This is a genomic window from Geodermatophilus sp. SYSU D00742 (assembly GCF_054049935.1).
Window position 1 is genome coordinate 54,593 of sequence record NZ_JBJGYJ010000005.1, and the last position, 57,671, is coordinate 112,263.

At 70.4% G+C, this 57,671-nt stretch carries 45 protein-coding genes, 1 tRNA gene, 1 other RNA gene and 4 pseudogenes (1 of these 51 cut by a window edge); 24 read left to right on the forward strand and 27 right to left on the reverse strand.

Annotated elements, in window-relative coordinates:
* Window positions 1–423 precede the first annotated feature (423 nt).
* Window positions 424–684: a hypothetical protein gene (locus ACI78V_RS05090; RefSeq protein WP_456849554.1), complete on the reverse strand. Its 261-nt coding sequence runs from the start codon at window positions 682–684 to the stop codon at window positions 424–426.
* A gap of 740 nt (window positions 685–1,424) precedes the next feature.
* On the opposite strand from ACI78V_RS05090, the gene ACI78V_RS05095 reads away from it, so the two are divergent.
* Window positions 1,425–2,279: a hypothetical protein gene (locus tag ACI78V_RS05095; RefSeq protein WP_456849556.1), complete on the forward strand. Its 855-nt coding sequence runs from the start codon at window positions 1,425–1,427 to the stop codon at window positions 2,277–2,279.
* Between the two features lie 328 nt (window positions 2,280–2,607).
* On the opposite strand, the gene ACI78V_RS05100 is transcribed toward ACI78V_RS05095, so the two are convergent.
* The 5 genes from ACI78V_RS05100 to ACI78V_RS05120 form a co-directional block, all read right to left on the reverse strand.
* Window positions 2,608–4,416, reverse strand: a complete 1,809-nt coding sequence (locus ACI78V_RS05100; protein WP_456849557.1) for an FGLLP motif-containing membrane protein — start codon at window positions 4,414–4,416, stop codon at window positions 2,608–2,610.
* A 130-nt stretch (window positions 4,417–4,546) separates the two neighbouring features.
* The gene (locus ACI78V_RS05105; RefSeq protein ID WP_456849559.1) at window positions 4,547–5,251 is read right to left on the reverse strand and encodes a hypothetical protein; all 705 of its coding nucleotides are present in this window, start codon (window positions 5,249–5,251) and stop codon (window positions 4,547–4,549) included.
* A 1,861-nt stretch (window positions 5,252–7,112) separates the two neighbouring features.
* Window positions 7,113–10,235, reverse strand: coding sequence for an ATP-binding protein (locus ACI78V_RS05110; RefSeq protein ID WP_456849561.1), 3,123 nt, complete (start codon window positions 10,233–10,235; stop codon window positions 7,113–7,115).
* The gene (locus ACI78V_RS05115; protein WP_456849562.1) at window positions 10,232–10,567 is read right to left on the reverse strand and encodes a hypothetical protein; all 336 of its coding nucleotides are present in this window, start codon (window positions 10,565–10,567) and stop codon (window positions 10,232–10,234) included. Before ACI78V_RS05115 ends, ACI78V_RS05110 begins: the two co-directional genes overlap by 4 nt.
* Before the next feature lie 691 nt (window positions 10,568–11,258).
* Window positions 11,259–12,032 (reverse strand): endonuclease domain-containing protein, encoded by a 774-nt coding sequence (locus ACI78V_RS05120; protein WP_456849564.1) that lies wholly within the window; start codon window positions 12,030–12,032, stop codon window positions 11,259–11,261.
* Window positions 12,033–13,142: 1,110 nt separating this feature from the next.
* Between ACI78V_RS05120 and ACI78V_RS05125 the strand changes: the two genes are divergently transcribed.
* Window positions 13,143–13,748 (forward strand): hypothetical protein, encoded by a 606-nt coding sequence (locus tag ACI78V_RS05125; protein ID WP_456849566.1) that lies wholly within the window; start codon window positions 13,143–13,145, stop codon window positions 13,746–13,748.
* A gap of 1,026 nt (window positions 13,749–14,774) precedes the next feature.
* On the opposite strand, the pseudogene ACI78V_RS05130 reads toward ACI78V_RS05125, so the two are convergent.
* Both ACI78V_RS05130 and ACI78V_RS05135 read right to left on the reverse strand, forming a co-directional pair.
* Window positions 14,775–15,883: pseudogene (locus tag ACI78V_RS05130) on the reverse strand (transposase).
* Window positions 15,884–15,934: 51 nt separating this feature from the next.
* A pseudogene (locus ACI78V_RS05135) lies at window positions 15,935–16,027 on the reverse strand (IS5-like element ISLpl3 family transposase); the annotation flags it as partial.
* A 487-nt stretch (window positions 16,028–16,514) separates the two neighbouring features.
* Between ACI78V_RS05135 and ACI78V_RS05140 the strand changes: the two are divergent.
* From ACI78V_RS05140 to ACI78V_RS05185, 10 genes and pseudogenes are all read left to right on the forward strand, one after another.
* Complete coding sequence (locus tag ACI78V_RS05140; protein WP_456849568.1) at window positions 16,515–16,820, forward strand: hypothetical protein; 306 nt, start codon at window positions 16,515–16,517, stop codon at window positions 16,818–16,820.
* A 463-nt stretch (window positions 16,821–17,283) separates the two neighbouring features.
* Window positions 17,284–18,255 (forward strand): annotated as a pseudogene (locus ACI78V_RS05145) (type I restriction-modification system subunit M); the annotation flags it as partial.
* Between the two features lie 122 nt (window positions 18,256–18,377).
* Window positions 18,378–18,530 (forward strand): annotated as a pseudogene (locus tag ACI78V_RS05150) (N-6 DNA methylase); the annotation flags it as partial.
* 36 nt (window positions 18,531–18,566) lie between these two features.
* Window positions 18,567–19,232: a hypothetical protein gene (locus tag ACI78V_RS05155; RefSeq protein WP_456849773.1), complete on the forward strand. Its 666-nt coding sequence runs from the start codon at window positions 18,567–18,569 to the stop codon at window positions 19,230–19,232.
* On the forward strand, window positions 19,229–20,440 hold the full coding sequence (locus tag ACI78V_RS05160) for a restriction endonuclease subunit S (RefSeq protein WP_456849570.1): 1,212 nt from the start codon (window positions 19,229–19,231) through the stop codon (window positions 20,438–20,440). Before ACI78V_RS05155 ends, ACI78V_RS05160 begins: the two co-directional genes overlap by 4 nt.
* Entirely contained in the window at window positions 20,440–22,248 is a 1,809-nt protein-coding gene (locus tag ACI78V_RS05165; RefSeq protein ID WP_456849572.1) for a type I restriction endonuclease, read from the forward strand. The genes ACI78V_RS05160 and ACI78V_RS05165 overlap by 1 nt, the downstream gene beginning before the upstream one ends.
* Complete coding sequence (locus tag ACI78V_RS05170) at window positions 22,245–23,492, forward strand: type I restriction enzyme subunit R domain-containing protein (RefSeq protein WP_456849574.1); 1,248 nt, start codon at window positions 22,245–22,247, stop codon at window positions 23,490–23,492. The genes ACI78V_RS05165 and ACI78V_RS05170 overlap by 4 nt, the downstream gene beginning before the upstream one ends.
* Entirely contained in the window at window positions 23,489–24,610 is a 1,122-nt protein-coding gene (locus tag ACI78V_RS05175; RefSeq protein WP_456849576.1) for a restriction system modified-DNA reader domain-containing protein, read from the forward strand. The genes ACI78V_RS05170 and ACI78V_RS05175 overlap by 4 nt, the downstream gene beginning before the upstream one ends.
* Complete coding sequence (locus ACI78V_RS05180) at window positions 24,607–25,326, forward strand: PD-(D/E)XK nuclease family protein (RefSeq protein WP_456849578.1); 720 nt, start codon at window positions 24,607–24,609, stop codon at window positions 25,324–25,326. Before ACI78V_RS05175 ends, ACI78V_RS05180 begins: the two co-directional genes overlap by 4 nt.
* Complete coding sequence (locus ACI78V_RS05185) at window positions 25,323–25,868, forward strand: hypothetical protein (RefSeq protein WP_456849580.1); 546 nt, start codon at window positions 25,323–25,325, stop codon at window positions 25,866–25,868. Before ACI78V_RS05180 ends, ACI78V_RS05185 begins: the two co-directional genes overlap by 4 nt.
* A 213-nt stretch (window positions 25,869–26,081) precedes the next feature.
* Here the strand turns inward: ACI78V_RS05185 and ACI78V_RS05190 are convergent, their stop codons facing one another.
* The 4 genes from ACI78V_RS05190 to ACI78V_RS05205 form a co-directional block, all read right to left on the reverse strand.
* Window positions 26,082–26,819 carry a hypothetical protein gene (locus ACI78V_RS05190; RefSeq protein ID WP_456849582.1) on the reverse strand — a complete coding sequence of 246 codons (738 nt, stop codon included), beginning with the start codon at window positions 26,817–26,819 and terminating at the stop codon, window positions 26,082–26,084.
* A 194-nt stretch (window positions 26,820–27,013) separates the two neighbouring features.
* The gene (locus tag ACI78V_RS05195; protein ID WP_456849584.1) at window positions 27,014–27,880 is read right to left on the reverse strand and encodes a hypothetical protein; all 867 of its coding nucleotides are present in this window, start codon (window positions 27,878–27,880) and stop codon (window positions 27,014–27,016) included.
* A gap of 412 nt (window positions 27,881–28,292) precedes the next feature.
* Window positions 28,293–29,264, reverse strand: a complete 972-nt coding sequence (locus ACI78V_RS05200; RefSeq protein WP_456849586.1) for an AAA family ATPase — start codon at window positions 29,262–29,264, stop codon at window positions 28,293–28,295.
* On the reverse strand, window positions 29,261–29,452 hold the full coding sequence (locus ACI78V_RS05205; RefSeq protein ID WP_456849588.1) for a helix-turn-helix domain-containing protein: 192 nt from the start codon (window positions 29,450–29,452) through the stop codon (window positions 29,261–29,263). The genes ACI78V_RS05200 and ACI78V_RS05205 overlap by 4 nt, the downstream gene beginning before the upstream one ends.
* Before the next feature lie 59 nt (window positions 29,453–29,511).
* Between ACI78V_RS05205 and ACI78V_RS05210 the strand changes: the two genes are divergently transcribed.
* Both ACI78V_RS05210 and ACI78V_RS05215 read left to right on the forward strand, forming a co-directional pair.
* Window positions 29,512–30,186, forward strand: a complete 675-nt coding sequence (locus tag ACI78V_RS05210; protein ID WP_456849590.1) for a helix-turn-helix domain-containing protein — start codon at window positions 29,512–29,514, stop codon at window positions 30,184–30,186.
* A complete protein-coding gene (locus ACI78V_RS05215) occupies window positions 30,179–31,315 on the forward strand; it encodes a tyrosine-type recombinase/integrase (protein WP_456849592.1) in 1,137 nt (378 codons plus the stop codon). The genes ACI78V_RS05210 and ACI78V_RS05215 overlap by 8 nt, the downstream gene beginning before the upstream one ends.
* Window positions 31,316–31,361: 46 nt before the next feature.
* On the opposite strand, the gene rnpB is transcribed toward ACI78V_RS05215, so the two are convergent.
* Both rnpB and ACI78V_RS05225 read right to left on the reverse strand, forming a co-directional pair.
* Window positions 31,362–31,762, reverse strand: an RNA gene (gene rnpB / locus ACI78V_RS05220) — RNase P RNA component class A.
* Between the two features lie 140 nt (window positions 31,763–31,902).
* Window positions 31,903–32,622: a PIG-L deacetylase family protein gene (locus ACI78V_RS05225; protein ID WP_456849594.1), complete on the reverse strand. Its 720-nt coding sequence runs from the start codon at window positions 32,620–32,622 to the stop codon at window positions 31,903–31,905.
* A 112-nt stretch (window positions 32,623–32,734) separates the two neighbouring features.
* Between ACI78V_RS05225 and ACI78V_RS05230 the strand changes: the two genes are divergently transcribed.
* Window positions 32,735–33,211 (forward strand): nucleoside deaminase, encoded by a 477-nt coding sequence (locus ACI78V_RS05230; RefSeq protein WP_456849596.1) that lies wholly within the window; start codon window positions 32,735–32,737, stop codon window positions 33,209–33,211.
* On the opposite strand, the gene ACI78V_RS05235 is transcribed toward ACI78V_RS05230, so the two are convergent.
* Window positions 33,208–33,912 carry an alpha/beta fold hydrolase gene (locus ACI78V_RS05235; RefSeq protein WP_456849598.1) on the reverse strand — a complete coding sequence of 235 codons (705 nt, stop codon included), beginning with the start codon at window positions 33,910–33,912 and terminating at the stop codon, window positions 33,208–33,210. The two genes, ACI78V_RS05230 and ACI78V_RS05235, sit on opposite strands and share 4 nt — an antisense overlap.
* Before the next feature lie 231 nt (window positions 33,913–34,143).
* On the opposite strand from ACI78V_RS05235, the gene ACI78V_RS05240 reads away from it, so the two are divergent.
* Both ACI78V_RS05240 and ACI78V_RS05245 read left to right on the forward strand, forming a co-directional pair.
* A complete protein-coding gene (locus ACI78V_RS05240; RefSeq protein WP_456849600.1) occupies window positions 34,144–34,899 on the forward strand; it encodes a sulfite exporter TauE/SafE family protein in 756 nt (251 codons plus the stop codon).
* Window positions 34,900–35,039: 140 nt separating this feature from the next.
* Entirely contained in the window at window positions 35,040–35,252 is a 213-nt protein-coding gene (locus tag ACI78V_RS05245; protein ID WP_456849602.1) for a hypothetical protein, read from the forward strand.
* A gap of 20 nt (window positions 35,253–35,272) precedes the next feature.
* On the opposite strand, the gene nadA is transcribed toward ACI78V_RS05245, so the two are convergent.
* From nadA to ACI78V_RS05270, 5 genes are all read right to left on the reverse strand, one after another.
* Entirely contained in the window at window positions 35,273–36,304 is a 1,032-nt protein-coding gene (gene nadA, locus ACI78V_RS05250; protein ID WP_456849604.1) for a quinolinate synthase NadA, read from the reverse strand.
* 223 nt (window positions 36,305–36,527) lie between these two features.
* Window positions 36,528–37,622: a bifunctional RNase H/acid phosphatase gene (locus ACI78V_RS05255; RefSeq protein WP_456849606.1), complete on the reverse strand. Its 1,095-nt coding sequence runs from the start codon at window positions 37,620–37,622 to the stop codon at window positions 36,528–36,530.
* Window positions 37,619–38,359, reverse strand: a complete 741-nt coding sequence (locus tag ACI78V_RS05260) for a zinc ribbon domain-containing protein (RefSeq protein WP_456849608.1) — start codon at window positions 38,357–38,359, stop codon at window positions 37,619–37,621. Before ACI78V_RS05260 ends, ACI78V_RS05255 begins: the two co-directional genes overlap by 4 nt.
* On the reverse strand, window positions 38,356–39,201 hold the full coding sequence (locus tag ACI78V_RS05265) for a Nif3-like dinuclear metal center hexameric protein (RefSeq protein ID WP_456849610.1): 846 nt from the start codon (window positions 39,199–39,201) through the stop codon (window positions 38,356–38,358). The genes ACI78V_RS05260 and ACI78V_RS05265 overlap by 4 nt, the downstream gene beginning before the upstream one ends.
* A 242-nt stretch (window positions 39,202–39,443) precedes the next feature.
* Window positions 39,444–39,818 carry a GNAT family N-acetyltransferase gene (locus tag ACI78V_RS05270; protein WP_456849769.1) on the reverse strand — a complete coding sequence of 125 codons (375 nt, stop codon included), beginning with the start codon at window positions 39,816–39,818 and terminating at the stop codon, window positions 39,444–39,446.
* A gap of 68 nt (window positions 39,819–39,886) precedes the next feature.
* Between ACI78V_RS05270 and ACI78V_RS05275 the strand changes: the two genes are divergently transcribed.
* From ACI78V_RS05275 to ACI78V_RS05285, 3 genes are all read left to right on the forward strand, one after another.
* On the forward strand, window positions 39,887–41,842 hold the full coding sequence (locus ACI78V_RS05275; protein ID WP_456849612.1) for an FUSC family protein: 1,956 nt from the start codon (window positions 39,887–39,889) through the stop codon (window positions 41,840–41,842).
* A gap of 94 nt (window positions 41,843–41,936) precedes the next feature.
* Window positions 41,937–43,331, forward strand: a complete 1,395-nt coding sequence (locus ACI78V_RS05280; protein WP_456849615.1) for a WS/DGAT/MGAT family O-acyltransferase — start codon at window positions 41,937–41,939, stop codon at window positions 43,329–43,331.
* Window positions 43,332–43,370: 39 nt separating this feature from the next.
* Complete coding sequence (locus ACI78V_RS05285) at window positions 43,371–44,369, forward strand: NAD-dependent epimerase/dehydratase family protein (protein WP_456849617.1); 999 nt, start codon at window positions 43,371–43,373, stop codon at window positions 44,367–44,369.
* A gap of 7 nt (window positions 44,370–44,376) precedes the next feature.
* Here the strand turns inward: ACI78V_RS05285 and ACI78V_RS05290 are convergent, their stop codons facing one another.
* Window positions 44,377–45,270, reverse strand: coding sequence for an alpha/beta fold hydrolase (locus ACI78V_RS05290; RefSeq protein WP_456849619.1), 894 nt, complete (start codon window positions 45,268–45,270; stop codon window positions 44,377–44,379).
* A gap of 171 nt (window positions 45,271–45,441) precedes the next feature.
* Between ACI78V_RS05290 and ACI78V_RS05295 the strand changes: the two genes are divergently transcribed.
* Window positions 45,442–46,245 carry a lipase family alpha/beta hydrolase gene (locus ACI78V_RS05295; RefSeq protein WP_456849621.1) on the forward strand — a complete coding sequence of 268 codons (804 nt, stop codon included), beginning with the start codon at window positions 45,442–45,444 and terminating at the stop codon, window positions 46,243–46,245.
* A gap of 55 nt (window positions 46,246–46,300) precedes the next feature.
* On the opposite strand, the gene ACI78V_RS05300 is transcribed toward ACI78V_RS05295, so the two are convergent.
* The 5 genes from ACI78V_RS05300 to ACI78V_RS05320 all read right to left on the reverse strand — a co-directional run bounded on the left by ACI78V_RS05300 (window position 46,301) and on the right by ACI78V_RS05320 (window position 49,812).
* Complete coding sequence (locus ACI78V_RS05300) at window positions 46,301–47,101, reverse strand: alpha/beta fold hydrolase (RefSeq protein ID WP_456849623.1); 801 nt, start codon at window positions 47,099–47,101, stop codon at window positions 46,301–46,303.
* 10 nt (window positions 47,102–47,111) lie between these two features.
* Entirely contained in the window at window positions 47,112–48,359 is a 1,248-nt protein-coding gene (locus ACI78V_RS05305; RefSeq protein WP_456849625.1) for an LLM class flavin-dependent oxidoreductase, read from the reverse strand.
* 307 nt (window positions 48,360–48,666) lie between these two features.
* Window positions 48,667–48,738: transfer RNA gene (locus ACI78V_RS05310), tRNA-Val, on the reverse strand.
* Between the two features lie 131 nt (window positions 48,739–48,869).
* Complete coding sequence (locus ACI78V_RS05315; protein WP_456849627.1) at window positions 48,870–49,331, reverse strand: peroxiredoxin; 462 nt, start codon at window positions 49,329–49,331, stop codon at window positions 48,870–48,872.
* Between the two features lie 55 nt (window positions 49,332–49,386).
* A complete protein-coding gene (locus tag ACI78V_RS05320) occupies window positions 49,387–49,812 on the reverse strand; it encodes a DUF3052 domain-containing protein (RefSeq protein WP_456849629.1) in 426 nt (141 codons plus the stop codon).
* Between the two features lie 384 nt (window positions 49,813–50,196).
* Here ACI78V_RS05320 and aceE point away from each other — a divergent pair, with 384 nt between their 5' ends.
* The 3 genes from aceE to ACI78V_RS05335 all read left to right on the forward strand — a co-directional run bounded on the left by aceE (window position 50,197) and on the right by ACI78V_RS05335 (window position 55,958).
* On the forward strand, window positions 50,197–53,001 hold the full coding sequence (gene aceE, locus ACI78V_RS05325; RefSeq protein ID WP_456849631.1) for a pyruvate dehydrogenase (acetyl-transferring), homodimeric type: 2,805 nt from the start codon (window positions 50,197–50,199) through the stop codon (window positions 52,999–53,001).
* A 165-nt stretch (window positions 53,002–53,166) separates the two neighbouring features.
* Entirely contained in the window at window positions 53,167–54,615 is a 1,449-nt protein-coding gene (locus tag ACI78V_RS05330; protein WP_456849633.1) for a hypothetical protein, read from the forward strand.
* Between the two features lie 14 nt (window positions 54,616–54,629).
* A complete protein-coding gene (locus ACI78V_RS05335) occupies window positions 54,630–55,958 on the forward strand; it encodes a hypothetical protein (RefSeq protein ID WP_456849635.1) in 1,329 nt (442 codons plus the stop codon).
* A 25-nt stretch (window positions 55,959–55,983) separates the two neighbouring features.
* Here the strand turns inward: ACI78V_RS05335 and ACI78V_RS05340 are convergent, their stop codons facing one another.
* Window positions 55,984–57,671, reverse strand: the 3' portion of a protein-coding gene (locus ACI78V_RS05340) for an nSTAND1 domain-containing NTPase (protein WP_456849637.1). 1,891 nt of this gene lie beyond the right edge of the window; the window shows 1,688 of its 3,579 coding nt (coding positions 1,892–3,579); the start codon falls outside the window, past its right edge; its stop codon occupies window positions 55,984–55,986.

A 57,671-nucleotide genomic window follows, 5' to 3' on the forward strand; every position in this document is an offset into this window, starting at 1 on the left:
GCGACGCGGGGCCGACCCCCAGGCCGCAGGTGCACGGCGGACGACGGACGAGTCGGCCTGTACGCCGGGAACTGTTGAGCGTGGACCGCAGGTCCTGGTCACTTGGGCGCACCGCTTACCGACCTGCGGATATCACTGTGGTGGTTGCCACTGTTTCCGATCATCGGTCGACCTGGTGTGCCCCCAATGTGCCCCTGCGCGCCCCGCCCCACCGCCAACCCCGAGGTTGTTGAGCCGGGCCGCCGTCCCTTCTCGTACAAGCCCCGCTCAAGATTTCTGGGGGATGTGGGGAGCCCGGGGCTCCTCCACTCCCCGCTGCGACACGCGGTCGGGCGGCGATCTAGCGGTGCCGCGTCGCGGGTGGTCCCAGCGGACAACTCCCGCTTCGCTCCCGCCTTGATCGTCGCCGAGATGCCTCGGTTGTTAAAGGCCTCGTCCTCGAACTCGTGCGTCGTCTTGACCTCGCCGCTGACACGGACTGAGGAGATCGCCCGCCAGCAGCTCATCGGCCCGCGTGATGAAGGCGTCGTCGACGAGGGGCTCGATGGCGATCACCGCGGTGACGAGGCTTTCGTGGATGGAGTGCAGAAGGCCGACGAGAAGGCGGCTGGCCCGCGGGACGAAGCTCGCAAACGTTGGGCCGAGGACGCCGTTGGGGAAGCCCGCGGCCCGCAGGTCGATCATCAAGCTGCTGTCATCACGCTCCGTTGGCTCGGGCCTGAAGTAGGACAGGGCGTGGTCTTCCCGGTCCCTCGACGGCGGTACAGGTCCTGGTGGTCGACGGTGTCAAGCACGTCGGCGATCCCCAAGTCGACGAAGCTCCGTGAAGTTGTGGCCCCTCCTGAGTTTGCGCGCGCTTCGGGATCGCCACGAAGGTGTTCAATCGGGACAGCGGCCTGCGGTCGAGGGGATCCACGCCGCCTGCACGCCCACGCTGGCCGTGGCCCGCAGGAAAGGCCGTCCGGTTGAGGTTGTGGTGACACACCCACATCTGGCCGGCAGGACGACGGCCGTCTGGCCTCCTGCGGTGAGCGCCTCGTGACCGATGACCTGCACAGCATCGACCCGCCATACGACACCAGTCGCCGTCGGCCGGGCGGGTGCGCCCGCGCAGCATTCTGACCGTCTGCGGCGCGGCGGGACGAGCCGCTCCGCCAGCAGTCCATTGCCTGGCGCCAGTACCATCAGTCCCTCCCGCCCCCGCCGAGAAGGCGAGGTGCATGAAGTGCAGAAGTCCACTTCACGTCAGCCTCTGTCATGGCTGCTCAGCGCCGTTGGCGGGTTGGTAGTCGGTCTTGCGGTCAACTCGATCAGCGACGCCTACCCAGGCGCCACAGCTCCCGCAGTCGTAGCGGCGCCCTTATTCGTTCTCGGCGTGACCGTAGGACTCCGTCGCCTTCCCGCCCGACGCTCCCCTGCACCGGTTGGCTGCACGCGTCTGCCTGAGCGGCGCGGCCATCGCGGTGCTTGTGTCCCTGCTGAGTCCCTCGGGCACAAGAGGCTGGGCGGTCCTCGTGGCCGCCGCCCTCGGCGTAGCGAGCTGTTCGACGCTCGCGACGTCAGGTCGAGCCGCGTATCAACAGCTGCAGGGCGTGGCCTGTATCGGTTTTGGTGTCGCGACGGTCGGGCTGGGATTGACAATGGCCTTGCTGCGCGACTTCCCCCTACTGGCCACCGAGGCCTTCATCGGTTTCGGTGTCGCGGCGGTCGGGTTCGGGGTGGCCCGCCTGCGCGACTCCGCCATGTTGGCCGGCGCGGCCCTCATCGGTGGTGGTGTCGCGCTGGTCGCGTTCGGGGTGGCCATGCTGCGCTACTCCGCCCTGGGCGGCGCGGCGGACATCGGTTTCGGTGTCGCCCTGGTCGGGTTCGGGGTGGCGCGCCTGCGCGTCTCCGCCCTACTGGCGGCCGCGGCCCTCATCGGTTTCGGTGTCGTGCTGGTCGGGGTCGGGGTGGCCCGCCTGCGCTTGCGCGACTCCGTCCTGGGCGGCGTGGCGACCATCGGAGGTGGTGTCGCGGTGGCCGGGTTGGGAGTGGCTCGCCTGCGCAACTCCCCCCTGCTGGCCGGCGCGGCCCTCATGGGATTGGGTGTCGCGCTGGTTGGGGTCGGCGTGGCCATGCTGCGCGATCCAGGCCTGGCGGGTGAGCTGGGGGGGCGCGGCGGTCGTCTGTGGTGGTGTGGCGGCGATCGGGGGCGCGGTGGCCGCGCTGCGCAGCGAGCGCCATGTTGTCGCCCGGGTCAGATCACTAGCTGCGAGTCCCTCGAACCGCTCCCACGCTGAACCGATCAGCAGCTTAAAGTCAGAGTCGCCGGAGTAATACCCTGGCCGCCAGTCAGCGGTCCCTCCCTGCACGGGGGTCGCTAGTCCTCGCGGCACTGGTCGGGTCACTGCCAGAGAAGGACCCCCGACTCGCCGATGCGAAGAGCTTATCAATTCCGCAGCCTCATTGGACTCTGCCGGTTTCTCCCCGACCGCCAGGAATTAAGCCCGGCCCGGTCACGCTGCCATGAATTGCGACACTCCGGACGACGCTCACCGCTACGCGCCTTCTACCGGCCGCAGTTGCCGCCGAACTGCCGAAGCGATCCCATGCTTGAGCGCTCGCGAGTTAGGCGGATGGGATTGAGTGCTCGGTGGCACGAAGATATGCCCACAGGCCCACAGATAGGAGTCCGAACAGTATAAATGGAATGAGCGCGAGAGCAAGTTGCCAGAGGCTTTCGATCTCTTGTAGAAACGTCCAGAACAGGATGTGTACAAGCAGGAACAGCGACACTCCCCATACGGTCACCCACGCAGCCCGACTCCAGCGTGCCAACTTGCGTCCGTCAAGGTACTCAACGGGCATGAGACCAAAGACGGCTCCTTGCCAGGAAAGGACCACTGTAGAGGCGAGTACGGAATCCGCCAACAGCACGGCTGGACCAGCGTCCGGCTCGGCCGCCACTGCGTCTACTGGCTGCCACAATAGCCACGCGAGCATCCCAAGCGCCAGCAGGGCAACCCCACCAAGCAACACTGACGGGCCCTGTCCCCGCTTCCTTCGGGACGCCGCCGCGGCGCCGACAGAGAAGTAGGCGAACAATCCATAGGCATAGCCTGGTTCGAAACGCGCCAGCCGAGACACCACTACGCAAATCCCTGCAATTGCAATGGCCAGCGGCAGTACACGAAGCCGGGCTGGCACCGGGTCAGCAACGCGCAGAGCCAATTCGACCGTGCCAGCGTAAGCCAGCGTTGTGAGTGGGACGGAGATGATAAACGCCAGCGCAAGGACCAGGGTCTGGGAGTCGAACCCGGCTCCTGACTCGACGAGGCTCAGCAGGACCGCGCTGGCCAGCACAAATATTGCGCCGTCGAGCCACCGGCGACGCTTTCCGACGTCCGCCGGTGGGTCGCGCCGCCACCAAGCCGGCAGTCGGTGCCGGTTCTCCTCGAGTGTCTTATTGAACAGTTCGGCCGGGAACCCGACCACGACGAACAAGAGCACGAAAAGCGCCGCACTGACGAGTAGAGCTTGGGTGCTCCACGACACCTCTTGAGGCGTGGGCAGCGCCTGCGGGAAGTCCGGGCGCAAGAAGACCGCCGTAGCTCCTGAGTCTGCGCCGAGGTCGAGGCCGGGATCCGGGTTGGGACCCGGGTCGGGGTTAGGACCCGGGTCCGGGTCGGGACCCGGGTCCGGGTCGGGACCCGGGTCCGGGTCGGGACCCGGGTCCGGGTCGGGACCCGGGTTCGGGTCGGGACCCGGGTCGGGGTCGGGTCCGGGGTCGGGGTCGGGGTCGGGGTCGGGGTCGGGGTCGGGGTCGGGGTCTATCGGAAGCAGGATTTCGAGTGGAGCAGACGCGGTTTCGCCGTCGCACTGAACCGCTACGCGAGCACCACCGGGTTGGGAACTGGTCGGCACCGTGAACGTCACCCGTCGTTCGCCGGCCCCAGTGCCACCCTCATCAGTGCTCACGGTCGCACCATCGACCGTGAGCACAGGGGTACATTCAGCCGGGAATCCGGTCATGAAGGCCGTGACCACTTCGTCGGGTCTAGCCTCGGACCTGGATAGCCGCAGCTCCGGTGTAACGACGATGAAATTGGCGCTGGCGGTGCCGATCAGGTTGCCATCCGGATCGGGCGGTCCATAGCAGTAGACGGTGAGGGTGTGGGAACCCGTCGAGGCGTCACTTGGAACTGTGATTCGCACACCACCCGAGCCAGGTGCTGAAGCGATGGAGCTACCGTCCCACTGCGCTTTGGTGGATTCACAGGGGTCAAAAAACGATCCAGTCACCTTCACGGTCGTCCCAGGGTTCCCTGACTCTGGGTCCAGGACGAGCGACGGCTGCCCAGCCGCCACATGCACGCCGGCACACCAGACGACCAACAGGCCGCTCAGGAATACGATGCACCTCTGTAGTGAACTCATACGAATCACCGCGTAGTTGAAGAGTCAGCCCTGCGGGCCCCTTCCAGTCCGTGATTCCACCGTCTGCAGTCGCCCCGACGTCGACACGGTTGAGGTGAGTGGAGACGCTACGGCGCAGGCAATTCCGCCACTACGGCAGGGTCTCACGCACCACAATCACCGTGGAGCGCTTAATCAGCTGCTTGGCCTGGGCAGCCATTCGCTCCAACTGGTCGCGGGCTGCGGGCGAAAGTCGGGGCACAGTGACCGTGGCGTTGCCCTTGTCGACCAGGTCGTCCCAAAGCTGGTCCAGCTTACCCGCGCTGAACTCACCAGTTCTCCCTTCGATCGTTGCCTCGTGTTCGGTGCCGATGTCCATCCGTCGCCCTGGGCGGCTGTACGCGTTCCGGACGGCGTGGCCGCCTTGAAAGTCGCCCGCGACGAGTTCCTCGTAGAGCCTCCCCGCCTGCTTCGGGTCCGCGCGGGCCAAGTCCAGGATTTCCTGCTGGGCTGCAGCGGCTTTCGGATCGGCGAATCCCTCTCGGAAGGTGACGATCCGTCCTCGTGGGGCGCCCGGCCCGGACGGAAGCGCGGGACGCTCCTGACCCCTGCTCGGATGCGAGCGCTCCGGACTAACCCCGGCGCGACTGCGCGATGTTGGATGCACAGCGGCAGCCTCAGGGGCCTCGCCGAGGCGAGACAGGTCATCAGCCGGCGACTGCGGCACTGCGGTTGCCGCGGGCCCCTGCGCGGCGGTCCCAGGGGGCAGTTTGCGGATCTGTCCGCCTCGGGTCAGGAACTCCTCGACGGATTCCTTGGCAGGCGTGGCACTCTCGGCCTTGACGGCTGCGCGCATAGCTGGCTGTCGGCTATCCGGCTGGTTGCGGGTACCTCGGGTTGGCGCCCCCGCCCTACCACCAGTGCGCGGGATGCCAGGAGTTTGTGGCCCCATCGCGTCTGCCCAAATCCGCATCCGCTCGGCATCCGAGGCAGCTCGCTGCGATTCATCCTGAGTGCGAAGCTTATCCATCGTCCACTCAAACGCTCTGCCAACAGGACCGCCAAATCGCCCTGCAACCTTCTCAGCTATTTGCAAATAGGTGGATTGGAAGCTTCGAGTAGCGGCGTTAAGAGAGTCGGTGTACGCTAGCGCTTTAGCCGCCTCAGGGTTGGCTTGTTCGACGTCAAGTTTCTCGTTCAAGGCGAGCGTAGAGGCGTAGATCTCACGGGTGACTTCATGCCATCGTCCTGCATTCGGACCAGCCCTCCCGGACTCTCCTCCGTACCGGATAAAGAACCTTTCGTCCGAGCGCGCAAAAAGGTGGCCGTTTCTTTCTGTGACGGTTGTGTGACCATCCGGCGAGTGCCAGACGCCTTCTGGACGGCTAGGATGTGCGTTATCGCGCTCCGTCCACTCGCCAGTCGCTGCGTCTCGCTCCCACCGACTCCCGTGACGCTCCCGGTCGAACACGATCCACTTCTCGTCGCGCTCGGACCATGTCCGCCGTTCTTTCCCGGCAGGATCCGCGTAGGTCCATGTACCATCACGATCACGTTGCATGGAACTGCCATCGGGATTCACGACAATGCGACGTCCATCGGCATAGTCTGAAATCATGGTGCCATTCGGATCAAACAGGCTACTGCTGCCGTCGGGCGAGCTGCGGATCGTAGTCCCATCCTTGGCCGCAACTGTCACGTGCCCGGCACCGTCAACATGCCAGCGGTTCCCGAACTCGTCAATGTGGAGAGAATCGGCCTTCGGTTCCTGGCTGGAAGAAGTGTCGACAGATTCAGGACTGGCCTTCCCTCCATTGGCCCGCCCATCTTGGGCTGTTTGCGGAGGTCGCCCCCGCCCCTCCCGCGCGCCCTCTCGACTCTCCCGACTCTCGCGCGCGCTCCCCCGGCCCTCTCCAGCCTCCCGCGCGCCCTCTCGACTATCCCGGCTGCTCTCGCGCGCGCTCTCTCGACTCTTCCGGCCCTCCCCGCCCTCCCGCGCGCTCTTCTGACCCCCCCGCGCGCCGCCACCAGAGCGATCGTCTCCGGGTGAGCCTTGAGGGCCGGGTCCCGACGGGGACTTCTCAGAAGGCGAGTCCTCGGGGACGGCGGTTCCAAAGTCGACATCCCAGTGGTGGATAGTGCCATCCGGATTTCGTACGATTTTCGTTTCCGACGCATTCGCTCCATCCACGCGCTCAGTGTCCCGATCTAGCTTCAAGTCGTCCGGTTTGTCAGCAGGAGGGTAGGGATGGACAGAGTCGGCCTGAGTTGCCTCCTGCGCCTTTTCGTCGGTGCCTACATTCGGTCCATCTGTAGCAAGATTTCCGCGTTCCGACCGGGTGGCCGGGTCGCTAGCACTCGGCGCGCCGAGGCCCCCATGCTGCGCGCGGTCTCCTGCTGTTTCGGATCCAGAATCGACCGCTGGCGTCGACTGGTCCGAAGCACCGGCATCAGACGCTTCAGCAAAATCGGACATGGCGGTCTGATCCTTCACCATTCGGACCGGTACGGGGTTAGCCGCGTGAGGCCTCTGCCTGGACAACCGGGCAGTGCATCGTCTAATGGCGGTCGCTCTTGCCCACTCACTTCGTCCGCGCCCGACGGACACCCGGAGCCGCCCGGGTATATGTCAGAGACTAGATCCAAGGCTCTCGACTGTGTCTCGACGGAGTGCGCCACCATGGCTTCGCCTCGAGCTCTCATCCTGGAGGGACGGCCTACGCGGTCGCCGGGTGGGCGGGTCCTGTGTCCGCTGATCCGTCGGCCTCAGCCAGGAGGCGAGCAGTAATCTTCCGATTGGTGCGGGGGGACTTTAGGGCGTCGGCGTCGAGTGCCTGCTGAGCGAAGCACAGCGCGACCCGACGGGCCCTCGCGCTAACGCTGCAGCGCAGCGGCAACGGCCAGTCCGGTTCGGGAAACTCAACGAGTGAGTACGCGGCGTCGAGCGCAACTCCCCAAGATTGCTGCCGCCTGCCGGCTTCGGAGACCGCGTCTTGGACATCGGCTCGTTGCCATGCTACGGCCTGCTCGCCGGACGAAATCAAATCGGCGACGTCACGGCGATACAGGCAGACCGGGGGCTGCTGATCACAAACGGACTCGCATGCCTGGTACGGCGGAACGGTGCGCGTGGACAACCGGTTCACCAGCTCTCGGTATCCGCGCCAGGACTCGGCTCGGTCACCTTGTCCGAGGTGGGCAAGAAGTAGCTCCCGCATCGCGGCAGCTAGGGCGGACGTGTCCACGTACGCCCAGCCGGCCTGGTCCCCACGACGGCTGGCCAGCCAAGCAGTGGCATGCACCGCCAGGCTTCTCAAGAGGACTTTCTCATCTGCTTGGGGCTGCTTGCGGGCGCGCAGCACGGCGAGCACGTCGGGCCACAGGCGGTCAACCGCGTGCGGGTCGTCGATGGCCGACAATGCCAGCCGCGAGATCGCGCGTCGGACGGCGTGGTCTTCGACCAGGCGACGGGCGGCCCCACAGACTTCGGCATCGGCGGCACACCCGGCCGCACAGTCGTCGTAAGGCAGCACCACAGCTACATCGAGCTGCTTCCGCCGCCACTCGGCCATGTACGTGGCGATCTCCGCGTCTGGACGCGACGGCTGACCAGTTAGCGAGGGAACGCTGACGAGGATGCCCGCATCATCGCCTTCGCCGAAGATCACGGCCTGGCCGACAGGCAGGGTCGCCAGCGCGTGTGCCTGACGCTCGCTCATCGCCATCGCCCCACCGAGTGCCGCCCGGTCGTCAGCGGCGACCGTGCGGTGGGCAATCTTGAGGCCGGTGTTCTTCAGCACATCCGGCAGAAGCTTCGTGGGCACCTGATCAGCGACGAGCACACCTTGCCCGTAGGCGCGCAACTCGGCGAGCAGGTGCCCGAACGTTTCGGCCGCCTTGCCCCGGGGATCGGCCTCTTCCTGGCGTCGGGCAAGGGAGGGCGCGGAGAGCAGCCGATGCGCCTCTTCGATGACAACCAGGTGACGCAACCCGGCGGCCGGTGCCTGCGCCCGGCGGTGCTCCACCAACCGGGTCAGGAGTAATCCCATGAGGAAGGCCTTGTCGTCGTCATCCGCAACGGGTTCCAGTTCGAGCACCGTGTGCCGGTCGAGCAGGGCCTCCAGGGGCGTCGAGCGTCGCCCGTCCAGCATCAGTCCCTTGCCGCCGGTCCGCAGGGAGTCCAGCCGGGTGAGCAGGGCCGCGCGGATGTCCGCGGCGACGCGCTCGTCGTAGCCGAGAGTCGGCACGACCCTCCGCACCGTCGCGGACAGTTCACTGAGCGTCGGAAAGGCCGCCGCCGGATCATCGTCTGGACCAAGCCGCGGGTTGCGCCCCGTCGTCGGGTCGAAGCCGCGGTCGGCGTAGACCTGGTGCAGGCAGCGCTCGAGCACCTGCGGTAGCGGCGTCCACATTCCCGAACTGGCGGCGAACACCGAGCGGATCAGGTCCAGATGCTCGCCGACGGTGGTGCCAGCAGGCACCTCGAAAGGGTTCAGCCGGAATGGCGCAACCCGCTCATCACCCAGCGTGAAGACCAGAGGCGGCCCGTCGTCGGCACTGATCGTACGAATCGACCGGTACTCCCGTTTGGCTGGCTCTATGACCAAATAGGGCACCCGGGCAGCATCGAGCTGCTGTAGCAGGTGGCGGACGGTGGTGGTCTTGCCGGCGCCGGTGACTCCAGCCACGAATACGTGGCGAGTCAACATCGACACCGGCACCTCGTATGCGGTTCCGGTTGGTTGGGTGCGCTCCACCACCCGGCCAATCGCCACCACCGGACCGGTCGACGGGGAGGGAGGCGTGACATCGAATTGGGGCAGCGCGGTGATCTGGAAACCTGTTGTCTCGGTGCGCGGGAGATGCACGCACGCCGCCAACTGGGTCGAGGTGAGCAGTGTCTGGTGCCGGAAGGGATGCCGATAGATACCCGGACCGGGGTCGGCCGGCTGGTAGGGCAACGCCCAGCCCGCGGCGAGTGGCCCTGCCCGTCGATCGGTCCAGATACGCAGCGGCTCGATCAGTGACTCGGGCCCCGAGAAGACGGCCCGCCAGGCCGCAGACAGCCGGTAGTACGAACGCCGATCCCCGCCGAGATAGACCGCGGTGCGCCACGCGCCCACGGCTAAGCCGTGCGACAGCGTGGTGACCAGATTTTGCAGCAACTCCGAGTACTGGGCGGCCAGTGGGCTCGGCGCACCGGAGGACAACGAGGCGGCCTGAGCGGCACGCATCTCGTTGACGGCGACCTGTCGCAGTTCCGAGGTGTAGGCCTCATCGACGGGTTCGGCCAGGATCACCGCCGCCCAGGTTCCCCCCACCATCGCCCGCAGCAGCCGATCGACCGCGGTGGCACCATCCCACTCAGCAAAGTCGCCGGAAGCGGGTGCCCCGAGCACCAGCCCGTTGATCGGCAGGACCGGCATCTGAGGCTCCACGGCAATGGCGGTGACCGCGGAGTGCGGGACGCCAAGCACCGTCAGCAGAACCTCCGCCCGGGCATCCGCCAACTCAGATCCGCTGCCAGCGCTGCCTGACCCATCGGCCCAGGTTCCCAGGCACACACGGATGCCAGCAGGCGTGCCCGAGAGGACAAACGCCACCGGAATCCGCTCGCCGTACAAGCCGGTCAGCATCGCCTCAGCACCGCGCAAGCCCGTGGCTACACCCGCAGAAAGCCCGTCGTCGCCCGGGCGGCCAACGCCCGTCACGAGCAGCAGCCGGCGGCCGACCGATGGCACCGCGGGAAACGCCTCCGGCAACGGCAGTGCAAGGGAACCCGTCCGTTGGAGATAGTCGATATGCGCAGTAGACAACGCCGGACTAGGCACGCTGCTCACGGACCAAACGGCGTCGAGAAGAACGCCCACAGGAAGACCGCCACGAAAATGAGGAATGCCGCGACGGCCACCGCGCGCAGCAGCCACACCCACATCGGCGCCTTGCGGGCACGGACTACCACATTCGTCGTTAGGTTCCGAACCTCATCGACCTCCAGCGTCTCGCCCGGTCGCCCGCCCGCGTCTACCTGCACTAGGTCCCCATCATGCAAAGCCCCGTTGAAGGAGAACCCCCGCATCAGAACCGGCGTCGGTGGAAGCCGGTTACCCGCCGAGTCGTATCGCTCCACCCGAAATGTCCATACCAACGCCATCCGCGGCTTGCCGTCCACATCTGGCCAGAGCTCTTGCTCCGACCGGAGCGCCAGGCCACGGACCTCGCCAACAACCGATCCCGGCGTCTCCACAGAATGGCGAGGGGAAGGGACGGGCGTGCCAGATGCATCGTCGTCAGGTGGCTGCCAGCCCCCAGCCCCTGCCCCTAGTGGTTCGGAACCCGTCGCGCCGTCGTGAGGCTCGTCCCGATATGTTCCATCGCCGTTCATGGCGCACGCCCTCATCGAGCTGGAATGCCTCGCGGCCGACGGTCCTACGCCGGCCCCTGGAGGTCAAGGTGGGTAGGCACCCCACGAGCCGTAGCTCCCCGCCTTGTCGGCGTCGCCGGTCAACGGGGCGGCCGAGGGCTGCGGGTCGCCACGGACAGTCCCATTGCGTGAACTTGGAGCGATGGAGTCTCGTTGGAACCCCAACCTCACGGGAGCACCGAGCGGCGCCTGCACCTCCCTGCGACGCAAAGCTTGGTCGAGCGCGGAGACGCCCGTCCGCCGGGAATTGTCAAGCACAGAAGGAACGGCAAGCCGCAGCAATGGACCCCCGGTCCGAGCAGGGTGGATTACGCACAGTAGTCACAAGGGCTCGCATCCCTAGTCATCGTCCCGTGCCCCCGAGGTGCCTCCGCGGCACCACGGAGCCCCGCCGAGCGCACCTCGGCGGGGACCCAGGGTGGCCACCTGCTGACGATCGCTAAGTCGGCAGCCCCACCTCTCCCGCGGCCCCGCCTACCGAGACCACCGAACCGAGCACGCGGCGCAGCGTGGCGGTGAGGTCAGGACGCTTGTACTCGGCCAGGTAGACGGCCAGCCCGAGAACGCCGACGAGGTTGTCACCGGGGGCCATGCCGATCGCGGCGTTACAGGTACGACAGATGAGCCCGCGCACGGCACCCTCCGCCGAGGAGTGGTCGTGATCCGTCGCGAGGCGCGCCCACCGAGACGGTCCTGTATCAGGCCTGCCGCAGCTCGGGTTCGCGCAGATACCACCCTGACGCTCGAGAAGCCTCTCTCGATCTTCGGGCGTCAAGGCGTACCTGACCGCCCCGTCCCGCGCCCGTGCACGTTCCCGCACGCCTGGGTAAAGACTCAGGCACATGCGCGCGTAGCGCTCCCCCGACCCGCGCCGGCGGGACACGAAAACCGGCGTTTCCGGCCCACAGACAGCGCAGGTCGCGGTTTCGTCGTCGAGGTCGGCATCAGACAGGAAGTGCTTGGGCGGCCCCATCGGGCCCGTGCGCCCTCTGTACTCGTAGTGCACGTAGTGGCCGTGGCAATAACCTTTGGTCACCCGCGGACGCGTACAGTTCTCGGCTTTGCACACGGCCGACAGGACCGGTTTTGGGTACTGCTCATCGAGGATGCCGTGACGCCGGGCCAAAGCGTAGTGCCTCGCGCACAACCCTCGGCTGAGGTAGTAGATCTCCCGTTGACAAGGAGCCTCGCGCCATTTGCACATTTCCGACATGGATACTGCCTACACCGCGACGGCATTCGCATGCAAGTGCTAGTCGGACGGCAAGGAATGACCAGAGGTGCATATCACGGAGGGCGTCAAATCGGACCCGGGGTGACTAATCCGCCATTCGTCTTCTACGCGTACTACTCCGCAGTAATTTCGTCAGGAAGAGGGGGTAGTCGAGGACCGAAGTCGCCCAACCGACCTGCGGGCGTCGGATATTCCCATCCCTGCCGCGCTCCGTGTGGACAATTCTTAGAGGCTGCAGGCTCAAGAGCGGTCAAGGGCGCTTGGTTCAGCCTTGCCCACGCGCGCCCGGCCTCTCGAGCCGAGCGATGAGCACGTTGAGTCGAGTGGTGAGATTGTCGATCTTGACGTCAAGCCGCCTGAAAGCACCGCGGATCACTCTCCGCTGCCAGATGAGCAGCGCCCAGCAGACGGCCGCGTAGACAACGAGGACGCCGGCCACCAGCCGGCTGCCTCGCTCATCCTTGCCGCCTCGGGCGGCGGAAGCTCGGCTGGTCTTCGGCTTGCTGATGCCATGATCGCCTGACAGCAGTCAGCCCAGGAGCCCTCCAGGCGACGGTGGGACAACCGGCGGCAGTGCGGGCATGCCGCGAGCATACGACTCGACCACCCTTACGGGAGACCGCCTTTCGTTGGTCGGGCGCTTGTCTCCAGTGATTCCGTTTGCGCGGTTTGGCCCGGGAATTGTACCCGACCCCCCCGCGGGCGCCGGGTGACGATCAAGCCGTACTCGCGCCGCCCCTTAGACGCCTACGTCGAAGCGGAACCGAGCGACCCCTTCGCGGCGACGACGCACTGAGTACTCCCGCAGGAGGTTGCGGACCACTGAGAATGAGCGGTCAGTTAGCTCAGCATCCCCTTAGGGACCCGCCACCTCGATCCTCCGCCTGGACGCAGGGTTCCACGCAGGCCTGAGTCCCAGCGTCAGGTCGCGAAGGTGACGCGCCGATGACCTCGGACAACGGCCGCAGTTAGGGGCGGGACCGAACGACTCGCCAGGCCGACGACTCAAGAACGCGTCAGTCCTGCCGATATGCAACCAACCCAGGGCAACGACCCTGCGGGTCCCATGACACAAAAGGGAGCTGTTGCATGATTGTCACCGTCATCGCGATCACGATTATCGCCCTAGTGATTCTGTACCGCATAGGAGCCGCTAGCTCGGGTGGCGCTCGCCCCGCCTCCGCCAATGGTGCGAGTGACGCGGCGCGCGCTCCACTCAGCGGGCGAACCCTTCCTCGCACGGCCGTGCAAGGACTCATCGACCAGATGCACTATGACGAGCAGGTAGTTTTTCAGTCGCCTGCCGTGATTATGGAAAACGAGCAACACCCGCGCGAGCGGGGTGAACTTGTCGTTAGCACCCGCAAGGTCCACTGGTTGGCCTATGACGAGACAGGGTACGGCGTCGCTGGGGGATTTGCGTTCGATATCGGAGAGGTATTGGCGATCCGAAGGAGATCATGGGACACCCTCGTCTTGTTCGTCGACGACCCCGAATACAGCACCATCGTGGGAGATCGTTCCGGGGCGGTAACGACCCGCTTCACTTTCCGAGCAGAGGACGCCACCGCCTGGCTGGAGTGCTTTCACCGCCAGCACGAAGTCTCCCACTTTCGGCAGTTCGAGAGTTATACGGATACCGAGTTGGCGGATCAGCCCATCGCTGACTGGACGGAACGGATCACATTTGGCTAATGGGTGGCAACACGGTTGCCTGTTCCACGTACTCCCGACTGAGCCCCTGCGGCGGAACTGCCGGCAAGGGCTCAGTGCTGCCCAGTCAAGGTCTTGTCATCGCAACCCGAGGCGTTGTTGACGACCGACGCGGTGACTTGATCACGAAGAAGATCTCCGGAAGGAGTGGCGGTGCTTGACGTCGTCATTGCCAACCGGAGATCTCCGTGCCCACGCTTATGGCCGCACGACGGTGTTGTGCGCAAGCTGTTGGTCGCCCGTGTCCGGCCAGGTCGCCGGCCCGGCGTGGGGGACGAGCCGCGCGGCTGAGCCGGCAGACGGTCTACAAGTGGCTGGGTCGCTGGCGCACCGAGGCGAGGCCGGGCTGGCCGACCGCTCCCCGCGACCACACCGATGGCCCCCGGGCGACGTGACCGGACACGGTCGCGGCCATCATCGGCGGCCCGGACCGAGCACCATGCCCGGCCGGTGCGGCTGGCCGCGATCGTGGGCATCGCGGCCTCCACCATCGGGATGGTGCTCGCCCTGCGCCGGCATGCGGCGTCTGGCCGAGGTGGACCGGCTCACCGGTGGGTTACTGCGCGGCCGGCGGCACAGCGAGGTCCGCTACGAACGCGGGCACCCCGGCGACCTGCTGCACGTCGACGTCATGAAGCTCGGCCGGATTCCCTGCGGTGGTGGGTGCACGGCACGGTCGATCACCGGCACGCGTCGGTGCCCGTCGGCTTCCACTACGTCCACGTCGCCATCGACGGTTACTCCCGGCTGGCCTACGTCGAGGTCATGTCCGACGAGCGGGTAAACGCCTGCGCCGGCTCTCTAACCTGCGCGGCCACCTGGTTCGCCAGCCAGGACATCACCGTGCAGGGGGTGCTCACCAGCAACGCCCTCGGCTACCGCCGCGGCGTGGGCTGGACCGCTGCCCGCACCGACCTGGGCATCGCCGGCCGGTTCATCCAGCCTGCCGGCCCTGGACCACTGGACCAATGGCGAGGCCGCGAGGTTCAGAACTGTCCCGGGTTGAGTTCACTCGTCGGGGGGGGGGGGGGGTGGTCTGGCCGCGATCGCGGCGGGGTTAAGTGTCTCGTACTCGATGGGTGCAAGTCGGCCGAGGCGGCGTTGCCGGCGGCGTCGGTGGTAGGTCCGTTCGATCCAGGTGATATTCGCCAGTCGTAAGTTCTCGCGGGTGTTCCAGCGCTGCCGGTCGAGCACGGTCTTCTGCAGCAGTGCGAAGAAGGGCTCCATCGCGGCGTTGTCGCCACAGCCGCCGCCCCGGGCCATCGAGCGACCAGGCCGTTATTCTTGATCGTGCGGACGAAGGCGTTCGAGCGGAATCGGCTGCCGCGGTCTGAGTGCACCGTCGTGCCCACCGGGCTGCGCTGGATGATCGCGTTGCGCGGCGCCGCCACCGCCAGGGATGGTGTTGTGCTCGGTGATGTCAGTCGGCCAGGTGTCGTTCGGCGGGGTCGCGGTGAACTTCCGGTCGACCAGGTCATCGCACACCGGCGGGCCGGCCTTCCGGATCAGGCCGTGCTTCTTGACGAACACCGACCAGATCCGCTGCTGAGAGCACAACCGCGCGACCCAGCTCTCGCCGACCGCGAGGCCGCATTTATGCGGCTCGTCGGCGACGGACCGGTAGCCGAAAGCAGGGTCGTCGGCATGGATGTCGACCGCGGCGTCGATCAGATGGGCGTCGTCCCAATCGCGCTGGCTCATCGACTGCTGCCGCCACGCACAGTAGGCCAGCATGGAGAAGCCGAGCACCCGGTAGGTCTTCGCGACGGGGACGTTCTCGGCGGCGAGTTCAGGAACCAGTGATAGATCATTTTGGGACGACATCGCGGGCTTAAGTAGGCCGTCCCCCGCCGCAGGATCGCGTTTCCGTACTCCAAGAGCTTGTTGCGCCGGCGAAGCTCGCGAAGCTCCGCGGACTCGTCCTTCCACCCGCCGCCGCGGTCGCCCGACGCTACTGGTGGGGCGAGGCCGTCATCGCGGTTGGCGATCTTCAGCCAGCGCTGCGAGAAAACCTCCGAGATCCCGAAGTCGCGGGCCACTTGGGAGATCGACGCCCCGCCCTTGCGGGCCACGGCGATGACGTGCCGCCGAAACTCCGGCGGGAACGGCTTAGGCACGATGCTGATCCTTCGAGCGAGGCTGAAGCCTCACAGGCATGGAGTCAACCGAACCCAGGCAGTCCCCTTCCACGACCCGTACCGCTCGGGCATGTCCCACCACGGCGCGCCGGTGGCCGACTTCCAGCAGGTCTCGTTGAGCGCTCACCGAAAATCACGCCACCGGCCGATGCGCCACCTCGGCTCCGGGAGCAACGGCTCGCGACGGGCCCAGACCTCGTCGGTGAGTCATGCCGGCGAACCATCACCCAGCTCGGATCACACCGCTGCGAGACCGCCAGAACGGCCCTGGACGACGAGCCATGTGATGCCTTATCGTGGACATGTGTTCGAGCGGCCGTAAGGTCGAGCGATCATGTGAGGCCCGCTGCAGATTGCGACTGGGCGAGTCTCACGGCAGCACCCCGAGCTTCGCTCCGTGGTGACTTGGCCCCCCGCCAGGTCACCGAGTGGCGAAGAGTTCCCTCGGGGAGTGACTGAGGGGACATGCCCCGAGGGAGCGCGCTGCCAGGAGGGCCGTTGCACTAACAGTCCAATCGGACTCGGCACGGGGGGATAGGCCGAGGTCGGAAGGATTGAGTTAGTGGACCGACTGGCGCTCCTAGTCCTCCTCACCCCGTTTGCTTTCTTGATGACCGTCTTTTTGGTCGTCTGGGGCACGGCGTTCCTGATTTACCGCGAGACCAAGAAGACGGGTGACTTCCGCGCCGTCGTAGGCGCGGCGGCCCATTTCCCCTGGTCAGCGGTTTGTCGTGCGCTGGTCAGTTTTTTTCGCCCCCTGGTGGGCCGGGGGCGTCTGGGCGATGCCGATGATGTGCCCGGTGACATACCGCAGGCGCCTGCGTACGCCCCAGCTGATGAGGTCGAAGCTGGACACGGCCGCGAAGCCGGGCCAAGCGATGACGAGTCCAGGCAGAGCTCATCAGCGGCTCCGTGAGAAAGGCCGTAACGGTGAAGAGGGCTGCGTACTACCGGATTATTCCGATCATGGGCCGCCGCCTCACTGGGGCTCGCGAGAATCCGCAGGACAAGCCTTGAAGCCCTCACGAGAGAAGGGCCACGTCGTCCTGGCCCTCACTACGACTCCCCGGCGCGTAGTCCTCCAACGACGGCAGCGGCGCCGCGTAACGCAACGCCGTTCTAGGAGGTGGGCAGCGTGGACCACCCGCGCTCGTGGACGCCATCGATAGGCACGGCGCCTCGCGCGGGCCTGCGCTTGTGGGCACGTTGACGAGGGAGGGCCGATCCTCGCCTTTCACCACACTGGGCTCCCCTGCCCCACCCATCCAGGACAGTGGCTAGTGCTGTCACGTAGAACGGGGCGTGCCGGTGGACGACCAGTCCCCGGCACGGGATAGGGGGCGCGGGCAGTGCAGGGTTTTGAGGGCAAGGTCCAGTTCGTGTGGCAGGTCGCCGACCTGCTTCGGGGTGACTACAAGCCGGCGGAGTACCGCGGGGTGATCCTCCCGCTGCTGGTTCTGCGCCGGCTGGACGCCGTGCTGGAGGAGACGAAGCCGGCAGTTCTGGCGCGCGCCGAGCAGCTCAAGGGCATCACCGACACCCCGGACCTGCTGCTCAAGCAGGCCGCCGGGGTGCCGTTCTACAACACCAGCCCGCTGACGTTCACCAAGCTGCTGGACTCTCCGAACAACCTGGCTCAGCAGTTGCGTGCCTACATCGGCGCCTTCTCCCCGGACGCCTTCCAGGTGCTGGAGAAGTACAGGTTCGACGAGCAGGTCACCCGGCTGGACGAGGCAGGCCTGCTGTACCTGGTGCTGGGCAAGTTCGCCGAGCTCGACCTGCGCCCGGACGTCGTGCCCAACCACGCGATGGGCTACGTCTTCGAGGAGCTGCTGCGGCGGTTCTCCGAGCTCTCCAACGAGACGGCCGGTGAGCACTTCACCCCGCGCGAGGTCATCCGGCTGATCGTCAACCTGCTCTTCGGCGAGGACTCCGACGTCCTCACCGGCACTGCCCCGGTGCGCTCCATCTACGACCCGGCGTGCGGCACCGGCGGCATGCTCAACATCGCCGACCAGTGGCTGACCCGGCTCAACCCGAAGGCCCGGTTGGAGATGTTCGGCCAGGAGCTCAACCCGGAGACCTGGGCGATCGCGCGGTCGGACCTGCTGATCCAGGGCCAGGACCCGGAGCGGATCGTGCTGGGCAACACGCTCACCGCCGACGGGCACGCCGACAAGCGCTTCGACTACCTGCTGGCCAACCCGCCCTTCGGCGTCGACTGGAACAAGTCCGCCGCGGCGATCAAGGCCGAGGCGGCGCAGCCGGGCGGTCGGTTCTCCGCCGGCCTGCCCCGGGTCTCGGACGGCTCGCTGCTGTTCCTGCAGCAGATGATCGCCCGGATGAAGCCGGTCGAGGACGGCGGATCGCGGATCGCGATCGTCTTCTCCGGCAGCCCGCTGTTCGCCGGCGCGGCGGAGTCCGGGGAGCGAACATCCGCCGCTGGATCATCGAGAACGACTGGCTCGAGGGCATCGTCGCGCTGCCCGACCAACTCTTCTACAACACCGGGATCAGCACCTACGTCTGGATCGTCACCAACCGCAAGCGTCCCGAGCGGCAGGGCAAGGTCACGCTGGTCGACGCCCGCGGTGAGTGGTCGAAGCTGCGCAAGTCCCTCGGGGACAAGCGCAAGTACCTCGACGACGACCAGATCGCCGAGGTGACCCGGATCTACGCGGACGCCGTGCAGCTCGCCGGCGCCGACGAGCGCGTGAAGATCTTCGACAACGACACCTTCGGCTTCCGCAGGATCACCGTGGAGCGGCCGCTGCGACGCCGCTGGACGGTGACCGCGGAGACCGTCGAGACCGTCCGGGAGGCCAAGCCGGTGGTCGCCCTGTCCGTTGGGGACGACGCGGCGCGCAAGACCCACGACGCCGTGCTCGGAGCGCTCAGCGATCTGGTCGGGACGACGGAGGAGACCGAAGCGGCGTTTACGAAGTTGCTGCTCAACGCCTGCACCGCGCGGGGTCAGGTGGGCCTGACACCGGCGCTGAAGAAGGCCGTGCTCGCGGCGGCAGCCGTCGCAGACCCCGATGCGCCGGTGGTGACGGACAAGAAGGGCCAGCTGCTGCCCGACCCGGACCTGCGCGACAACGAGAACGTGCCGCTCACCGAGGACGTCGACGCCTACGTCGAGCGCGAGGTGCTGCCGCACGTGCCGGACGCCTGGGTCGACCACACCAAAATCAAGGTCGGCTACGAGATCCCGTTCACCCGGTTCTTCTACAAGTACGTGCCGCCTCGGCCACTCGCCGAGATCGACGCCGAACTGGAGAAAGTGGAAGCGGAAATCCAGCAGGTGCTGGCGGGTCTCAAGCGATGAGTCTCTTCGACCGCGTTCCCGTCGGCTGGTCGCAGAAGCCGCTCTGGTCCATGTTCGTCCGCGAGAAGGACGTCGGGCATCCGAAAGAGACGATGCTGTCCGTCTTCCGAGAGCACGGCGTAGTCGAGAAGGACAGCCGTGCGAATCTGAACGTCACGGCGGAGGACCGGAACATCTACCAGTTGGTCGACGAAGGCTGGCTGGTGGTCAACCGGATGAAGGCCTGGCAGGGCTCGGTCGGTATCTCCCCGCATCGGGGAATTGTGTCGGGGCACTACCTTTGCTTTCGCCCGAGACACGGAGAATCGCCCCACTATCTCAACTGGCTGCTGCGCTCTACTCCATATATCGCCGAGTATCAGAAGCTGTCGCGCGGCGTCCGGCCCGGGCAAGCCGAGATTGACAACGATCTCCTGCGTACCACACCAGTCCTTCTACCACCATTGGAAGACCAGCGGCGGATCGCGGAATTTCTCGACCACCAGGTGGGCCGCATCGGCCGAGCTGTTGAGCTTCGTTCGCAGCAGAGTGCGCTCCTTGATGCGCGGACGTCTCGAACTCTCCAGGATCGACTGGACCAAGCGTCTGGCGGAGACGTCGTTCCACTGGGAGTTGCTGCCTCAGTCATAGACACCGAACATAGGACCGCTCCCATTGCCGAGGGAACGGGCCTCTGGATCGCGGGCACAAGTGCTGTTCGAGATGGGCAGATTCGACCCGAGCTGATGTTCGAAACGGACGAGGATTCTTTTCGTCAATGGACTAGGCGCGGTCTCCCGAGAGCAGGCGATCTCCTTCTTACACGTGAAGCGCCGGTCGGTGAGGTTGCATTGCTCTCAGAGGACAGCCCGCGCCTGGCCATCGGTCAGCGCGTTGTGGTGCTCCGGCCGGGGCCACGGGCCTTGCCGAAATTCCTTCTCGCCGTCCTAATGTCCCCGTCGGTACGACGGTTCTACGACCTCGTCACCCAGGGCTCCCTTCACCCGCATCTGAACAACAGCGACATACGCCGCATCCCCGTGCCGGCAGTTCATCCTGATGAACAGTTCGAGTTGGCGACTGAGCTGGATTTGCTCGTTGCAAGCGCTAGGGCAGGCAGGGAAGCAATGTCCCGGTCCATCGAACTTCTCCGGCAGCGTCAACAGGCCCTAGTCACAGCAGCAGTAACGGGCCAGTTCGACGTCACCACGGCTCGGGCGGTGGCGTGATGGGGGGGCACACCGAGTCCGACTTCGAGGCCGCGATCGAGGCCTACCTGCTGCAGCACGGTTGGCGGCACGGCTCCCCCACTGACTACGACGTCCCCCTCGGTCTCGACCCGATCCAACTAATCGGCTTCGTGCAACAGACCCAGCCGAAGGCATGGGCGAAGCTGGAGAAGCAGCACGGGTCCGCGGTCGAGGCCAAGTTGGCCAAGCGGATCGCCGACGAGATCGACGCGCACGGCGTCGTCCACGTCCTCCGCAAGGGCGTCAAGGAGCGCGGCGAGCGCATCCAGCTGGCCTTCTTCCGACCCAGCCACGGGCTCACGCCCGAGCTGGTGGAGAACTACGCGAAGAACCGGCTGCTGGTCTACCGGCAGCTGCACCACAGCGAAAGCAGCCCGCACCAGTCCCTGGACCTGATGCTCGCCGTCAACGGCATCCCGGTGGCCACCGCGGAGCTGAAGAACCAGTTCACCGGGCAGACCGTCCGGCACGCCAAGGCGCAGTACCGCGACCCCAAGCAGCGCAACCCGGCCGACCGGATCTTCGCCCGCCGCTGCCTGGCGCACTTCGCCGTCGACCCCGACCTGGTCTTCATGACCACCAGGCTCGCCGGGTCCGACACGGTCTTCCTGCCGTTCAACCAGGGGTCGGCCGGTGCCGGCAGGAAGGGTGGCGAGGGCAACCCGCCCAACCCGCACGGGCACCGCACCGCCTACCTGTGGGAGCAGGTCTGGGCCCGCGACACCTGGCTGGACCTGCTGCACCGCTACGTGCAGGAGGAGGTGCCCAAGCACGGTGCCCGCAAGGTGCTGTTCCCCCGCTACCACCAGTGGGACGTCGTTGAGCGGCTCACCGGGCACGCCGCCGTCCACGGGGCCGGTCAGAGCTACCTGCTGCAGCACTCCGCCGGGTCGGGTAAGTCCAACTCGATCGCCTGGCTGGCCCACCGGCTGGCCGATCTGCACTCCCCCAGCGATCCCGCCCAGCTCGCGCCGGGCGCCGGGTTGGACACGGACGAGTTGGTGTTCGACAAGGTCGTCGTCATCACCGACCGGCGGGTCCTCGACGCCCAGCTGCAGGCGACCATCTCCGGGTTCGAGCACGTCCAGGGCCTGCTTCAGCGCATCGACCAGGACTCCCAGCAGCTCAAGGCCGCCCTCGCCGACGCCAAGACGAAAATCATCATCACCACGCTGCAGAAGTTCCCGGTGATCAAGGACGCCACCATCCACGGCAAGCGGGTGGCGGTCATCGTCGACGAGGCGCACTCCTCGCAGTCCGGGGACGCCGCCCAGAGCCTGAAGAAGGTGCTCGGCGGTGGCGACCCGCTCGCCGCCGCCGAGGCCGAGGCCGCCTCCATCGAGGCCGCCCAGCCGGACGAGCAGGACGTGCTGGCCGCCGTCCTCACCGACGCGGCCGCCTCCCGAGGTCGCAGCCCGAACCTGTCGTTCTTCGCGTTCACCGCGACGCCGAAGGGCAAGACCCTGCAACTGTTCGGCACGCCGCGCGAGGAGGCCGGCGCGACGGTCTACGAGCCGTTCCATCTGTACTCGATGCGGCAGGCGATCGAGGAGGGCTTCATCCTCGACGTCCTCAAGAACTACGTGACCTACAAGCGCTACTACCGGCTGGCCAACGGGCTGACCAGCGATGACCCGAGGTCGAGAAGGGCAAGGCCGCCGTCGCGCTTGCCCGGTTCGTCGACCTGCACCCATCCAACCTCGACCAGCGCGCCGAGATCATCGTCGAGCACTTCCGCACCGTCACCGCCGGCAAGATCGGCGGCCAGGCCAAGGCGATGGTGGTGACCGGCAGCCGGCTGCACGCCGTCCGCTACCTCGCCGCCGTGCGGCGGTACCTGGAGAAGAAGCGGCTCACCGGCATCCGCGCGATGGTCGCCTTCTCCGGCGGCGTCACCGACCCCGACATCCCCGGCGACCCGGTCACCGAGACCGGGCTCAACGGCTTCCCGGAGACGCAGACCAAGCAGCGCTTCCACGACGAGGGACAGCTGCTGATCGTGGCCGAGAAGTACCAGACCGGCTTCGACGAGCCCCTGCTGCACACCATGTACGTGGACAAGAAGCTCGAGGGGGTCAAGGCGGTCCAGACCCTGTCCCGGCTCAACCGCATCCACCCGGGCAAGGAGGACACCTTCGTCCTCGACTTCCGCAACACTGCCGAGGAGATGCGGGAGCAGTTCGCGCCGTTCTACGAGTCCAGTTGGACCGAGGAGACCGACCCGAACCTGCTCTACAACCTGCAGACCCGGATCGAGGACCACCACGTCATCGACCCCGAGGAGCAGCAGAGGGCCGTCGCTGCGTTCCTGCTCGGTCACGACGCCGCGCACGCCACGGTGACCGCAAACGTGGACCCCGCCGTCGTCCGGGCCGGAAACCTCCCCGACCACGAACTCAACAACCTCCGGGACGCGCTCAAGGCCTTCGTGCGGGCCTACGCCTTCCTCGGACAGGTCATGCGCTTCACCGACGACGAGCTCGAGAGCCTGTACCTCTACGGCAAGTTGCTGCTGGCCAAGCTGAAGTCCCCGACCAACGAGTCCGGCGCCATCGACCTCGGGGCCACCGAGCTGGCCTTCGTCGGCCACTCCGCCGGCACCGTGACCAGCGGCAGCAACACCCCGGGTGAGGACGACGGGGAGATCGAGACCTACACGGGGGCCGGCCGCGGAAGCAGCCTCGAGGAAGCGCTGATGATCAGACTTTCGGAGCTGATCGACACCTTCAACGCCGCCCACGGCATCGACCTGAGCCAGGCCGAGAGCCTGCTCATCTACGTCGGCGTTCCCAGCACACTGTCCGACGACGAGGACGTCCAGCAGCGAGCCGCAGACAACACCGAGGAGCAGTTCTCGATGACGATCAAGAAGGACGACATCGCTGGCGCCCTCTTCGCCAACCAGGAGAGCTCCAACAAGCTCCTCAAGGCACTGCTGGAGAACGAGGGCTTCGCCGACGCCGTCCAGAAGATCATCAGCACCGAGACCTGGAAGGCCGCCCGCCGCAAGCACGCGGAGGCCGCCGCGTGAGTCAGCTCTCCACGGTGCTGACCGAGTGCGCGGCCCGGCTGGCGGCCATACCCGCGCATCAGCGCATCGGTGAGCAGAACACCAAGGCGAACGTGATTGCTCCGGTTCTCGACGCTCTTGGCTGGAACACCCGGGACTTCGGCTCGGTCTACCACGAATACCGGCGCCTGCCGGTCGACAATCCGGTCGACTACGCGTTGCTGGTGGATGGCCGCCCGCAGCTGTTCGTGGAGGCCAAGGGCTACGGCGAGAACCTCGACGACCCCAAGTGGTCGAGACAGGTCGTCGCGTACGCGACCGCCGCCGGCATCGAGTGGGTCGTGCTGACCGACGGCGCGCAGTGGCGGCTGTTCAACGCCCACGCACCGGTTCCCATCGAGGACAAGGAGTTGCGTCGCGCCTCCCTCGTGGAAGACGTCGACGACGCGGTAGAGCTCCTGACCTTTCTCCGCCCCGACCGCATCGTCACCGGCGAGCTTGCATCGCTCTGGCGGGCACGTCAGGGCGACCGAGCAGCCGCGGCTGTCCTGAGCGCCACGTTCCGCGGTGGACGGCTCCCGGAGTCGCTCGTGACAGAACTGGCGCGCGGCGCCGGCGCCTCCGACGAGGACACTGTCCGGGACAGCCTCCGCCGTGTCCGTGTGGACTGGGCCTGGTCACCGGGCGGACCCACCCTCACTCCGGTCGCACCCGCCGTCTCACCTGTGCCAGCACCTCCGCTGGCTGTTCCTCCTGCCGCACCGACGTCGGCCGGAACGCCCACGCCGGTCCAGCCGCGGCGCCCCCGACGAAGCCTCGTCGGCGCGGATGAGCGAGCGGTGAAGCTCACCGACCTGCTCGGCAGCGGCCGCGTCCAGCCGGGGACCTTGACGGCGCGCTACTACGGTCGGGAGTGGGAGGCCGAGCTGCGCGCTGACGGAACGATCGTCATCGCCGGTGAGGCCTGCACCTCGCCGTCCGCCGCGGGCGCCGCCGTGAAGGTCCTCGCCCGTGGGCCGGACATCCCCGAGTCGGTGCGTGCCACCGACGGATGGGACTTCTGGAGCGCCGTGGACACCGCGGATGGGCGCCGGGCCACGCTCAAGGCAATCCGCCGACGCCTCACGCAACCGTCGTGACACCGATTGGGGCCGCCGACTGGGAGGCTCGGATCAGCACGCTGGGCGCCGAGTGGGCTGACGTGGTCCAGTCCGAGGATGCCCGCGATCGGGCAGCTGTGGCTGAGTGGACCGAGCACGTCTTCAGCCTGCTCGCGGAGATGCAGGCGCTCAAGGACGACGGCGAATGGCTCGGCGGGCCCCGCACCCTCCTGCACGTCCTCAAGCTGGAGCAGCGCGAGCTGGTGCTCACGGCGGGCCTCGCCTGGCTGCTCGACCCCGAGGGGTTCCACCGCCTCGGGAACCGGGTGCTGTCCCGGTTCCTCGCCCTGGTCGGCGTCGACGTCGCTCAACTGACCCCCGTGGAAGTCCAACTGGAGGAGTGGGGCGCTCAGCCGGAGGAGGCCAGGACGCGGACCCGAGCCGACCTGCTACTCCGCGTACCAGGTGGGACCGTGCTGGTCGAGGCCAAGGTCGGCGCCGGCGAACAGGCGGACCAGTGCACCCGCCTCGCCGAGGACTGGCGCGGTGAGAGCCCCGTCTTCGTCTTCCTCACACCGAACGGGCGGCCGCCCACCACGGACGACGGCGTGACTCCCTGGCAGCGCCTGAGCTGGGCCGCCGTCGCCGGCATTATCGCGGACTCAGTGGCCGACCTCGGGCCTGGACGCGCGCCCGCCCCCGGCGCACTCGACTACCTACACACCTTGCAGCATTTCCACGGGAGCGATGCATGAGCACTGACCTGAAGACCTCCTTCTACTTCCGCCACCGTGAGCTCATCGAGGAATGGGCGGCACTGCGCAAGCCGGCTCAGAACTCATTCGACACCGCGTTGCGGGGCCTTAGCGGCCGCCTCGCGCTCGCTGCAGAAGGCGCCGACGTGATGCCGGTCGAGACCCAGGGCCAGTGGTCGAAGATCCGCGTGCTCAAGCCCACCTGGATCCAGCCCGACTGGCGCCTGTCCATCGCACTAGCTTGGAACACTGCGGATCTCCTCAAGCTAGACGGCGTCCGACGCCCGTACGTCGGCGTCACTCTGGACGACAGTTCCGGCAACCAACGTCAGCGCTCGAAAGGCGTGCACAGCCAGTGCTCAGAAATCGCTCGGGATCTCGGCTGGAAAGAGCCGAGGCAGGACGCTTGGCCGGTCTGGGGCTGGATCGATCAGCCAACTGACGACTTCAGCCTCGACTCGTGGGTCGAGGCCTGTGTCGCTTCCTTTGCGCTTGGCTGGTCAGCTCTCCACGAACTTCTCGAAGAAATCGCCACCGATTAACTCATAGTACGAGTTCCGCAGCCGAGCCACTCACCATGGGTCTTACTGTCGCGGCGGCCCATGCCAGAGTGCCAATATGGGACCGCCGCAGCGTTCAAGCTGCACTAGCGCCGAAGCTTCGCGGAAACGTGGCGTCACCTTCCCTCAAAAGCCTGCTCCACAAGCTGTGGGGATGATGGTCTATTCAGGGCACTCCGGCACATCTGTTCACTTTCAGGGTTGTTGTGTCAGTCGTAGCGGCTGTTCGTCAGCCCAGCGGAAGGGAATCTCATGCCAGCCTCGATCGGGGAACCAGGCAAGGGAGCGACTGGAGGAGAAGCCGGAGACGACCCACACATGGGTTATTCCGCGCGGGAGGGTCGGCGCGCGGACGGGGAGATCGGTTCTAGCACCATCAAGTAGCGACTGGACGGGCACAGCCGAACCGACGGTGACCCAGATGAAGGCGTGCCCCTCATCACCTAGGCACGCTGCAGAGAGCTTCTCTCCCACATCCGATTGGCGTCGGAGAACATCCTCCACCCACTCGGCCAGCGCGTCAGCCTCCCGGCCGAAACCCGAGAAGGGCGCCGACATGAGCGCGACCCGCCCAGCTTGGTCGTCCTCGTAGGCGTGGGCGGTGAACAGCCCCAAGCCCTCCCAGGCATCGGAGTCCCGGAGGAGTCGTTGAGCACCACGCGGGCTGTCCCCCGACCGCTGCTCGGCCTCGCGCAGGACCGCGGGGAGTCTCCTCTTCAAGGAGGTCACGTTGGTCGTGTGCTCGAGACTGACGTGCCAGGCCCACTTGAGATCCGGGATGTCGAGGTGGCGTCCCTTTGAGAGGGCGCTGGACTGCCTCTCGTAAGCGACATCGTGATCTCCCACGACTTCGAGTCCAGCCACGCGGCTGTCGCGATACCGAATCAGACCGTCCGGCATCCGTGGGGCACTGCCGTCGTCGTAACGCACCACCCGGGCACCAAGTGATCGGGCGACAATCTCTCTGGCGGCCATCTCTGGTCGCCCCTCAAGGGGACGCTGCCGTTGACCCATTCCGGCATTCTTCCTGCTCCTTGTGGACCGACCCGGGCTGGCCCAGAAGGCCACCCCTGTCTCGTGCGCCGCTGCCCGGCTCCGCGGGGCGAGTCCGCGGAGCCGGGCCCCCGTCAGCGGGACGGCTCCCGCCAGCACCAGTCGCGCGGCAGCGGCGGGATGGTCATCGAGGTCCACGCCGCGTAACTGCTCTTGTGGCGACTGTCCGGGATGATCACACGCAGCTCCAAGGAGCTCGGCTGCTCCTTCCGCACGTAGTAGTGGAGGTCGAGCCGGTCCTCGAGGTCCGCGATGGACGAGTCGGACCACACCGCGACCTCGTTCCGCCCGTACCCGGTGATGCTCGCGTACCGGGTCTTGAAGCGCTGGAGAGTCGGGGGCCAGTCGACCAACCCCAGCATGTTGCCGAGGTGGAAGGTGCTGCGGATGTCGTCCTCGATCCTCGCCGTGCCGAACAGGTGGACCGACGGTGCCTTCACGGACAGCCGCTGCGCGAAGTCGTAGTCGTTCCCACCGTCGGCCAGCACCGAGACCTGGTCCAGCAGGACCATCGAGACGTTCCGGACGTGGAAGGACAGCCGAGTGAGGCGGAACAGCTCGTACGTGATGACGCGGACGTGGGCGTCCTCCTGCACGGCGAGCCGGCTCCGCGTCGAGTATCCGGCGTTCATGCGGGGGTCGGCAGCCAGGTCCTGGATCAGCAGGGTGGGCAGGAGACACCGCAGCTGCGCCGTGATGCGACGGGCGGCCTCGACCGTGCCCGTCAGGACCATCGCGGGGTGCTCGATGTCGAGCTGCCCCGTGTCGGCGGCCTGAGCCAGCCTGGCGGCGATCACGACGTCGTTGTCACTGCCCGGCCGGTGCACCGTCCAGGTGCGGCCGGAGTGCTTCATGAGCGCCAGCTCCGACACCTGCTCCGAGCTGAGCTGCCCACCGGGCAGCATGTTGTGGTTCAGGTGCGTGGTGTTGTTCGGGAGCATCGGGTAGTTCGCTTCTCTCTCCCCTGCCGCGTGCAGGGGTGTATGCACCACTAGCCTCGGCTGGCGGCGTTGCGGACGGGCTAGAGGCCCGGAGACGGGCCGGCGTGGGCGCAGCCCGCTGGCCCTCGGCGAGGAGCCGATGTGGGGCGGGGTGGGGTGGCGCCCTGCGTGGCGCTCATTCACGGCCTCAGCCCAGGAGCCGAGGCCGAGTCGGGGACAGCTGCGCCCGGGCGCAGCGCCTTGACCGGTGTCTGTGCAGGTCCGGGGCGCCAAGAAGCGCCCGGTGACCTGTCGTGCCGGGAGGGAGCCCCGCCTCGAGGGCGGGCTCCCGGTCAGTGGGTTGGGTCTGGGTGGTGGAGGGGGGTTCTAGGGGGGAACCAACCCACCCACCCGGACGGGCTCACCCGGTTGCTCACCCAGGGGTGGAGGACCGGTCATCGGTCGGAGGCGACCACATCCCCCTCCGGCGGACGGCTCGCACCAGACCGCGACCCGCGTCCTCCGAGCCCACACCTGCCATCCAGTCCGCCAGGTACCGGCCCAGGGCGCGCTCGCTGTACGGAGGCTGTGCTGTCCTGAGGGCCGCCACTGCCTCCTCGTACCGCGCCTGGGTCTTGGCCCGCCCTGTGGCCGGGGCAGCCGCCTGGGACGTCGAGGAGGTCTGCCCCGTGGTCCGGAGCTCCCCGTGGATCACTCGTCCGCCGTCCCGGGTGAGCCGGTAGTGGGCATCGGCGGTGTCGTTGCCGTGGCTGTGAAGAGACGTCTTGGTGACCTTCAGACCGTGCCGGAAGAAGGCCGGGATGGAGTGCACACCAGCCGGCTTGTTGCCGCCGCTGTTGGTGTGGTGCACCAAGACCACCGCGAGACCTGCATGTGCCAGGGCGCCCAGGCATGCCAGCGGGCGGGCGACCTCGGCGTTGGAGTTCATGTCCACCGCGCCGGCCCAGGCGTAGAGGTTGTCCACCACCACGACGCCGACGTCCTCGCAGACCGCTTCGTCGGCGGTGTCCTTCCACAACTCGAGGTCCACAGCCGGTGGCGTTCCGAGCAGCATGTCGGCGCCGAACCCGTCACCGATCCGGTCGGCGTACTCCCACTTTCCCCCGGCATCGGCGGCGAGGACGAGGCAGCGGCGGGGACCGCCGTTCACCGGCTGACCGAGCCAGCTGTCCCCGCCAACGAGTGCGGCGACCAGGTCGACCATGAGCCAGCTCTTGCCGGCCTCGGTGAGGCCGTAGACGAGGGTGGTGGTCGCGTGGATGAGGCCCTCAACGAGGAACCGCGCGCGGTCCTGGTGCTCCCAGAGCACCTCGTCGACAGTCTGTGCAGCGACCAGATCCCGCAGCCGGGAGCGGGTGGGGGCGGTCGGGAGGGTCGCCGTCACGCCGGGAAGGGCATGGCCGGGGCGGCCTGCTGGTCGATCCAGGCGTCCACGTCGGCTCTCCGGTAGCGGATGTGCTTGCCGATGCGGTATCGGTTGGGGCCGAGGCTGCGGCTGTTCCACTGGTAGACGGTGGCGACGGGGACGCCGAGGTAGGCCGCCACGTCCTGGACGGTCATCAGGTTGTCCATCATGATCCTTCTCTGTATTTTGGGGAACGATCGCCGTCAACTTGGCGACAAGGAAGACCATGACGGACGCGTTGTGCGTCCACAACCAGGGACGGGGAAGTTTCGTGGGCTCACGCGAGATCACGCGAGGCCCGACCGCCGCACAGGTCAGCCGCAACGTGGCCGACCTGCGCCGCGCGCGCGGTCTCAGTCTCGGGCAGTTGTCGGAGGTCATGTCCGACCTCGGGAGGCCGATCCTGGCCAGCGGCCTGGGCAAGATCGAAACCGGAGAACGGCGCGTCGACGTCGATGACCTCGTGGCCTTGGCCCTGGCGCTCGGCGTCAGCCCGGTCAGGCTGCTGCTGCCGATCGAGGCCCACGCGATGACCGAGGCACCCGAGGGCGACAGGGTGGACCTGCTCCACGGCCGCTCCTCGAGTTCTGTCGAGATCGGCCCCGGCCAGTTCATGCCGTGGCAGAGGGCCTGGGAGTGGATGTGCGGGGACGAGCCGCCCATGGGCATCGACACCTACGGCGACTGGCAGCAGGAGAACCGGCCACACGTCCAGCAGCGCCCAACCGGCGCCGCACTGCGGCGGCTCGCCAACACCGCCCGCGACGGTGCACTTGCGCTCGAGCGGGCGGCGATCCTGCTGCACCGGGACGCGGAGGCCGAAGACGAGGTGTCACCCGAGCCCGTGTTCGGCTCCCCCGCCGCGCCGGCCCGGCGCCCCCAGGAGGCTCCACGTGGCTAGCGTCTACAAGCGGGTACGCCCCCGGCCGGGCAAGCCGGACCTGGTGACGTGGGAGACCCGGTGGCGGGATCTGACCGGCACACAGCGAAAGAAGACCTTCACCAAGAAGGTCGACGCCGACCGGTACGCCACGTCCATCGAGCACTCGATGCTCACCGGGGCGTACGTGGACCCCAAAGCCGGCAAGGTCACGTTCCAGGAGTACGCCGAGCAGTGGCGGGCCGGGCAGGTACACCGGCCGACCACCCAGGCGCACCACGAGACGATGCTGCGCCGGCACGCGTATCCCCACCTCGGCCATCGGCCGCTGGCCGACGTCCGGCCCAGTGAGGTCCAGGCCTGGGTGAAGCGCCTCTCGGAGACGCTGGCGCCCTCCACGGTCGGTGTCGTGCACCGGATCGTGGCCGGCATCTTCAAGGCCGCAGTCCGCGACCGACGTGTGGCCACCAGCCCGTGCGAGGGGACCAGGCTGCCGAAGCGGCAGCCGAAGCGGGTGGAGCCGCTGTCCACCGAGGCGGTGGCCGCCCTCATCGCCGCCGTCCCCGACCGGTACCGCACCTTGTTCGTCCTGGCCGCGGGCACCGGGATGCGGCAGGGCGAGGTCTTCGGGTTGACCGTCGACCGGATCAACTTCCTGCGAGGGCAGGTCACCGTGGACCGTCAGCTGGTGCTGGTCCCGGGCCGGGAGCCCTTCCTGGCCCCGCCGAAGACTGCGGCGTCCCACCGGACCATCCCGCTGCCGCGGGTGGTCGTGGACGCGCTGGCGGCCCATCTGGCGGCCTTCCCCACCGGCCCGGACGGCTTCGTCTTCACCACTGAGGCCGGGAAGCCGATCCGGCGGACGGCGTTCTCGGCACAGGTGTGGCAGCCGGCCGGACGGGCAGCCGGGCTGCCGTCGACGGAGACCTTCCACGGTCTGCGACACCACTACGCGTCCCTGCTCATCCGACGCGGGGAGTCGGTGAAGACCGTCCAGGCGCGCCTCGGGCACGCCTCGGCCTCAGAGACCCTGGACACCTACTCGCACCTGTGGCCGGACTCCGACGACCGCACCCGGGAGGCCGTGGACGAGGCCTGGCGTGGAGCTGTTGTGCCCCCGATGTGCCCCCAGGACGCGGAGGCCCTGTGACGCAGCGGAGTCTCCCCAGGTCAAAGCCTTGCTGAGGCGGGGGCGACGGACGAGTCGGCCTGTACGCCGGGTTCTGTCCACGGGTGCCTTGCGGCCTCCCGATGGGCGGTCATCCATCTAGGCCTGCCGTTGCCGGCAGGCTCCAGCGGTCCACCCGCAGGCATCGGGCGGGCAGCCCTCGAACGCCTGCGCAGGACGGCGGCGGACCGCCGTCCCTCTCGACCTTGCTCCGGGTGGGGTTTACCGAGCCACACCGGTCACCCGGTGTGCGGTGGTCTCTTACACCGCCGTTTCACCCTTGCCAGCGCACGCGCTGGCGGTCTGTTCTCTGTGGCACTGTCCCGCGGGTCACCCCGGGTCGCCGTTAGCGACCACCCTGCCCTGTGGAGCCCGGACGTTCCTCGGCGACGGGGTCTCCCCCGCCGACGCGACCGCCCGGCCGACTCGTCCGTCGTGCCGACCAGTCTAGTGAACGGCCCCGCTCGGGGGAGGAACCCGCCCTCCAGCCCGTCGGGGGGACGCTCACGGTCGAGGCCACCGCCGGCGTGGGCGGCACCTACAGGCAACCGGGACCGAGCCCGACCGCCTCAGCCCCAGAACAGGCGGAAGCCCACCCGCCGCCCGCCGTCCTCGGTGAGGGTCGACATGTCGATGACCTGACGTGCCTGCAGCTCGACCGGGTCGTCGGAGAGCAGTTCGAGGTAGCGGCGGTGCTCGGCCAGCGACGCGACGGCGGCCTCCACGTGCTCGGCCACGTCGACCACGTGCGGCGGCTCGGTCATCTCCTGGACGGCGATGTACTGCACACCGCGCCACGGCGCCTCGGGGAGGTCCGGGAAGATCCACTCGTTGGCCGCGTCGGCCACCGCGTCGAGGACGCTCTGGCCCAGCGCGCGGTGGTCCGCGGAGTTCACGTAGGCCGGGGAGACCCCGGGCGGCGTCCAGGTCGCGCCGAAGTAGCCGGTGACCACGAGCTCCGGCTGGTGCCGCCGGATCGCCCCCGCCAGCGCCCGGCGCAGCTCCGGCCCCTCCACCAGCACCCCGTCGCGGAAGCCGAGGAACTCGACCTCGGTGACGCCGACGACGGCGGCCGACCGGCGCTCCTCCTCCTCCCGCAGCGGCCCTGCCTCCCCCGGCGACACCCCGGCCATCCCGGCCTCGCCGCTGGTGGCCAGCAGGTAGCGCACCTCCCTGCCGGCCTTCGTCCAGGCGGCGACCGCGGCCGCCATCCCGTACTCGATGTCGTCGGGGTGCGCCGCGACGACGAGGGCGCGCTGCCAGTCGGAGGGCATGGGCTGGGATGGCATGGCGGGCAGTCTGCCCCCGGGGGACGACATCCGGCGAGGTCAGCCGCACGCCTCGGAGCGGCACGTCCCCCACCGGTGCCCGCACCTGGTCGCCGTGCACCACCATGGCGACGTGGTCGACGACACGGACCGTGCCCACCTCCGCCGCTGCGTGGCGCTCGCCCGCGCCGCCCTGGACGCCGGCGACGAGCCGTTCGGCTCGGTGCTGGTCGACGCCGACGGGCGGGTCCTGTTCGAGGACGCCAACCACGTGGTCCGGGGCGACGCCACGCAGCACCCCGAGTTCGCCATCGCACGGTGGTCGGCGCAGCACCTGACGCCCGGTCAGCGGGCGGCGGCGACCGTCTACACCTCGGGCGAGCACTGCCCCATGTGCTCGGCCGCCCACGCCTGGGCGGGCCTCGGCCGGATCGTCTACGCCAGCTCGTCGGCCCAGCTCACCGGCTGGCTCGCGGACCTGGGCGCCGTCCCGCCACCGGTGCGCCCGCTGCCGATCGGCGAGGTCGCCCCCGGCGTGCCCGTGGAGGGCCCGGTCGAGGGGCTCGACGAGGAGGTCCACGACCTGCACCGCCGCTTCCACGCGGGCTAGCGCGCGGCGACGTCCAGCAGCACGGCGGCCAGCTCCCCCGGCGCGCTGATCATCGGGTCGTGCCCGGTGGCCAGCTCCACGACGTCCCAGCCGGGCTGCGTGCGGGCCCGCTCGCGGGACGGCTCGATGCTGGCCAGCGCCGGGGCGCTGCAGTCGACGTAGGTACGCGCGCGGGCCGCCCAGCGCCGGCCGTCGAAGGGCAGCGGTTCGTCGTAGACGCCGCCGGGCTGCGGGGTCTGCCGCCGCTCCACCCACGCGGCGTCGGCGCCGGCCAGTCCGAACGCGGACGCGGGCGGCGGTGGGATCACCCCGGTCTGCCGGATCACCGCCCGCCGCTCCTCCCGCACCTCCGGCGGGTTCGGCGTCGACCAGGACTCCCCCGGCCTCGGGACGACGCCGTCCACGTAGACCAGCCGGGCGATCTCCTCCCCGAGCCGGTCGGCCGCCCCGGTGACCACCATCCCGCCGTAGCTGTGGCCCACCAGCACCGCGTCGTGGCACTCCGCGGTCCGGACGGCGGCCACCACGTCCTCGACGTGCGTCGAGAGGGTGATCGACGGCGACAGCTGGTGTGCCCGCTCCCCCAGCCCGGACAGCGTCACGGGGACGACGTGGTGCCCGGCTGCCCACAGCAGCGGCAGCACCCGCCGCCAGCACCACGCCCCGTGCCAGGCGCCGTGGACGAGCACGATGTCGGTCACCCGGTCATCGTGCCGGTCCGCGGTCCCGGCCGGATCCCAGGGTCCGGCCGTCCCGGCAGCGCGACGTCCACGATCGTGACATCGACGAGCAGGGTGGTGGTGCGGTGCAGACCGCCGTCAGCGCGAGCCACGTGCGCACCGGGCCGGGGTGCCCCCGGGTGCAGGGCGCGGGCGACCGGCGTCGGTGGTGTCCGTCTCCGCCGCCACCGGCCCACCGTAGGCTCGCCGCCCGTGTCCGCTGTCGACCTGGCCATCGCGGCGGGCGTCGCCCTCGTCGCCGGCGTGATCAACTCCGTCGCCGGCGGCGGCTCGCTGATCCTGTTCCCCACGCTGGTCGCGCTGGGGCTGGGCACGGTGGCCGCGAACGTCACCAACTCGATCGCCCAGTGGCCGGGCTACCTGGGCGGGGTGCTCGGTTTCCGCAGCGAGTACGCCGGCCAGCGCGGGCGCCTGCTGCGGTTCGGGCTGGTGGCGCTCCTGGGCGGCACGGCCGGCAGCGTGCTGCTGCTGACCACCCCCACCGAGGCCTTCGACGTCGTCGTCCCCGTGCTGGTCCTGCTGGCCAGCCTGCTGCTGGCCGTGCAGCCGCAGCTCACCCGGCGGCTGCGCGGGACCGAGGACGGCGGTGCGCGCCGGGACCCGTGGTGGCTGTACCCGGCGCTGTTCCTCGCCACCGTCTACGGCGGCTACTTCGGCGGCGCGCTCGGGGTCATCCTCGTCGGCGTCCTCGGCGTGGGCCTGCACCGGCTGAGGCTGGCCAACGCGCTGAAGTCGGCGCTGTCGGCGGTCACCGCCACGGTCACCCTGGTCGTCTTCGGCATCTGGGGCCCGGTCGACTGGCTCGTCGTGGCCGTCGCCGCCCCGGCCAGCCTGCTCGGTGGGTTCGTCGGCGCGCGGATCGCCCGCCGCATCCCGGTCACCCCGTTGCGGGTGTTCATCGTCGTCTTCGGCGTCGCCGTGTCGCTGTACCTCTTCACCCGGGTCTGACCCGGCACGGGGCTGTGGTCCGCGTCATGAACCGCGCCGGCAGTGGCCTCCTGGGACGCAGGTGACGGACGGGTCCACCCTGCGCGGACACGCCCCCACGCGTTCCCGGGCCCGCCCGCGGCCGCCCCTACCGTCGGTGCATGCGCGAGAACCGACGCTCCCCGGTCCGGCCCGCCGACTCCGCCGGCCGGGTCCAGCGACTGCACCTCATCGCCGCCGCCCGCGCGGCCGCCGTCCGCCCCACGTCGCCCCAGCAGGTGGCCGACATCGTGCGGGTCACCGTCGACGACGAGGTGGACACCCGCACCTTCAAGGCGATCGTCGCCGACATCTCCGACGACGTCCTGCGGTAAGACCCCTGCCGGGGGTCCTGCTACTCGCCGCCGCGGCCCGGCTCGCCGATCGCGATCATCGCCTCGACGGCGCTGCGGGCCCGGGTCGCGGTCGCCGGGTCGACGTCGACGGCCCCCTCGCCGGTGCGCAGCGTCTGCAGCAACTTCTCCGGCGTGATCATCTTCATGTAGCGGCAGGCGGCGCGGTCGTTCATCGGGATGAACCGGGTACCGCTGTTGAGCCCCCGCAGCTGGTGCAGGATGCCGACCTCGGTCGCGACGAGCACCTCGCGCGACTGCGTCCGCGCCGCCTCCTCGACCATGCCGCCGGTGGACAGCACGCGGGTGCGGTCGGCCGGCAGGTCGCCGTGGCTGACCAGGTCCAGCACCGAGGTGGTGCACCCGCACTCGGGATGCACCAGGATCTCGGCGTCCGGGTGGGCGGCCACCTGCGCACGGACGTCGGACGGGCTGATCCCGGCGTGCACGTGGCACTCCCCCGCCCAGATGGAGATGTTCTCCCGGCCCGTGACCCGCTTGACGTGCGCGCCGAGGAACTGGTCGGGGCAGAACAGGATCTCGCGGTCGGCCGGGATCGACCGGACGACGTCGGCGGCGTTGGACGACGTGCAGCAGATGTCGGTCTCGGCCTTCACCGCGGCCGTGGTGTTGACGTAGCTGACGACGACGGCACCCGGGTGCTGGGCCTTCCACTCGCGCAGCTGCTCGGCGGTGATCGAGTCGGCCAGGGAACAGCCGGCGGCGTGGTCGGGCAGCAGCACGGTCTTGTCCGGCGAGAGGATCTTCGCCGTCTCGGCCATGAAGTGGACGCCGCAGAAGACGATCTCGCGGGCGTCGGTCTGCGCCGCGACGCGGGAGAGGTGGAGCGAGTCGCCGGTGAAGTGGGCGACGTCCTGGATCTCGGGCACCTGGTAGTTGTGCGCCAGGATCACCGCCCCGCGCTCCTCGGCGAGCCGGCGCACCTCCGCGGCCCAGCTCTCGTACTCGGCGGGCGACAGGGTGCGCTCGTCACCGACGACGGCGGACGAGGCGGGCGCGATGCTGGCGGTCACGGAACTCCTCGGGTGTGGGCGTGCGGCCCCATGATCCACTGCACCGGCGCCGCAGTGTGGTGCGGGGCACCCCCGGTCAACACCGGCCGGGCGGCGCTCCTTCCCGCCCGGTGCGGACGTCGCGGCGCATCCCCCGCCGCCAGGGTGGGGACGAGCCCTCCCCTGGTCCCGGCCTCCGGTCAGCCCCGCCGGCGGGGGTCACCGTCCAGCGCCGGGCCGACGGTCACCTCAGGTGGCTCGTGTCGTTGACCAGCCGCACCGAGGAGCGGCCGTCGGAGCTCCAGGCCACCGTGGAGAACGACGCCGCCTCCAGGAACACCCGGTGGACGACGTCGTCGGGCACGTCCAGGCCCGCCGCCAGCAGCAGCTTGATCGGCGTCACGTGGCTGACCACGAGCACCGTCCTCCCGGCGTGCTCCCGCAGGATGCGGGCGCGGGCCCGGCCGGTCCGGACACTGACGTCGGCCACCGACTCCCCGCCGGGGGCCGCGACGGTGACGCCCTCGGAGAACCGGCGGGTGGCCAGCGGGTACTCGACCCGGGCCTCGTCGGCGGTGAGGCCCTCCAGCTGGCCGAAGTCCAGCTCGACCAGGTCGTCGTCCACCTGCACCGGGAGACCCAGCGCGCCGGCCACCACCTCGGCGGTCTCGCGCGCCCGCCGCAGCGGCGAGGAGACGACGACCTCGATGCCCAGTTCACCGGCCCGCTCGGCGGCGGCCTCGGCCTCCGCGCGGCCCGTCGCGGACAACGGCAGGTCGTTACGGCCGCTGTACCGACGCTCGGGGGTGTGCTCGGTGCGACCGTGCCGCAGGAGGTGGGTCACCGTGGTGACGGTGGGCGCGGGCGCGGCGACCGGCTGGACGTCGTCCTCGGTGGTCGCCGGTTCGGCGGCCATGTCGCGGCGCACGGGCCGACCGTCCATCGCGCTGTTGGCCAGCGCGTCGGCGGCGCTGTTCTGCGCCCGCGGCACCCAGGTGTAGCGGACGCCGCCGAGCTGGCGGGCGATCTGCTGGGCCTGCAGCGCGAGCTTCTGCATGTCCGGGTGCTTGACCTTCCAGCGACCCGACATCTGCTCGACGACGAGCTTGGAGTCCATGCGGACCTCGACCTCGGCGCTCGGGTCGAGATCCAGGACGGCCTGCAGCCCGGCGACCAGGCCGCCGTACTCGGCGACGTTGTTGGTGGCCCGCCCGACCGACTCGGCCCGCTCGGCGAGCACCCGCCCGGTCCGTGCGTCGCGGACCAGCGCGCCGTAGCCGGCCGGACCGGGGTTCCCCCGCGAGCCGCCGTCGGCCTCGACGACGAGCTTGCGGGTCACAGCCCGCTCTCCGCGGTGCGGACGAGGATCCGGCCGCAGTTGTCACACCGCACGACCTCGTGGGGGTCGGCGTTGCGGACCGCGGCGAGCTCCTTGCCGAACAGCTCGATCCGGCAGCCCTGGCACTGGCGGGCCTTGAGCACAGCCGCGCCGGTGCCGCCGGTCTGGGTGCGGATCCGCTCGTAGAGCCCGAGGAGGTCGTCGGGGATGCCGGCGGCGGCCTCGTTGCGGGCGGCCTCGTGCCGGGCGGTGGCGTCGGCGATGTCGGCCAGGGCGTCGTCGCGCAGCTGCTCGGCCCGTTCCCGGTCGGCCCGCGCCTTCCCCCGGCCCTCCTCGGCCCGGGCGAGGGTGGCCTCGGCGGTCTCGAGCTGCTCCATGAGCTCGAGCTCCTGGTCCTCCAGGTCGGACTGGCGGCGGGCCAGCGAGTCCAGCTCGTGCTGCAGGTCGGTCATCTGCTTGGCGGAGACGCTGCCGGAGTCGAGCAGCCTCTGGTCCTTGGCCGCGCGCTGGCGGACGGTCTCGACGTCGCCCTCCAGCCGCTTGACGTCGCGCTGCAGGTCACGCACCTCGGTCTCGGCGCGCACCACCTGCTCGGCGAACTCGCGCTCGGCGTCGATCGCGCTGTCGACCGCGGCCAGCTCCGGCAGCGTGCGCCTGCGGTGGGCCAGCTGGGACAGCGCGACGTCCTCCGCGGCGAGGGCCAGGAGCTTCTGCTGGTCGAAGTGGTCGGCCTTCACCCGCTCAACCTACCTGCGCCGCCGACCGCTCCCCCGGCGCCGCAGGTCCACGGGTCGGTGCGCCGACGGGAGACCGCCACCTCCACCCGACCGTCCAGGTCGCGGCGCAGGAGGTCGGCCGCCACCGGCAGCCACGGCCACTCCGAGGCGAAGTGCGCGACGTCGCAGACGGCGGGGCCCGGCTCCTCCTGCGACTCGGAGACCGGGTGGTGCCGGAGGTCGCTGGTCAGCAGGACGTCGGCGCCCGCGGCCGCCGCCGTCCCCAGCAGGGAGCCACCGCTGCCGCCGCAGACGGCGACCGTCTCGACCCGGCGTCCGGGGTCGCCCGCGGCGCGGACGCCAGCGACGGTCTCCGGCAGGACCGCGACGACGAGGTCGGCGAACTGCTGCAGGGTCAGCGGCTCGGGCAGACGGCCGATGCGGCCGAGGCCGGCGCGGGGGTCGGTGGCGGCCGGCTGGAGCGGTGCGGTGCCGGTGAGGCCCAGCGTGGCGGCGAGGGCGTCGTTGACGCCGGAGCCGGGCGCGCGGTCGGCGTTGGTGTGCGCGACGAACAGCGCGGCCCCCGCCCGGACCAGCCGGTGCACGAGGCGGCCCTTCGGATCGGTGGCCGGCACGCCGTGGACGGGGGTCAGCAGCAGCGGGTGGTGGGTGACCAGCAGCTGCGCGCCGGTCCCGACCACCTCGTCGACCACGGACGACACCGGGTCGACGGCGAACAGCACGTGCTGCACCGGCTCGTCCGGATCCCCGCAGACGAGCCCGACGGCGTCCCAGTCCTCGGCGAGCGCGGGGTCGTAGCGGGCCTCGAGGGCGGCGACGACCTCCCCCAGCGTCACGGTCACGGGCCGGACTGTAGGTGAGCGCCGGGCACTCCCCGCCTGGGCGCCGGTCGCCCCCACGGGCCGTCGCACGACCGTCGGACGCCCGGGGCGGTGCGGGGTCCCGGGCAGGGCGGTCACCCGCCGTCGTCGTCCACCGGCCGGGCCATCACCACCCGCCGCCCGTGCCGGTCGAGACCGAGCTCGCGCTCGGCGGCCTGCAGGGCCCGCAGCTCCGGCCCCGGGTCCACCCCCTCCCGCCACCCCTACCGCGCGTACCAGGGCGCGTTCCACGGCACGTCGGCGTAGGTCAGCAGCGTGACCCGGCGGGCGCCCACGTCGCGGGCCGCCGCGACCGTCGCCGCCAGCAGGGCCGCCCCGATCCCCCGGCGCATGGCATCCGGGTGCACGGAGAGCTGCTCCAGGTGCACGTCGCCGTCCACCCGCTCGAGGACGGCGAACCCGAGCACCGGCCGCCCCACGACCAGCACCCGCCAGGCCGCCGCCCGCTCCTCGGCCGGTGGCGGGGGCGGCAGGTCCAGCAGGCCGCGGACACGGAACAACTCGTCCGCGGCCAGCTCCACGGCCGCGAGCTCGGACAGGTCGGCGCCGGTGGCGACCCGGACGGCGGGGACGTCCATCACGCGGCCAGCGTGCCCGGGCCGACGGTCCGGGCAGGTCACCGACGGGGGTGGGAGGCTCGGCGACCGTGGCGGAGAGGGGCCCCCGGGCGCCGGCGTGGCTCGAGGAGCTGGTGCGGACCAACCGCCCCCCGGTGCCGTGGCGGGACGTCGTCCGGTTCGCGGTCTCCGTCCCCGCCCCGCTGGCCGTGGCCGTCGTCGTCGGCGGGGGCGTGGAGCCCGGACCGGCCCTGAGCGCCGGGGTCTTCGGCACCATGGGCGCGCTCGTGGCGACCCTGGCGCCGCAGGCCGGGCCGCTGCGGGACCGGTTGCGCCGCATCGCCTCGGCCGTCGGCTTCGGCACCGTCGGCCTGCTGGCCGGCCAGTACGCGACGGGCGGCGGGTGGCAGCCGGTCGTCGTCGTCGCCGTGCTGTCGGTGGTCGCGGCGCTGGTCAGCGGGGTCAACGCGGCGCTGTCCCTGGGCGGCCTCCAGCTGCTCGTCTACACCGCTCTCTCCTCCGGGCTGGTCACCACGCTGTCCACCGGCGAGGAGATCGGCTGCTTCCTGACGGGGGCCGCCTGGGCGACGCTGACCGCGCTCCTGCAGACCCGCACCGAGCCGCTGGACCCCGACCGCACCGCCGTCGCCACCGTCTTCACCCGCATCGGCGAACTGCTCGCGGCCAGCGGCACGCCGCGGTCGGACGACGCCCGGCGCGAGCTCACCACCGCGCTGAACGCCGCCTACGACCGGGTGATCCGCAGCCGCAGCCACTCGTCGGGACGCACCCAGGAGCTCTCCGAGCTGGCCGGGGTGCTCAACGCCGCCGCGCCGCTGGTCGAGGGAACGGTCGCCGCCGCCCGCGCCGGGGTGCCCGCCGACCCGCAGGACGTCACCGCCGTCCACGCGCTGGCCGGCGCGCTCAACGGTGCCCGCGAGCTGCCGGCCGGGCGCCCGCCCGCCCTGGAGGACGGGTCACCGGCCCGGCGGGCGGTCCGGCACGGCGTCCGGCTGGTGTGGAACGTCGTCGGCGACCCCGAGGAACGAGCCGGTGCCGCAGCCCCGCGCCCCGAGGTGGACCTCCGGACCCGCCTGCGTGAGCTCACCGACCGCACCCTCGCCAGCCGGGACAGCCGCGACTTCGCCCTCCGGCTGGCGCTGTGCATGACGATCGCCGAGGTGGCCCGGCAGTACCTGCCCATCCAGCGCCCGTACTGGGTGCTGCTGACCGTGGCCATCGTGCTCAAGCCGGACTTCGGGTCGGTCTTCGGCCGGGCCGTGCAGCGCGGCGCGGGCACCCTGGTCGGCGTGCTGCTGGGCTCGGCCCTGCTGGCGGTGCTGCCCCGCAACGGCTGGGTGCTCGTCGCCATGGCGGCGGCCGCGGCGGTCCTGCCGTGGGCGCGGGCGGCGAACTTCGGCCTGTTCTCGGTGTTCCAGACGCCGGTGATCATCCTGCTGCTCGACCTGGCCCTGCCCAGCGACCCGGGCCTGGTCGGCGCGCGCCTGGTCGACACGCTCATCGGCTGCGCGATCGTGCTCGTCTTCGGCTACCTGCTGTGGCCGCAGACCTGGCGGGCGCCGCTGGACGAGGCGCTGCGGGACGCCGTGCTGGCCCTCGACGCCTTCGTGGAGGCGGCCTTCACCGGGGGCCCGGTGGAGCGTCGCCGGGCCCGCCGGCGCAACTACCGGGCGCTGACCGAGCTGCAGACCCAGCTCCAGCGGCGGCTGGCCGAGCCCCCGCCGGTGAGCACCCGCGCCGCCGCGTTCTGGCCGGTGATCGTGCAGCTGGAGCGGACCTCGGACGCTGTCACCGAGGCCGTCATCTCCACCCGCCAGGGCGAGCCCGCGCCCGACCTCGCGCAGGTCGCCGTCCTCCGCCGGGCCATCCGCGGGCTGGAGGCCGACATCGAGGCCCACCGGCCGCCCGACGACGCGGAGATCCACGCCGAGGGCGTCCTGGCACCCGTGGCCCGGGAGGTGGACAGCGCCCGCCGGCTGGTCCGCGACGCCGCGCCCGGCCGCCCCCGCCCGGGCGAGGGATGACCGCACCGTCCCCGGTGGACGGGACCGTCGGCGCGTGGTCGGCTTGCAGCCCCCAGCGAGGACGACGAGAGGCGGGGTGCTGACCGTGGACCGCATGAGCCCGACCGACGCCGGCTTCTACTACGCGGAGAGCGAGAACACCCCGCTGCACGTGGGGTCGGTGTCGGTGTTCGAGGGGCCGGCGCCGGCCTACGGCGACGTCGTCCGGCTCCTGCTGGCCAAGCTGCCGCTGGTCCCCCGCTACCGGCAGCGGGTCCGGGAGGTGCCGCTCCAGCTCGGCCGGCCCGTGTGGGTCGACGACCCGCACTTCCAGATCCTCTACCACGTCCGGCACACCGCGGTGCCGAGCCCGGGCGGCGACGAGCAGCTGCGCAACCTCGCCGGGCGGATCCTCGGCCAGCGGCTGGACCTCGCCAAGCCGCTCTGGGAGCTGTACCTGGTCGAGGGCCTGGAGAACGGGCGCTGGGCGCTGATCTCCAAGGTCCACCACTGCATGGTCGACGGCGTCGCCGGCACCGACCTGATGCAGCTGGTCTTCGACCTCAGCCCCGATGCCACCCACCCCGAGCCCCCGGACTGGACGCCGCACCGCCCGCCGTCCGGTCTCTCGGTCGTCGCCGGCGCCGTGCAGGACGCCATGGTGCACCCCCTGCGCCAGGTCACCCGGCTGCCCGGCGCCGGCAGCCTGCGGCAGGCGTCCAAGGACGCGGTGCGGACCGGCCGGCGCCTGGCCGCGGGCGTCCCGGCGGTCGCCCGGAAGGTCACCAGCCCGTCGGCCCGGTCGCTCAACGGCCCGATCGGCCCGCACCGGCGCTGGGCCTGGACCGAGGCACAGCTCGCCGAGCTCAGGGGCATCCGGTCGGCGTTCGGTGGCACGGTGAACGACGTCGTCCTCGCCGGCATCACCCGCGGCTTCCGCGACCTGCTGGAGCGGCGCGGCGACCTGCGGTCGGAGCTGGTCGTGCGGTCGATGGTGCCCGTGTCGGTGCGCCAGGCCGGCGAGCGCAACACCCTGGACAACCGGATCTCCGCCGTCTTCGTCGACCTGCCCGTCGGTGAGCCGGACCCGGTCCGGCGGCTGACCTCGGTCCGTCGGCAGATGGACCAGCACAAGAAGACGCTGGCCACGGTCGACGCCCGCTCGATCATCGCGATGGGCGACTTCGTGGCCCCCACCCTGCTCGCGCTGGGCGTGCGGGCGGCGCTGGCGACCGGCCAGGTGCTCGGCCAGACCGTGACCACCAACGTGCCCGGCCCCCGCGTGCCCCTCTACGTGCTCGGCCGGCGGATGTGCTCCGCGCACGCCTACGTGCCGATCGCCGGCGGCATGCGCGTCTCCATCGGGGTCTTCTCCTACCTGCAGACGATGACCTTCGGCATCAACGCCGACTTCGACGCCTTCCCCGACGTCGACGTCCTCGCCCGGGGCATCCGCCGCGGCGTGGACGAGCTGGCCGCCGCCGGCGACGCCGCCCCGGCCACCACCTGACGGTGGACCCGAGACCCGGCGAGTCGGGAGAGTGAGGGAATGCCGGCCCCCGAGACAGACCTGACCGTCGCCGTCACCGGCCCCACCGGAACCTTCGGGGCGGGCCTGCTGCCACTGCTGCAGGCCGACGACCGGGTGCGGCGGGTCGTGGGCATCGCCCGGCGGCCGTTCGACCCGGCCGAGTACGGCTGGACGAAGATGGAGTACCGCCGGGGCGACGTCCGCGACGCCGAGGGGATGCGCGCGGCCCTGGCCGGCGCCGACGTCGTCGTCCACCTGGCGTTCCACGTCACCGGCAACGCCCCGCGGTGGACGGCCCGGTCCATCAACGTCGACGGCACGCTCAGCGTGTTCCGCGCCGCCGCGGAGGCCGGGGCGCGCCGGTTCGTGCAGGCCTCCTCCGTCGCCGCCTACGGCTGGCACGCCGACAACCCCGAGCGGATCGGCGAGGACTGGCCGGTGCGCCCGGCCGCCCGGCTGTTCTACGCCCGGGAGAAGGCCGAGCTCGAGCACCGGCTGGAGGCGGAGGCGGCCGCCACCCCCGGCCTGGCGCTGTACCTGCTGCGCCCGTCGGTGGTGCTGGGCCCGCACGCCGTCGGCGCCAAGGACGTGCTGCCCGGCCCCCTGGCACCGCTGGGTCGCCGGCTGTTCGGTCGCCCGCGGCGGCTGCCGGTGCCCCTGCCCGTGCTCGCCCCCGAGTTCCTGCTCCAGTTCGTCCACGAGGACGACGTCGGCCGCGCCCTGCAGCTGTGCGTCGTGGGCGCGGGCCCGCCCGGGGCCTACAACGTCGCCGGGGACGGCGTCCTCACCGCCGTCGACGTCGTCCGCGAGCTCGGCGCCCTGCCCGTCCCCGTGCCCGCCGCCCCCGTCCAGCTCGCCGCCCGGGCCGTGACCCGGCTGCCGTTCCTGCCGCCGGTCGCCGAGTGGGTGGAGGCGGTCAGCCGGCCGGCGATCATGGACACGTCGCGGGCCAAGGAGCTGCTGGGCTGGCGGCCGCGCTGGACCGGGCTGGAGGCGCTCCGGGCCACCCTCCGGTGAGCAGGGCTCAGGCGACGGCGGGCAGCCAGTCGAGGAGGTGGCCGGCCAGCCGCTCGGGGCACTGCAGCTGCGGCACGTGCCCGACGTCGGCGAGCTCCACGTAGGTCCAGTCCGGGTGCCGGCGCGCGACGTCCCGGGCCGCGGACACCGGCACCAGCCGGTCGCGGTCGCCGTGCACGAGCAGCACCGGGACCTCGATCCCCGCCATCGCCCGGCGCAGCAGCCGTGGGTCGGCCAGGAGCAGCAGCAGCGACCGGGCCGCGGTGAGGAAGGCGCGGTCCATGCCCGCGACGTCCTGGCGCTCGTCGATGAGCGCGGCGGAGCGTTCGATGAGCCGCGGCGGCACCGCGGCGGGGTCGACCCCGCACAGCTCCAGCATGTCGGTGACCGAGCCCCGCGCACCGCGGCGTCGGTGTCGCGCGGCGAGGTGGCGCTCCCCCACCCCCGGCAGGGCGTACAGGGCGAAGTCCGTGGCCACCGCGGGGTCGAGCCTGCCGCGCGGACCGGGGACGGCGGGGTCGACGAGCACCAGGCCACTCACCCGCGCCGGTGCCCGGGCCGCCTCGAGCAGCGCGATCATCCCGCCCATCGAGTTGCCGACCAGCACCACGGGCCCGCCGGTCACGTCGCGGACGAAACGGTCGAGCACGGCGACGTTGTCGCGCACCCGCGTCGTCCGGCCGCCCGGCTCGCTGCGGCCGAAACCGGGCAGGTCCAGCGCGTACACCCGTGCGTGCGGGGTGAGCAGCGGGGCCAGCAGGTCCCAGTTGAGGTGGGAGCCGCCCAGGCCGTGCACGAGGACGACGGTCGGCCCGTCGGCGCGGCCGCCGAAGTCGATGTAGTGCACCGGACCACCCAGGTCCGCGATCAGGCTGCGTCCCGGCGCGGTCGCGTCGTCCACCCCCGTACCGTTGCACGCCCTCCTCGGACCGGCGCGGCGGCGGGCCCGTTGTGTCACAGGCCACAGCCAGACTGCCGATGTGTCCGGAGGAGCGTCCGGGTGTCGCGGGCGTCTCCGCACGGGTACCGGCGGAGGGCCGACCGGCACCGGTCGGCCGGCGAGGAGGACGACGTGGCACGACTGCGGGGCGATGGCCCGGCCATCCCGCTCTACCTGACCGAGCCGGGTCGCGCGGTCGCCGACTTCGGGCTCTACCTGGCCACCCGCCCGGCGCTGGTCCCGCGGCTGCCGCAGGGCGACGGCCACCCGGTGCTGGTGCTCCCCGGTCTGCTGGCCGACGACGCCTCCACCCGGGTGCTGCGCTCGGTGCTGCGCCGGCTGGGCTACCGCGTCCACGGCTGGCGGCTGGGCCGCAACATCGGCCCGACGGCGCGGTGCGTGCAGGGCATGCGCGACCGGATCGACGACCTCAGCGACCGCCACGGCCGGCCGGTGAGTCTCGTGGGGTGGAGCCTGGGCGGCATCTTCGCCCGCGACCTGGCCCGCCGCACGCCCGACTCGGTACGCCAGGTGATCACCCTCGGCAGCCCGTTCCGGCTCACCCGGCACAGCCAGAGCCACGCCTCCCGGGTGTTCGACCGGTACTCGCACCTGCACGTCGAGCGCTGGCTGCTGCCACTGGAGCCGGACGGGTCGCCGCTGCCGGTGCCGGCGACGTCGATCTACTCGCACCTCGACGGGATCGTGCACTGGCAGACCTGCCTGGACACCCCTGGTGAGCGGTGCGAGAACATCGCCGTCCTGGCCAGCCACCTCGGGCTCGGCCACCACCCCGCGGCCCTCTGGGCGATCGCCGACCGGCTGGCGCAGCCGGAGGGCACGTGGGCGCCGTTCCGGCCGCCGCTGGCGCTCCGGCCGGTGTTCCCACGCCCCGACGTGCCGGCGCACGCGCTCCCGGAGGCTGCCGCGGCGTGATCCCGGCGGACGTCCTCCCGCCGCCGCGCGAGGCGGCAGCGGGAGGACGCCGGGGTCAGGCGCGCCCGCCGTCGAGGAAGCCGAGGACGAGGTCCCGGACCACCTCCGGCTGCTCGAGCTGCGGCAGGTGGCCGGCGTCCTGCACCAGCTCCACGCGGGTGTCCCTCATGCGGGAGGTGAACTCCTCCGCGTACACGGGGTCGACCAGCTTGTCCTGCGCCCCCCAGACCAGCAGCGTCGGAGCGGACACCCGGTGGATGCGCCGGTGCAGCCCCTTGTCCGGCAGCGGCCAGATGAAGTGCAGGATGCTCGCCATCCGCATGGACGCCTCGAACAGCGCCTGCGGGTCGTCGGCCGGCGGGGTGAGCATGCCGGCCAGTGGGCCGTCCGGGTCGGCGAGGACCAGGCCGGGCAGTGTCTCGGGCGGGATGCCCGCGATGTCGGCGATGGGCTTGTCCTGACGCCAGAACCCGATCGGTGCGATCAGCACCATCCGGGACACCCGCCGGGGGCTGTTGGCCGCGAGCTCCGCGGCGACCATCCCGCCGAAGGAGTGGCCGACGACCTGGACCCGGTCGAGGTCGAGGGCGTCGAGCAGGCTGTCGTAGAAGAGCGCCAGCTCCCAGATGCCCGGCAGGTGCTTGGCCAGCGCCTCGGTGTCGTTGGCCCCGGGGTGCTCGACCGCGTAGACGGTGTGGTCGGCCGCCAGGGCCTCGAGGAAGGGGTCCCAGGACAGGCCGCCCACGCCGTGGAGGAACACGAGCGGATCGCCCGTGCCGGCGACGAGGACGCGGGCCTGCATCGGGCCGACCTCGACGATGCGCTCGTCGACCTGGGCGGGTGCGGTGGTGGTCATCGGGTCCTCCTCAGGCCTGCGCGCCGGCGGGCTCGGTGACGGCTCGGACGGCGGCTCCCGACGGCCACCACTCGTGGGTCCACCCCTCGGCGTCCCACACGGTGCGGATGCGCGGCATGACCTCCTCGGCGAAGAGCGTGATGTTCTTCTTGGTCAGCTCGTGCGGCATGGACCCGATCTGCAGCAGTGCGTGCAGGTTGCCCACGCGCAGGGTCTTGGCGACCTCGATGAGCCGGTCGGCGACCGTGGACGGGCTGCCGGCGATGATGAAGCCCTCCTCGTTGAGGGTCTTCCAGTTCTTCTCCAGCGCGGCCGCCGCGGCGATGGCGCCCGGCTGGTTGGTCTTGATGGCGAACTCGCTGCTCTTCCGGGTGCGGTATCCCGGCGCCTCGAAGAAGTACGGCGGGATGTGCAGGCACTTGTTGAAGAAGTACGAGACGTGCTCCAGGTACTCCTTCTCCGCGCGCTCGTCGGTCTCCGAGACGCAGATCTGCTGCGCGAACCCGGCGCGGAAGGGGTTCCGGTCCACCCCCATCTGGTCCATCGTCGCCCAGAAGCCGTCCATGAGCTTCTTGCCGAACTTGGCCCCGAAGAACGACAGGTAGCTGTAGGTGTAGTTCTTGTTGGCGGCCAGCTCCCACGTCTCGACCGACCCACCGCCGGCCAGCCACACCGGCGGGTGCGGCTTCTGCAGGGGCTGCGGCCACGGGTTGACGTAGCGCAGCTGGTTGTACTGACCGTTGAAGGGGAACGGCCCCTGCTTCGTCCAGGCCTGGATGATCAGCTCCTCGGCCTCCCGGAACCGAGGCCGCGTCTGGGTCGGCGGGATCCCGTAGCAGAAGTTCACGTCCATCGACGTGCCGACCGGGAAGCCGGCGGCCAGGCGTCCGTTGGACAGGACGTCGAGCATCGCGAACTCCTCGGCCACGCGCGTGGCCGGGGAGTACAGGGCCAGCGTGTTGCCCAGCACCATGATCGCGCTGTTGTTCGGCGTCCGGCGGGCCAGCGCGGCGGCCATGAGGTTGGGCGAGGCCATGAAGCCGTAGCCGTTCTGATGGTGCTCGTTCACCCCCACGCCGTCGAAGCCCAGCCGGTCGGCGAGCTCGAGCTCGTCGAGGTTCCACTGGTAGTACTGCGCGACCTTCCGGGGATCGCACAGCTCGGTGTTGGGCGGGGTGATCCAGATGCTCTCGTACCGCTGTTCGAAGTCGGCCGGGAGATCCCGGTAGGGCATGAGGTGGAAGAAGATCGACTTCATGGTCATCCCTTGGCTGAGGCAGCGCGACGGATCGATGCAGACGTACCGACACCGATGTGACCTCGGTCCCGGTGACCTAGGTCACATCCAGCCGGAGCCCAGCACTGCTCGCGCAGCCGTGTCAACGGCCAGGTGCGCGGTGGTGCCCGTCGTGCGGCGTGGCGGCGCGTCCGCAGCCGGACCGCGCAGGGACGTCGCGGCACGCGCAGGGGGACGGCCGGCACGCGCAGGGGGACGGCCGGCCGGCTCGCCGGCGGACGGTCGATGCCCGTCGACGGCCGGCCCCGACCGGGAACCGTGGGGTGGGTGGGCGCGGCCGGGATCGAACCGGCGACCGCTCGCTTGTAAGGCGAGAGCTCTCCCGCTGAGCTACGCGCCCCGCGCGCCCAGGGTAGAGGACGGCCCCCCTGCCCCCCGCCACGCGCGAACCCGCGGGGGGATCCTGCAGGGGGGTCGTCCCCGGCGCCGAGCGGGGTGGACGGCGAGGTGTCGCCGCGCCACCCCGAGGGGTCAGGCCGCCAGCTGCGCGACGGCGTCCTTCCAGCCCGACTGCTCGCGGGCGTCACCGGGCGCGTTGACCTCGGCGAAGGCGATCGTGCCGTCGGGGGCGACCAGGAACGTGCCGCGCACGGCCATGCCCGCCTTCTCGTTGAACACCCCGTAGGCCTGGGCGACCGCGCCGTGCGGCCAGAAGTCCGACAGCAGCGGGAAGTCGAGGTCCTCCTGCGCCTTGAACGCCTTGAGGCTGAAGACGGGGTCGGTGCTGATCGCGAGCACCTTCACGCCGGCGTCGGTGTAGGTGGTGAGCTCGTCGCGCAGCTGGCAGAGCTCACCGGTGCAGATCCCGGAGAAGGCGAAGGGGTAGAAGACCAGCAGCACGGGGGTGCCCCGCAGGTCGGTCAGGGAGACGACCTGCCTGTCCTGGTCGGGGAGGCTGAACTCGGGCGCGACGTCGCCGACGGAGAGGCTCATGGGCCGATCGTGCCGCACCCGGCCACGGGGACCGGCGCGGGGTCGTCGACCCTCCTCAGCGGCGGCTGCGCGCGGTCTTCGGGGTGACCAGCCGGATGCCCGACCAGTCCTTGGCCGCGGAGATGCTGCTGGTCTGCGTGAGGCCCGCGGTGGGCGCGACCTCGGTGACGTCGCCGGGCTCGACGTGCCCGGGCCGGCCCGACTTGGGGACCAGCAGCCACACCACGCCGTCCTCGGCCAGCGAGGCCAGCGCGTCGGTGAGGGCGTCGAACAGGTCGCCGTCGTCCTCCCGCCACCAGAGGATCACGACGTCGGCCACCTCGTCGGTGTCCTCGTCGACCATCTCGCCGCCCGAGATGTCGACGATCGAGTCGCGCAGGTCCTCGTCGGCGTCCTCGTCCCAGCCGAGCTCCTGCACGACCATGCCCGGCTTGATGCCCAGCCGGGCCGCCATGCTGGCGCTGCCCGAGTCGACGCTCATCCCTGCTGATCCTCCATGGGTTCCGATGCTGATGGCCGGTGGGCACGATCGTGCCCCGTCCGGCGGTGGGTCGCTGGGCGGGGACTCACGGGTGCGAGCCCGTGCCGGGCGCGTGACAGGAGGGGTGGCATCCGCCGGGGCTCGACACGACCAGCGGGAACGACCCCCGCAGCCTGGTCATGTCACCCCTTCCGTCCGCACCGGTGCCCGCGCCTCTGGTGTCGAGGCACCCGTCCGGCCGGGGACACCGGTCGGACGTTGGCGGAAGCGTAGGGCATGCCTGGTCAGGTGCAACCTCTCGCGGAACGGCGCCGCACCGCCGCGCCGTCCCGACACGTGGGCGGCCGGGTGACGCCAGGCGGGCCCGCGGGGGACGATGTGCCCATGAGCGCACCGCAGCAGCCGGACGGAGACCCCGCCCGCGACGCCAGCCAGGCCCGAGCGGTCATCACCGACGGCCTGCCCAGCCAACTGGTCGACATCGACCCGGACGAGACCCAGGAGTGGCTGGAGTCGCTGGACGGCGTCGTCGAGCACGGCGGCCGGGGCCGGGCCCGCTACCTGATGCTCCGCCTGCTCGAGCGCAGCCGCGAGCAGCAGGTCGGCGTCCCGTCCCTCCGCAGCACCGACTACATCAACACCATCCCGCCTGAGCGGGAGCCGTGGTTCCCCGGGGACGAGCACGTCGAGCGGCGGATCCGCGCCTACATCCGGTGGAACGCCGCGATCATGGTCCACCGCGCGCAGCGGCCGGGGATCGGCGTCGGCGGGCACATCTCCTCCTACGCTTCCTCGGCGTCGCTGTACGAGGTGGGCTTCAACCACTTCTTCCGCGGCAAGGACCACCCCGGCGGCGGCGACCAGATCTGGTTCCAGGGGCACGCCTCCCCGGGCATCTACGCGCGCGCCTTCCTCGAGGGCCGGCTGTCCGAGCAGCAGCTGGACGGCTTCCGGCAGGAGGTCAGCCACCCCGGCGGCGGGCTGTCGAGCTACCCGCACCCGCGGCTGATGCCCGACTTCTGGGAGTTCCCCAGTGTCTCCATGGGCCTGGGCCCGATGAACGCGATCTACCAGGCCCGCTTCAACCGCTACCTGCACGCCCGCGGCGTCAAGGACACCTCCGACCAGCACGTGTGGGCGTTCCTCGGCGACGGCGAGATGGACGAGCCCGAGTCGCTGGGCCTGATCGGCCTGGCCGCCCGTGAGGAGCTGGACAACCTCACCTTCGTCGTCAACTGCAACCTGCAGCGGCTCGACGGGCCCGTCCGCGGGAACGGCAAGGTCATCCAGGAGCTGGAGTCGTTCTTCCGCGGCGCCGGCTGGAACGTCATCAAGGTGATCTGGGGCCGGGAGTGGGACCCGTTGCTGGCCGCCGACCGCGACGGCGCGCTGGTCAACCTCATGAACCAGACGCCCGACGGCGACTACCAGACCTACAAGGCCGAGGACGGCGCCTTCGTCCGCGAGCACTTCTTCGGGCGCGACCCGCGCACCCGCAAGATGGTCGAGAACATGAGCGACAAGGAGATCTGGGCGCTCTCCCGCGGCGGGCACGACTACCGCAAGCTCTACGCCGCCTACAAGGCCGCCGTGGAGCACAAGGGCCAGCCGACGGTCATCCTCGCCAAGACGATCAAGGGCTGGACCCTGGGCAGCCACTTCGAGGGCCGCAACTCGACCCACCAGATGAAGAAGCTGACCGCCGAGGACCTCGCCGCCTTCCGCGACCGGCTCTACCTGCCCATCCCCGACGAGCAGCTCGACAAGACGCTGCCGCCCTACTACAAGCCCGACGCCGACTCCGACGAGATGCAGTACATGCTCGAGCGGCGCCGGACCCTGGGTGGCGCGGTACCGCGCCGGCGGGCGGAGTTCAAGACGCTGAAGGCGCCGGAGGACAAGGCGCTCGACGTCCTGCGCCGTGGCTCGGGCAAGCAGGAGGTGGCGACGACGATGGCGTTCGTCCGCCTGCTCAAGGAGCTGTTCAAGGACAAGGAGCTCGGCCCGCGGCTCGTGCCCGTCATCCCCGACGAGGCGCGGACCTTCGGCATGGACTCGCTGTTCCCGACGCAGAAGATCTACTCGCCGCACGGGCAGCGCTACACCGCCGTCGACCGCGAGCTGATGCTGGCCTACAAGGAGTCCGAGCAGGGGCAGATCCTGCACGAGGGGATCAACGAGGCCGGCTCGACCGCCTCGTTCACCGCCGTGGGCACGTCGTACTCCACGCACGGCGAGCCGATGGTCCCGATCTACATCTTCTACTCGATGTTCGGGTTCCAGCGGACCGCCGACTCGATCTGGGCCGCCGCCGACCAGATGACCCGCGGCTTCCTGCTCGGGGCCACGGCCGGGCGGACCACCCTCAACGGTGAGGGTCTCCAGCACGAGGACGGCCACTCGCTGCTGATGGCGCACACCAACCCGGCGGTGGTGTCCTACGACCCGGCGTTCTCCTACGAGGTCGCCCACATCACCCGCGACGCGCTGGTGCGGATGTACGGCGACGACCCGGGCTCGCCGCTGGGTGGGCACCGCTCGCCCGACGTCATCTACTACCTGACCGTCTACAACGAGCCGTACAACCAGCCGGCCGAGCCCGAGGGTCTCGACCTGCAGGGCCTGCTCGCGGGCATGTACCGCTACGCGGAGGGCCCACGGCTGGAGGGCCCAAAGGCGCAGCTGCTGGCCTCCGGCGTCGCGGTGCCGTGGGCGCTGCGCGCCCAGGAGCTGCTGGCGGACGACTGGGGCGTGTCGGCCGACGTGTGGTCGGTGACCTCCTGGACCGAGCTGCGCCGGGAGGCCGACGCCGCCGAGGAGCACAACCTGCTGCACCCGGAGGAGGACCCGCAGGTCCCCTACGTCACGCAGAAGCTGCAGGACGCCCCGGGCCCGGTCGTGGCGGTGTCGGACTGGATGCGGGCGGTGCCCGACCTCATCGCGCCCTACGTCCCGGGCGGCATGGCCACCCTGGGCACCGACGGGTTCGGTCTGTCCGACACCCGCCCGGCGCTGCGGCGGCACTTCCACGTCGATGCGGAGTCGGTCGTCGTCCGCACCCTGGCCTCGCTCGCCCGGCGCGGCGAGGTCGACGGGGACGTCGTCCGGCAGGCGGTGGAGAAGTACCAGATCCGCGACGTGCAGGCGGCGCCGGAGGAGCAGCGGTCGGACCCGAGCCCGGCCACCTGAGCACCCACAGCTGCCGACGGCGGCCGCTGTGAGGTGGCCGTCGTCGGCAGCGGGGTGATCAGGCTGACCCGGGCCCTGGAGGTGGCCCGGGTCGACTGACCTGAGCACCGGGGTCGTTGCCCGGGGTGACGCCTCGGTCTAGCGTCCGCCCTGAGGCGGTGCGGTATGGCCGAGGTGATGGTCGAGGAACCCCTGCTCGTGCTCAACGGGATCGACGTCGACACGGGCGACTACCTCACGCCGAGGGTGGCGCTGGCCGACGTCGCCGGCGCGCTGCGCGGTGACCGCACCCTGCCGCCGGCCACGCCTGAGCTGCGACGACGCCGGCAGGCCGACGAGGAGCACTTCGGGGTCGTCTACGGCCGGGATCCGCAGGACCTCACCTCGGTCGGCTGGGGGTTGGTGACCCCGCCGGACCCCGACCCCGCGGTGATGGAGGCCCTCGACCCCCTCCTGCGGCTGCGGGAGGGGCAGGCCGGCGAGCTGTTCCGGCGCCTCGAGGTGCGTCCCGGCGAGGACAAGGACGACGTCCTGGCCCGGTACGGGATGGGCCCGTCGGTCGTGGATCCCCGGAGGGTCCCGTACTACCTGCTGATCCTGGGGTCCCCTGCCGAGGTCCCGTTCGACGTCCAGTACCAGCTGGGCGTCTCCTACGCCGTCGGGCGGATCGACCTGGAGGATCCCGAGGCCTGCGCTGCGTACGCGGCGAGCGTCGTGGCGGCCGAGCGGAGGCTGGACACCCCGGCCCTCGGCGTCGCGCCGTCGGCGCGCCGGCTCCACCTCTTCGCCACGCGGCACCCGGGGGACGTCCCCACGGCGCTGAGCGCCTCGCGGCTCGTGGAACCGCTGCACGCGGAGCTGCGGGAGACTGCGCGCGCCTGGCAGCTCGGCACGGACGTCGGGGCCGGCGCCACCCGAGCCCGCCTGGAGGATCTCCTCACCGGCCCGGAGGCCCCGGACCTGCTCTTCACGGCCAGCCACGGCATGGGAGGCCGGGCGGCGCACCGTGACCTGGCCGGAGCGCTGCTCTGCCAGGATTGGCCGGGGCCCCTCGCGGCGCGCGGTCCCGTCGACGAGGGGCACTACCTGGCCGGGCACCACCTCCCCGCCGGCGCCCCGGTCGGCCCGAGGGTGGTGTTCTCCTTCGCCTGTTTCGGAGCGGGCACCCCGCAGGTGTCCGAGTACCCGGGCGGTCCCGACGGGAGCGGGGAGCTGACCGCCACGGGGTTCACCGCACGGCTGCCCCAACGGCTGCTCGGCGCGCCCGCGGGTGGGGCCCTGGCCTTCGTGGGGCACGTGGACCGGGCCTGGAGCTGCTCCTTCCTGTGGAAGGGGTTGACCGCGCAGGTGACGCCGTTCCAGAGCACCCTGCTGGCCCTGATGGACGGCGCGAGGCTGGGGTGGGCGATGGAGAGCCTGACCTCCCGGTACGCGGAGATCGCAACCGAACTCGCCCGTCGTTTGGACGACTTCCGTCGGTACGGCAAGCGCATCGACGACGCGGCCCTGGTCGGCCTGTGGACGGCCACGCACGACGCCCGCGCCTACGTGGTGCTCGGTGACCCGGCGGTCCGCGTGGCACCGCGCGGCGGCGCCGGACTGGGCCCGGGCTGACCCGAGGAGGCCGCATGGGAGCCGAGCCGGCGCCGGGGAGCGCAGGCCGTTACCACCTGGTGGCGTTCGACGCCGCCGGCAACGAGCAGCCCGGGGCCACCGGCCCGTACAGTCGGGAGCTCGCCGCCCGGCTCGCCAGGCAGGTGCCCACGGACGTCTTCGTGCTCAGCCACGGGTGGAACGGCGACGTGCCCGCCGCCCGCCGCCAGTACGGCGCCTGGGTTGCGGCCATGGCGGACTGCCAGGAGGACCGGGCCGCCGCAGACGCGCGTCCCGGTGGTCTCCGCCCCGTCGTCGTCGGCGTCCACTGGCCCAGCAAGGCGTGGGGGGACGAGGATCTGGGCCCGGCGTCCTTCGCGCTCCCCACGGTGGGATCCGCCGGGTCGGACGACGGGGTGGCCCGGCTCGTGGACTCCGCCGCGACCAGCCTCGGCGACACCCCCGCGGTCCGGGAGTCGGTGCGCACCGTCGCAGACTCGGCCCTGGACGACCCCGTGCCCGCCACGCTGCCGGGCCCGGTGCGAGCGGCCTACCAGCGGCTGGACGCGGCGCTCGGCCTGGGGGCCGAAGGCGAGGGCGCTTCGCCCGAGCGGGATCGTGCTGCCTTCGATCCGGAGGCCGTCTACCAGGCCTGCTTGGCGCAGGATCTGGCGTCCTTCGGCAGCACCTCGCTCGGCGGTCTGCTCGCTCCCCTGCGGGTGCTCACCTTCTGGCACATGAAGCGCCGCGCCCGCGACGTCGGCGCGACCGGTGTGGCGAGCCTGCTGGCGGACCTGCAGGAGGCGGCGCCGCAGGCACGCTTCCACCTGATGGGTCACAGCTTCGGCTGCATCGTCGTCTCCTCGGCTGCTGCCGGTGGCGGACGGGGGCCCCGCCGCCCGGTCACCTCCCTGGCCCTCGTGCAGGGAGCGATGTCGCTGTGGTCGTTCTGCTCGGCCATCCCCACCGATCCAGGGCGGACCGGCTTCTTCCACCGTGTCCTGGCCGACGGGCTCGTGGCGGGTCCCGTGGTGGTGACCACCTCAGTCCACGACCGCGCGGTGCGCACCTTCTACCCGATCGGTGCGGGCTTGCGCGGCCAAGTCGACTTCCTGCCCGACCGGCTGCCCACCTACGGCGCCATCGGCACGTTCGGTGTGCGCGGCCCGGGCATCGAGGTCGTGGACGACGACCTGCGTCCTGTCGGCGAGCCGTACGACCTGCGGCCCGGCGTCGTCTACGACCTGCGCGCGGACGACGTCATCCGGAACGGCAGCGGCGTCATGGGAGCGCACAGCGACATCACGAGGCCTGCGGTCGCCCACGCCGTCTGGCAGGCGGCCCTGGCGGCCTCTGACCAGTGACCGCCGTGCGCGACACCGGGCACGGTCAGCAGTCGGCGTCGAGGCCGTAGTCCTCACACAGGGCCGGAGGCAGGTCGTAGACGACCTTCGAACTGACGAGACGAACGAGTTCCGCATCCTTCAGGGGGATCACCATCGTGCCGGATGGGTCACTCGCAATGACCATCTCATCGCCGTCGGCCGTCATGGCCGCGGCCAGGGGAATCGATCTCGATGCCACCTGGCGGGTCCTCGTGCCGTCGACAGGATCGTGGACGACCACGCGGTAGTCCGCTCCCAGCGTGAGGACGCTCCCGTCGGTCCCGTCGACGAGGACCTCACGGACCTCCCCCGCGTGCGCGACCGGGGGGTCTGGCCACACGGCCTGCCCACTCTGGGCGTCCAGGACGGCCACGCGACCCCCGGTGGTTCCCAGGACCACCGTCTCCCCGTCGGCGCCGAACGCCGCGGCGGTCACGACCTCTCCGGGTTCGTCCCGGGGGAGATGCAGCTCGAGTGGCGATCCGTCACCGGAGAGCGGAGCCACCAGGGCTGCCGGCTGCTCGTCGGGCGCGACACCGTACGTGGAGAGGGGGGGCGGTGGGTACAACGCGACGAGGACGCTGGTGCCGTCAGGGGACATCTGGAGTGCCCGGACAGTCCGGTCCCGGGTGGCCACGAGTTCCTTCTCCCACAGCTTCGTCCCAGTGGCGACGTCCCAGGTACTCACGCGACCGACTTGGTCCCCGATGACCAGGACCGCTCCATCGGGGCTGAGGTCGACGTCCCAGACCGGGTCGACGCCCGCCGGCACGGTCAGCAGCGCCGTCCCGGTCGAGGTCTCCCAGACGTGGACGTCGTTCGCGTTCGTCAGCACCGCCAGCCGTGCGCCGCTGCCGTCGGCCGCCAGCGCGTACACGTCCTCGGCTCGGATCCCGGAGACGACGCTCCCGCCGCTGTCGGTCCCTTCGCCCGGCCACATCTGCACCGTGCCGTCGGTCCACGCCGCGAAGGCCCGATCCCCCGCCACGTCCGCTGCAGCCACGTAAGCAGACCCACCCGCGGGGCGCAGGTCCCAGAAGGCCGGGTCGACGTCGCTGCTCAACACGAGGACGCGGCCTGGGTCCCGGTCGAAGCCGGCTCCCCACGTCGAGGCGCCGGGCAGGTACGACGACGCGATCTCGCGGCCGCTCGCCAGGTCGTACACGCCCACCGCGCCGTAGGGGTCCACCGACAGGGCCCTCGTGAGGTCCCAGTCGAGGTTGTAGTACCGGTTGGGTGCGGTGAGGAGCGGTGGATAGCGCTCCCCCCAGCGATCCAGGTCCCACACGGTGACGGCCTTCCCGGTGACGGTGGCCAGCGCGCTCACGTCGTCTGTCCCGAAGTGCACCTGGTGGGCCTCCTCGGGCAACGGCAGCCGGGCGCGCTCGGCGCCGGTCACCGCGTCCCACAGGACCACCTCCGGGTTGCTCCCGACCGTGGCCAGCAGGCTCCCGTCCGGGCTGAACGCCACCGCGTTGGTGTAGGAGGAGGCCGGGTCGGCAACGCTGAGCCGCAGTGCACCGTCGAGGCCCCACACCTGTACCTGCGTGCTCGCGCCGACGGACGCGAACCGATCACCGAGCGGGGACCGGACGACGCGCCACACCCATTCAGAGCCCTCCGCCCAGCGCACCGGGCGAGCGGAGGCCACGTCCCACGCCAGCAGCGCGCCGTCCTTCGTGCCGGCGACGA

Excerpts from the sequence above, each read along its gene's own strand:
- aceE (WP_456849631.1), top strand. The coding sequence starts at position 50,197 with ATGAGCGCACCGCAGCAGCCGGACGGAGACCCCGCCCGCGACGCCAGC.
- ACI78V_RS05165 (WP_456849572.1), top strand. The coding sequence starts at position 20,440 with ATGGGGGGGCACACCGAGTCCGACTTCGAGGCCGCGATCGAGGCCTAC.
- ACI78V_RS05205 (WP_456849588.1), bottom strand. The coding sequence starts at position 29,452 with ATGGACAACCTGATGACCGTCCAGGACGTGGCGGCCTACCTCGGCGTC.
- ACI78V_RS05090 (WP_456849554.1), bottom strand. The coding sequence starts at position 684 with ATGATCGACCTGCGGGCCGCGGGCTTCCCCAACGGCGTCCTCGGCCCA.
- ACI78V_RS05320 (WP_456849629.1), bottom strand. The coding sequence starts at position 49,812 with ATGAGCGTCGACTCGGGCAGCGCCAGCATGGCGGCCCGGCTGGGCATC.
- ACI78V_RS05285 (WP_456849617.1), top strand. The coding sequence starts at position 43,371 with ATGCCGGCCCCCGAGACAGACCTGACCGTCGCCGTCACCGGCCCCACC.
- ACI78V_RS05100 (WP_456849557.1), bottom strand. The coding sequence starts at position 4,416 with ATGAGTTCACTACAGAGGTGCATCGTATTCCTGAGCGGCCTGTTGGTC.
- ACI78V_RS05330 (WP_456849633.1), top strand. The coding sequence starts at position 53,167 with ATGGCCGAGGTGATGGTCGAGGAACCCCTGCTCGTGCTCAACGGGATC.
- ACI78V_RS05120 (WP_456849564.1), bottom strand. The coding sequence starts at position 12,032 with ATGTCGGAAATGTGCAAATGGCGCGAGGCTCCTTGTCAACGGGAGATC.
- ACI78V_RS05185 (WP_456849580.1), top strand. The coding sequence starts at position 25,323 with ATGAGCACTGACCTGAAGACCTCCTTCTACTTCCGCCACCGTGAGCTC.
- ACI78V_RS05210 (WP_456849590.1), top strand. The coding sequence starts at position 29,512 with ATGACGGACGCGTTGTGCGTCCACAACCAGGGACGGGGAAGTTTCGTG.
- ACI78V_RS05315 (WP_456849627.1), bottom strand. The coding sequence starts at position 49,331 with ATGAGCCTCTCCGTCGGCGACGTCGCGCCCGAGTTCAGCCTCCCCGAC.
- ACI78V_RS05225 (WP_456849594.1), bottom strand. The coding sequence starts at position 32,622 with ATGCCATCCCAGCCCATGCCCTCCGACTGGCAGCGCGCCCTCGTCGTC.
- ACI78V_RS05280 (WP_456849615.1), top strand. The coding sequence starts at position 41,937 with ATGAGCCCGACCGACGCCGGCTTCTACTACGCGGAGAGCGAGAACACC.
- ACI78V_RS05270 (WP_456849769.1), bottom strand. The coding sequence starts at position 39,818 with ATGGACGTCCCCGCCGTCCGGGTCGCCACCGGCGCCGACCTGTCCGAG.
- ACI78V_RS05305 (WP_456849625.1), bottom strand. The coding sequence starts at position 48,359 with ATGAAGTCGATCTTCTTCCACCTCATGCCCTACCGGGATCTCCCGGCC.
- ACI78V_RS05335 (WP_456849635.1), top strand. The coding sequence starts at position 54,630 with ATGGGAGCCGAGCCGGCGCCGGGGAGCGCAGGCCGTTACCACCTGGTG.
- ACI78V_RS05160 (WP_456849570.1), top strand. The coding sequence starts at position 19,229 with ATGAGTCTCTTCGACCGCGTTCCCGTCGGCTGGTCGCAGAAGCCGCTC.
- ACI78V_RS05300 (WP_456849623.1), bottom strand. The coding sequence starts at position 47,101 with ATGACCACCACCGCACCCGCCCAGGTCGACGAGCGCATCGTCGAGGTC.
- ACI78V_RS05245 (WP_456849602.1), top strand. The coding sequence starts at position 35,040 with ATGCGCGAGAACCGACGCTCCCCGGTCCGGCCCGCCGACTCCGCCGGC.
- ACI78V_RS05125 (WP_456849566.1), top strand. The coding sequence starts at position 13,143 with ATGATTGTCACCGTCATCGCGATCACGATTATCGCCCTAGTGATTCTG.
- ACI78V_RS05140 (WP_456849568.1), top strand. The coding sequence starts at position 16,515 with ATGACCGTCTTTTTGGTCGTCTGGGGCACGGCGTTCCTGATTTACCGC.
- ACI78V_RS05105 (WP_456849559.1), bottom strand. The coding sequence starts at position 5,251 with ATGCGCGCAGCCGTCAAGGCCGAGAGTGCCACGCCTGCCAAGGAATCC.
- ACI78V_RS05195 (WP_456849584.1), bottom strand. The coding sequence starts at position 27,880 with ATGCTCCCGAACAACACCACGCACCTGAACCACAACATGCTGCCCGGT.